The sequence below is a fragment of the Shinella yambaruensis genome, from assembly GCF_050859155.1.
Classification (GTDB): Bacteria; Pseudomonadota; Alphaproteobacteria; order Rhizobiales; family Rhizobiaceae; genus Shinella; species Shinella yambaruensis.
The window spans coordinates 4,532,983-4,587,735 of record NZ_CP150638.1; the positions used below are offsets into that span (position 1 = coordinate 4,532,983).

At 65.4% G+C, this 54,753-nt stretch carries 55 protein-coding genes and 3 pseudogenes (2 of these 58 cut by a window edge); 19 read left to right on the forward strand and 39 right to left on the reverse strand.

The window, feature by feature from the left end:
• Positions 1–545: the 5' portion of a YitT family protein gene (locus WMC41_RS22055; RefSeq protein WP_288078558.1), read on the reverse strand. 76 nt of this gene lie to the left of the window's left edge; 545 of the gene's 621 nt are visible here — the first part of the coding sequence; its start codon is at positions 543–545; its stop codon lies beyond the left edge, outside the window.
• Positions 546–552: 7 nt separating this feature from the next.
• Positions 553–1,722, reverse strand: coding sequence for an amino acid aminotransferase (locus WMC41_RS22060; RefSeq protein ID WP_432346428.1), 1,170 nt, complete (start codon positions 1,720–1,722; stop codon positions 553–555).
• A 149-nt stretch (positions 1,723–1,871) separates the two neighbouring features.
• Here WMC41_RS22060 and WMC41_RS22065 point away from each other — a divergent pair, with 149 nt between their 5' ends.
• On the forward strand, positions 1,872–2,351 hold the full coding sequence (locus WMC41_RS22065) for an Lrp/AsnC family transcriptional regulator (protein ID WP_064332264.1): 480 nt from the start codon (positions 1,872–1,874) through the stop codon (positions 2,349–2,351).
• Between the two features lie 113 nt (positions 2,352–2,464).
• Positions 2,465–3,286 (forward strand): endonuclease/exonuclease/phosphatase family protein, encoded by an 822-nt coding sequence (locus WMC41_RS22070; protein WP_244767612.1) that lies wholly within the window; start codon positions 2,465–2,467, stop codon positions 3,284–3,286.
• Here the strand turns inward: WMC41_RS22070 and WMC41_RS22075 are convergent.
• Positions 3,258–4,718 (reverse strand): phospholipase D-like domain-containing protein, encoded by a 1,461-nt coding sequence (locus WMC41_RS22075; RefSeq protein ID WP_432346431.1) that lies wholly within the window; start codon positions 4,716–4,718, stop codon positions 3,258–3,260. The two genes, WMC41_RS22070 and WMC41_RS22075, sit on opposite strands and share 29 nt — an antisense overlap.
• Positions 4,719–4,888: 170 nt before the next feature.
• A complete protein-coding gene (locus tag WMC41_RS22080; RefSeq protein WP_432346433.1) occupies positions 4,889–5,947 on the reverse strand; it encodes a peptidase M14 in 1,059 nt (352 codons plus the stop codon).
• Positions 5,948–6,085: 138 nt separating this feature from the next.
• On the opposite strand from WMC41_RS22080, the gene WMC41_RS22085 reads away from it, so the two are divergent.
• The gene (locus tag WMC41_RS22085) at positions 6,086–6,646 is read left to right on the forward strand and encodes a methylated-DNA--[protein]-cysteine S-methyltransferase (RefSeq protein ID WP_432346435.1); all 561 of its coding nucleotides are present in this window, start codon (positions 6,086–6,088) and stop codon (positions 6,644–6,646) included.
• A 4-nt stretch (positions 6,647–6,650) separates the two neighbouring features.
• On the opposite strand, the gene WMC41_RS22090 is transcribed toward WMC41_RS22085, so the two are convergent.
• Positions 6,651–7,511, reverse strand: coding sequence for a sigma-70 family RNA polymerase sigma factor (locus WMC41_RS22090; RefSeq protein ID WP_272807348.1), 861 nt, complete (start codon positions 7,509–7,511; stop codon positions 6,651–6,653).
• Positions 7,501–7,962, reverse strand: a complete 462-nt coding sequence (locus WMC41_RS22095) for a carboxymuconolactone decarboxylase family protein (protein ID WP_288078545.1) — start codon at positions 7,960–7,962, stop codon at positions 7,501–7,503. The genes WMC41_RS22090 and WMC41_RS22095 overlap by 11 nt, the downstream gene beginning before the upstream one ends.
• Before the next feature lie 516 nt (positions 7,963–8,478).
• Here WMC41_RS22095 and WMC41_RS22100 point away from each other — a divergent pair.
• Positions 8,479–9,306, forward strand: a complete 828-nt coding sequence (locus tag WMC41_RS22100; protein WP_432346438.1) for a type IV toxin-antitoxin system AbiEi family antitoxin domain-containing protein — start codon at positions 8,479–8,481, stop codon at positions 9,304–9,306.
• The gene (locus tag WMC41_RS22105) at positions 9,303–10,163 is read left to right on the forward strand and encodes a nucleotidyl transferase AbiEii/AbiGii toxin family protein (RefSeq protein ID WP_244767180.1); all 861 of its coding nucleotides are present in this window, start codon (positions 9,303–9,305) and stop codon (positions 10,161–10,163) included. Before WMC41_RS22100 ends, WMC41_RS22105 begins: the two co-directional genes overlap by 4 nt.
• On the opposite strand, the pseudogene WMC41_RS22110 reads toward WMC41_RS22105, so the two are convergent.
• From WMC41_RS22110 to WMC41_RS22125, 4 genes and pseudogenes are all read right to left on the reverse strand, one after another.
• A pseudogene (locus WMC41_RS22110) lies at positions 10,160–10,453 on the reverse strand (DUF2285 domain-containing protein); the annotation flags it as partial. The gene WMC41_RS22105 and the pseudogene WMC41_RS22110 sit on opposite strands and share 4 nt — an antisense overlap.
• 74 nt (positions 10,454–10,527) lie before the next feature.
• Positions 10,528–11,424, reverse strand: coding sequence for a DMT family transporter (locus WMC41_RS22115; protein ID WP_244767181.1), 897 nt, complete (start codon positions 11,422–11,424; stop codon positions 10,528–10,530).
• Between the two features lie 313 nt (positions 11,425–11,737).
• Positions 11,738–12,004, reverse strand: coding sequence for a conjugal transfer protein TraD (locus WMC41_RS22120; protein WP_244767182.1), 267 nt, complete (start codon positions 12,002–12,004; stop codon positions 11,738–11,740).
• A gap of 1 nt (position 12,005) precedes the next feature.
• Positions 12,006–12,332 carry a conjugal transfer protein TraD gene (locus WMC41_RS22125; RefSeq protein ID WP_432346441.1) on the reverse strand — a complete coding sequence of 109 codons (327 nt, stop codon included), beginning with the start codon at positions 12,330–12,332 and terminating at the stop codon, positions 12,006–12,008.
• A 168-nt stretch (positions 12,333–12,500) separates the two neighbouring features.
• Between WMC41_RS22125 and traA the strand changes: the two are divergent.
• The 3 genes and pseudogenes from traA to WMC41_RS22140 all read left to right on the forward strand — a co-directional run.
• A pseudogene (gene traA / locus WMC41_RS22130) lies at positions 12,501–15,460 on the forward strand (Ti-type conjugative transfer relaxase TraA); the annotation flags it as partial.
• 291 nt (positions 15,461–15,751) lie between these two features.
• A complete protein-coding gene (locus WMC41_RS22135) occupies positions 15,752–16,774 on the forward strand; it encodes a ParA family protein (RefSeq protein ID WP_244767184.1) in 1,023 nt (340 codons plus the stop codon).
• 343 nt (positions 16,775–17,117) lie between these two features.
• On the forward strand, positions 17,118–17,267 hold the full coding sequence (locus tag WMC41_RS22140) for an AlpA family phage regulatory protein (RefSeq protein ID WP_398430374.1): 150 nt from the start codon (positions 17,118–17,120) through the stop codon (positions 17,265–17,267).
• A 47-nt stretch (positions 17,268–17,314) separates the two neighbouring features.
• On the opposite strand, the gene WMC41_RS22145 is transcribed toward WMC41_RS22140, so the two are convergent.
• The 18 genes from WMC41_RS22145 to WMC41_RS22230 form a co-directional block, all read right to left on the reverse strand.
• The gene (locus WMC41_RS22145) at positions 17,315–17,611 is read right to left on the reverse strand and encodes a hypothetical protein (protein ID WP_432346444.1); all 297 of its coding nucleotides are present in this window, start codon (positions 17,609–17,611) and stop codon (positions 17,315–17,317) included.
• Entirely contained in the window at positions 17,611–19,236 is a 1,626-nt protein-coding gene (tnpC, locus tag WMC41_RS22150; protein WP_432343892.1) for an IS66 family transposase, read from the reverse strand. Before tnpC ends, WMC41_RS22145 begins: the two co-directional genes overlap by 1 nt.
• Positions 19,237–19,299: 63 nt before the next feature.
• Positions 19,300–19,593 (reverse strand): IS66 family insertion sequence element accessory protein TnpB, encoded by a 294-nt coding sequence (tnpB, locus tag WMC41_RS22155; protein WP_432343894.1) that lies wholly within the window; start codon positions 19,591–19,593, stop codon positions 19,300–19,302.
• Positions 19,594–19,643: 50 nt separating this feature from the next.
• Positions 19,644–20,018, reverse strand: a complete 375-nt coding sequence (gene tnpA / locus WMC41_RS22160; protein WP_277920734.1) for an IS66-like element accessory protein TnpA — start codon at positions 20,016–20,018, stop codon at positions 19,644–19,646.
• 58 nt (positions 20,019–20,076) lie between these two features.
• Complete coding sequence (locus WMC41_RS22165; RefSeq protein ID WP_432346446.1) at positions 20,077–21,291, reverse strand: tyrosine-type recombinase/integrase; 1,215 nt, start codon at positions 21,289–21,291, stop codon at positions 20,077–20,079.
• A gap of 318 nt (positions 21,292–21,609) precedes the next feature.
• Positions 21,610–23,172 carry a glutamine-hydrolyzing GMP synthase gene (gene guaA, locus WMC41_RS22170; RefSeq protein WP_432346448.1) on the reverse strand — a complete coding sequence of 521 codons (1,563 nt, stop codon included), beginning with the start codon at positions 23,170–23,172 and terminating at the stop codon, positions 21,610–21,612.
• Between the two features lie 53 nt (positions 23,173–23,225).
• Entirely contained in the window at positions 23,226–23,870 is a 645-nt protein-coding gene (locus tag WMC41_RS22175) for a 5'-methylthioadenosine/S-adenosylhomocysteine nucleosidase (protein WP_432346450.1), read from the reverse strand.
• Positions 23,867–24,316 carry a PaaI family thioesterase gene (locus WMC41_RS22180; protein WP_244767188.1) on the reverse strand — a complete coding sequence of 150 codons (450 nt, stop codon included), beginning with the start codon at positions 24,314–24,316 and terminating at the stop codon, positions 23,867–23,869. The genes WMC41_RS22175 and WMC41_RS22180 overlap by 4 nt, the downstream gene beginning before the upstream one ends.
• An 86-nt stretch (positions 24,317–24,402) precedes the next feature.
• A complete protein-coding gene (locus WMC41_RS22185; RefSeq protein WP_432346452.1) occupies positions 24,403–24,858 on the reverse strand; it encodes a TspO/MBR family protein in 456 nt (151 codons plus the stop codon).
• 43 nt (positions 24,859–24,901) lie between these two features.
• On the reverse strand, positions 24,902–26,005 hold the full coding sequence (locus tag WMC41_RS22190; protein WP_432346454.1) for a DUF1513 domain-containing protein: 1,104 nt from the start codon (positions 26,003–26,005) through the stop codon (positions 24,902–24,904).
• Positions 26,005–27,138, reverse strand: coding sequence for an imelysin family protein (locus tag WMC41_RS22195; protein ID WP_432346456.1), 1,134 nt, complete (start codon positions 27,136–27,138; stop codon positions 26,005–26,007). Before WMC41_RS22195 ends, WMC41_RS22190 begins: the two co-directional genes overlap by 1 nt.
• A gap of 206 nt (positions 27,139–27,344) precedes the next feature.
• Positions 27,345–28,880 (reverse strand): di-heme oxidoredictase family protein, encoded by a 1,536-nt coding sequence (locus WMC41_RS22200; protein ID WP_432346458.1) that lies wholly within the window; start codon positions 28,878–28,880, stop codon positions 27,345–27,347.
• Between the two features lie 43 nt (positions 28,881–28,923).
• Positions 28,924–30,201 carry an imelysin family protein gene (locus WMC41_RS22205; RefSeq protein WP_432346460.1) on the reverse strand — a complete coding sequence of 426 codons (1,278 nt, stop codon included), beginning with the start codon at positions 30,199–30,201 and terminating at the stop codon, positions 28,924–28,926.
• Positions 30,202–30,412: 211 nt separating this feature from the next.
• Positions 30,413–31,702 carry an RsmB/NOP family class I SAM-dependent RNA methyltransferase gene (locus tag WMC41_RS22210; RefSeq protein WP_432346462.1) on the reverse strand — a complete coding sequence of 430 codons (1,290 nt, stop codon included), beginning with the start codon at positions 31,700–31,702 and terminating at the stop codon, positions 30,413–30,415.
• Between the two features lie 75 nt (positions 31,703–31,777).
• A complete protein-coding gene (locus tag WMC41_RS22215; protein WP_432346464.1) occupies positions 31,778–32,140 on the reverse strand; it encodes a septal ring lytic transglycosylase RlpA family protein in 363 nt (120 codons plus the stop codon).
• Between the two features lie 361 nt (positions 32,141–32,501).
• Positions 32,502–33,377, reverse strand: coding sequence for an SDR family oxidoreductase (locus WMC41_RS22220; RefSeq protein ID WP_432346466.1), 876 nt, complete (start codon positions 33,375–33,377; stop codon positions 32,502–32,504).
• The gene (gene queG, locus WMC41_RS22225; RefSeq protein ID WP_432346467.1) at positions 33,374–34,519 is read right to left on the reverse strand and encodes a tRNA epoxyqueuosine(34) reductase QueG; all 1,146 of its coding nucleotides are present in this window, start codon (positions 34,517–34,519) and stop codon (positions 33,374–33,376) included. Before queG ends, WMC41_RS22220 begins: the two co-directional genes overlap by 4 nt.
• 10 nt (positions 34,520–34,529) lie before the next feature.
• Positions 34,530–35,222, reverse strand: a complete 693-nt coding sequence (locus WMC41_RS22230) for a glutathione S-transferase family protein (protein ID WP_272807360.1) — start codon at positions 35,220–35,222, stop codon at positions 34,530–34,532.
• Positions 35,223–35,453: 231 nt separating this feature from the next.
• Between WMC41_RS22230 and WMC41_RS22235 the strand changes: the two genes are divergently transcribed.
• Both WMC41_RS22235 and WMC41_RS22240 read left to right on the forward strand, forming a co-directional pair.
• Positions 35,454–36,260 (forward strand): undecaprenyl-diphosphate phosphatase, encoded by an 807-nt coding sequence (locus WMC41_RS22235; protein ID WP_244767197.1) that lies wholly within the window; start codon positions 35,454–35,456, stop codon positions 36,258–36,260.
• 136 nt (positions 36,261–36,396) lie between these two features.
• Entirely contained in the window at positions 36,397–36,570 is a 174-nt protein-coding gene (locus WMC41_RS22240) for a hypothetical protein (protein WP_432348421.1), read from the forward strand.
• A 123-nt stretch (positions 36,571–36,693) separates the two neighbouring features.
• Here the strand turns inward: WMC41_RS22240 and WMC41_RS22245 are convergent, their stop codons facing one another.
• The 6 genes from WMC41_RS22245 to dnaN form a co-directional block, all read right to left on the reverse strand.
• Positions 36,694–37,674 (reverse strand): complex I NDUFA9 subunit family protein, encoded by a 981-nt coding sequence (locus WMC41_RS22245; protein ID WP_244767198.1) that lies wholly within the window; start codon positions 37,672–37,674, stop codon positions 36,694–36,696.
• A gap of 120 nt (positions 37,675–37,794) precedes the next feature.
• On the reverse strand, positions 37,795–38,082 hold the full coding sequence (locus WMC41_RS22250) for a DUF1330 domain-containing protein (protein ID WP_244767199.1): 288 nt from the start codon (positions 38,080–38,082) through the stop codon (positions 37,795–37,797).
• Positions 38,083–38,099: 17 nt separating this feature from the next.
• Entirely contained in the window at positions 38,100–38,798 is a 699-nt protein-coding gene (gene pyrF / locus WMC41_RS22255; RefSeq protein WP_432346470.1) for an orotidine-5'-phosphate decarboxylase, read from the reverse strand.
• Positions 38,799–38,800: 2 nt separating this feature from the next.
• Positions 38,801–39,382, reverse strand: coding sequence for a histidine phosphatase family protein (locus WMC41_RS22260; RefSeq protein ID WP_432346472.1), 582 nt, complete (start codon positions 39,380–39,382; stop codon positions 38,801–38,803).
• A 9-nt stretch (positions 39,383–39,391) separates the two neighbouring features.
• Entirely contained in the window at positions 39,392–39,994 is a 603-nt protein-coding gene (gene pmtA, locus WMC41_RS22265) for a phospholipid N-methyltransferase PmtA (protein WP_432346474.1), read from the reverse strand.
• A gap of 219 nt (positions 39,995–40,213) precedes the next feature.
• Complete coding sequence (dnaN, locus tag WMC41_RS22270; protein WP_432346476.1) at positions 40,214–41,332, reverse strand: DNA polymerase III subunit beta; 1,119 nt, start codon at positions 41,330–41,332, stop codon at positions 40,214–40,216.
• Between the two features lie 234 nt (positions 41,333–41,566).
• Between dnaN and rsmI the strand changes: the two genes are divergently transcribed.
• The 9 genes from rsmI (at position 41,567) to WMC41_RS22315 (ending at position 51,086) form a co-directional block, all read left to right on the forward strand.
• Positions 41,567–42,493, forward strand: a complete 927-nt coding sequence (rsmI, locus tag WMC41_RS22275; protein WP_432346478.1) for a 16S rRNA (cytidine(1402)-2'-O)-methyltransferase — start codon at positions 41,567–41,569, stop codon at positions 42,491–42,493.
• Positions 42,483–42,851 (forward strand): YraN family protein, encoded by a 369-nt coding sequence (locus WMC41_RS22280; RefSeq protein WP_272807365.1) that lies wholly within the window; start codon positions 42,483–42,485, stop codon positions 42,849–42,851. Before rsmI ends, WMC41_RS22280 begins: the two co-directional genes overlap by 11 nt.
• A gap of 102 nt (positions 42,852–42,953) precedes the next feature.
• Positions 42,954–44,252: an extracellular solute-binding protein gene (locus WMC41_RS22285; RefSeq protein WP_272807366.1), complete on the forward strand. Its 1,299-nt coding sequence runs from the start codon at positions 42,954–42,956 to the stop codon at positions 44,250–44,252.
• 161 nt (positions 44,253–44,413) lie between these two features.
• Entirely contained in the window at positions 44,414–45,295 is an 882-nt protein-coding gene (locus WMC41_RS22290; protein WP_244767207.1) for an ABC transporter permease subunit, read from the forward strand.
• A 13-nt stretch (positions 45,296–45,308) separates the two neighbouring features.
• Complete coding sequence (gene ugpE, locus WMC41_RS22295) at positions 45,309–46,151, forward strand: sn-glycerol-3-phosphate ABC transporter permease UgpE (protein ID WP_272807368.1); 843 nt, start codon at positions 45,309–45,311, stop codon at positions 46,149–46,151.
• Between the two features lie 12 nt (positions 46,152–46,163).
• The gene (locus WMC41_RS22300; RefSeq protein WP_432346481.1) at positions 46,164–47,282 is read left to right on the forward strand and encodes a sn-glycerol-3-phosphate import ATP-binding protein UgpC; all 1,119 of its coding nucleotides are present in this window, start codon (positions 46,164–46,166) and stop codon (positions 47,280–47,282) included.
• A complete protein-coding gene (locus WMC41_RS22305) occupies positions 47,279–48,271 on the forward strand; it encodes an endonuclease/exonuclease/phosphatase family protein (protein ID WP_432346483.1) in 993 nt (330 codons plus the stop codon). The genes WMC41_RS22300 and WMC41_RS22305 overlap by 4 nt, the downstream gene beginning before the upstream one ends.
• A gap of 72 nt (positions 48,272–48,343) precedes the next feature.
• A complete protein-coding gene (gene gshB / locus WMC41_RS22310) occupies positions 48,344–49,288 on the forward strand; it encodes a glutathione synthase (RefSeq protein ID WP_432346485.1) in 945 nt (314 codons plus the stop codon).
• A 265-nt stretch (positions 49,289–49,553) separates the two neighbouring features.
• Positions 49,554–51,086 carry a YifB family Mg chelatase-like AAA ATPase gene (locus WMC41_RS22315; protein ID WP_432346487.1) on the forward strand — a complete coding sequence of 511 codons (1,533 nt, stop codon included), beginning with the start codon at positions 49,554–49,556 and terminating at the stop codon, positions 51,084–51,086.
• Between the two features lie 114 nt (positions 51,087–51,200).
• Here WMC41_RS22315 and WMC41_RS22320 read toward each other — a convergent pair.
• From WMC41_RS22320 to dut, 5 genes and pseudogenes are all read right to left on the reverse strand, one after another.
• Positions 51,201–51,621 (reverse strand): annotated as a pseudogene (locus WMC41_RS22320) (VOC family protein).
• A gap of 56 nt (positions 51,622–51,677) precedes the next feature.
• Positions 51,678–52,646 (reverse strand): cysteine synthase A, encoded by a 969-nt coding sequence (gene cysK / locus WMC41_RS22325; RefSeq protein WP_244767213.1) that lies wholly within the window; start codon positions 52,644–52,646, stop codon positions 51,678–51,680.
• Positions 52,647–52,876: 230 nt separating this feature from the next.
• Positions 52,877–53,494 (reverse strand): LysE family translocator, encoded by a 618-nt coding sequence (locus WMC41_RS22330; protein ID WP_432346490.1) that lies wholly within the window; start codon positions 53,492–53,494, stop codon positions 52,877–52,879.
• Between the two features lie 336 nt (positions 53,495–53,830).
• The gene (locus tag WMC41_RS22335; RefSeq protein WP_432346492.1) at positions 53,831–54,718 is read right to left on the reverse strand and encodes a GNAT family N-acetyltransferase; all 888 of its coding nucleotides are present in this window, start codon (positions 54,716–54,718) and stop codon (positions 53,831–53,833) included.
• 5 nt (positions 54,719–54,723) lie between these two features.
• On the reverse strand, positions 54,724–54,753 hold the end of the coding sequence (dut, locus tag WMC41_RS22340; RefSeq protein WP_064332749.1) for a dUTP diphosphatase. 444 nt of this gene lie beyond the right edge of the window; the window shows 30 of its 474 coding nt (coding positions 445–474); its start codon lies off the right edge, out of view; it ends in the stop codon at positions 54,724–54,726.

Here is a 54,753-nt window from a genome sequence, read left to right on the forward strand (position 1 = left end):
GAGAGCGCGAGGCGGTCGAGCGGGATGACGAAGACGGCGGCGGCAAGGATGGCAAGGTCCACGGCGAGCTGGAAATAGCCGGCCCGGATGCCGAAACGGTCCTGCAGGTAGATCGCCAGCACGTTGATGCCGCCAAGCCCCGTGCGGTGGCGGAAGAGGATGAGCAGGCCCGTGCCGGACAGCGCCCCGCCCATGACGGCCGCATAGAGCGGGTCGAGATGGGAGAAGGAGACAAGGTCGGAGGTTAGCCGGGTAAAAATCGAGACGAGCGTGACGGCCGCGAAGGTGCGCAGGGTGAAGGCCCAGCCGAGCTTTCTGACCGCAAGGACGTAGAAGGGCAGGTTGATCGCGAAGAACAGCCACCAGAAGCCGATGCCGCTGGCATATTGCAGCAGCAGGGCAAGGCCCGCCGTGCTGCCGGCGAGCAGCACGGCCTTGGTGTAGATCACCACGCCGAGCGCCATGAACATCGTGCCGACGACGATGGCGATGGCATCCTCGTAGGCGGAATGGCGCTCGGGCCGGGCGGCTGTTTCGACAGACATCGTGTCCTCAGAGGCTCCGGAACTTCTCGATGACGGCATCGACCTCGGCCGATTTGAGGCCGGCAATGTTGATGCGGCCGGAGGTCGGCATGTAGATCGCGTGCTCGGCGCGCAGCTTCAGCACGTCCGCCTCCTCCAGCGGCAGCAGGGAGAACATGCCCTCCTGCTCACGGATGGCCGTCAGCACCTGCCAGCGGCCGGAAAGGCCGGCGGCGAGGCGCTCGCGGATCGCGGTGATGCGCAGCCGCATGGTCTCGATCTCCGCCATCCAGTCCGCCTTCAGGGCCTCGTCGCCGAGGATCGTCGCGACGATGGCCGCGCCATGGTCCGGCGGCATGGAATAGCTGGTGCGGGCGAGAGCGGCGAGGTTGCTGCGCACGGACAGCGCCGTCTCGGCGCTGCCGCAGGCCGCATAGATCGCCCCGGTGCGCTCGCGGTAAAGGCCGAAGGACTTCGAGCAGGAGACGGCGACCAGCGCTTCCGGCACGGCGGCCAGCAGCGTGCGCAGCCCGGCGGCATCCTCGTCGAGGCCGCGGCCGTAGCCCTGATAGGCGATGTCGACGAGCGGCAGCAGGCCGCGCGCGGCGACGAGATCGGAGACGGCGCGCCACTGCTCTGCCGAAAGGCCGGCGCCCGTCGGGTTGTGGCAGCTGGCGTGCAGCAGCACGGCATCGCCCGGCGCGGCGCCGGAGAGCGCGTCCATCATCCGGTCGAAGAGCACGGTCTGCGAGGGGACGTCGAAGAAGGGATAGGTGACGACCTCCAGGCCCGCCGCCTTGAAGATGCTGGCATGGTTCGGCCAGCTCGGCAGGCCGAGCCAGATGCCCTTCGTGCCCATGCGCGCCATCAGGTCGGCGGCAAGGCGCAGTGCGCCGGAGCCGCCCGGCGTCTGCAGCGCGGCGGTGGCGCGGCCGCGGCCGGCCTCTCCCGTCGTCAGCGCCCAGAGGCGCTCCAGGAAGACCGGGTCGCCCTCCGGGCCGACATAGGCCTTGGTCGGCTGCGTCTCGACGAGGCGCCGTTCGGCCGCCTTCACCGCGCGGAAGATCGGTGTCGCGCCCGTCTCGTCGCGATAGACGCCGACGCCGAGGTCCACCTTGCCGGCGCGCTCGTCCGCCCGGAAGAGGCCGATCAGGGCAAGCAACGGGTCGTCGGGCTGGCGGGCGAGGGCGTCGAACATGGCCGGGTTCCTTGTGCGGTGGGTCTCTCAAGCGGTTTAGGCCAAAGCCGTCGCAAAATCGACCATGATATTGCGGACAAGGCGCAAGAAGCTTTTGCCTTCTTGCTTGCCGCTGCTAGATTGATGCAGGTTTTTGCGTGGGGCGGGACATGGACAGGAAGCCGGGCGACGAGGTGGCGCTGGACCAGACGGATCGGCGCATCATCCGCCTGCTCGTCGAGGATGCCGGGCTCTCCAACAACCGGCTTGCCGAGAAGGTCGGCCTCTCGCCGGCGCCGCTGTCGCGCCGGCTGGCGCGGCTGGAGGCGGGCGGCGTCATCCGCCACACCGTGATCGTCGATCCGCGCGCCGCCGGCATCGGCTTCCAGGCCTTCCTGGAGGTGACGCTGGAGCGCACGGCCCCGCGCGTCGGCGAGCGCTTCATCGATCTCGTGCGGCGCATGCCGGAGGTGGTGGAATGCCACACGGTCGCCGGCGATTTCGATTTCCTCCTGAAGATCGCCGTGAAGGACGTCGCCGATTATCGCCGGCTGCTGTGGAGCGAGTTCGAGCGGATCGGCGAGATCAAGACGCTGCGCTCGACCATCCTGCTCGACAGCCCGAAAATGCAGGTGAGCGTTCTTCCCTAGCCGTTTTCGCGGAACCTTCTTGGTCGTGAAAGGTTGCCGACGCGGGCAAAGCGCCCATATGATGGAGGGGCCACAAGGAAGGACACGTGGACAGGAAGCCGAACGACAAGCTGATGCCGGCCGCATTGCTGACGGCCATCCGCAACCGCCGCGGCCATCGGCCGCCGGAGAACAATCGCCCCGGCGATACCGTGATCGCGTCCTACAACGTGCACAAATGCGTGGGCGTCGACCGGCGCTTCGATCCGGAGCGCACGGCGAACGTGATCGCCGAGATCGACGCCGACATCATCGCCATCCAGGAGGCGGACAAGCGCTTCGGAGAGCGCTCCGGCCTGCTCAACCTCGATATCCTCGAACGGGACTGCGGCCTCGTCCCGGTGCCGATCACCGCGCTCTCCTCCACCGGCCATGGCTGGCACGGCAACATGATCATGATCCGCAAGGGCGCCGTCGGCGGCGTGCGGCAATTGAAGCTGCCGGGCGTCGAGCCGCGCGGCGCGCTGGTCGTGACGCTCGACCTGCCGGTCGGCAAGCTGCGGCTGGTCGCGGCCCATTTCGGCCTTCTGAAGCGCTCGCGCGAGCAGCAGGCCATGGCGATCCTCGCCTCCGTCGCGGAAGAAGAGGAGATGCCGACCCTGCTCGTCGGCGATCTCAACGAATGGCGCGTCGGCCGCCGGTCCTCGCTCTCGCGCCTGCAGCCGACCTTCGATCCCGCCTCCGGCGCGGTGCCGAGCTTTCCCTCCCGCTTTCCGGTCCTCGCGCTCGACCGCGCGCTCGGCCATCCGCACGATCTCGTCACCTCCGTCGAGGTGCACGACACGCCGCTTGCCCGCGTCGCGTCCGATCACCTGCCGATCAAGGCGCATATCGACCTCAAGGTCGTCTGGGAGCGCTCGTTCGGGCCTACAGATAGGGTGAGCCGAGCCATGTGATGCGCTCGACGAGGCGCTGGGCGAAGGGACGTGCCCTGAGGTCCTCGAGCGTGACCTCCTCGGCCTCGGACAGCGCGGCGGCGATGCGCTGGTCGATCAGATCGGCGAAGTCGGCGTCGATCACCTCGATATCCACCTCGAAATTCAGCCGCAGCGAGCGCGGATCGATGTTCGACGAGCCGACATAGGACCAGGCGCCGTCGATGACCGTGAGCTTGGAATGGTTGAAGGCGCCGGAGGCCCGCCAGATGCGGCAGCCGTGTTTCAGCATCTGGTCGAACTGCGCCGTCATGGCGAGGTCGACGAGCTTCAGGTTGTTGGAGGAGGGAACGACGATGTCGATCTCCACGCCGCGCCGCGCCGCCGTGACGATCGCGCTGATCAGCTCGCGGTCCGGCAGGAAATAAGGCGACATGATGCGGATGTGCCGCTTGGCGACGGAGACCGCCCCCATCAGCATGCGGTGGTTGGTCTCAAGGCTCTTGTCCGGGCCTGACGGCACGACGCGGGCAAGCATGCCGCTTTCCGGCGCATCCGGCGGCGGGGCGATCTGCCAGGCCTCGCCCGCCAGCTCGTCGCCGCCGGAAAAGCGCCAGTCCTCGTAGGCAATGCGGAAGAGATCGCTGACCACGGGGCCGGTCAGGCGGAAATGCGTGTCGAGCGCTGCCGCCTCGCCGGAAAACTCGGCGCAGAAACCGGCGCGGATGTTCAGCCCGCCGGTGAAGGCGACGCTGCCATCGACGACGAGGATCTTCCGGTGGGTGCGCAGGTTCGCATAGGGCAGGCGCAGGCCCATGACGATGTTGCCGTTGAAGACGTCCGCCGGCACGTTCGCCCGCTGCAGGTCGGAGACGATCGAGGGGATCGAGTAGCGCGCGCCGACCGCGTCGATCAGCACGCGCACCTGCACGCCGCGCGCCACGGCGTCCGACAGCGCCGCAACGAAGCGCTCGCCGGCGGCATCGCGGTCGAAGATGTAGGTTTCGAGCAGGACGGAGCGTTCCGCGGCCGCGATGGCGGCCAGCATGGCCGCATAGGCCTCGTCGCCGGTCGACAGCACGCTGATGCGGTTGCCGGAGGTCAGCTTGCAGCGGCCGACCGTATCGCCGAGGCGCTGCATGGCGGCGAGCGCCCCGCCATAGGCCACCTGCATATACGCATTCGAGACGTCGTATTCCGCCATGTGGTGCCAGCCGGCGGCGAGCAGCCCCTCGCGGCTGAGGTTCAGCGTCTTGCGGCGGATGCGGTTGACCCCGCCGATGGCATAGATGAGCGGCCCGACGACCGGCGACAGCATGATGACGCCGACCCAGCCGATCGCCGCGCGCACCTCTTCCTTGGTCATCGTGGCATGGATGGCGGCCGGCACGCCGAGGAGGATCGACAGGGCGACGAGGATATGCGGCCAGTAGGCGGAGAGCGTCTCAAACATGATGCGTGCGGATCATCCCAAGGCGGCCTCGTCTTTGTGCGTGCCGCTTTTGTAAAGCCGCCCGAGGCGGCCCGTGCGTCACGCCGGTCTCGCACCTATATATTGCTTCGGGCAAGGCGATTGCGAGGGGCGAGGCCCGCCCCGCGCAGGTTTCTTTCGGCGTGGGCGGCTCAGTCCTCCAGCGTGCCGGGCTTGCGGTTCCTGCCCGTCGCCTCGTGGCAGGCGATCTTCATCAGGTCGTCGCCGCGCCGGGCATAGCGGGCGGAGCTGCGGGTGGCGATCAGCCCGTCATGGCCGGCCGTCACGGCAAGCGTGCCGTCCGGCGCGCCGGGCCGGGTGATCAGCGTCGCGAGCAGATCGCCGGCCTTCACCGTCTCGCCGATGTCGCGGTGGAAGAGCACGGTGCCGGGCTCCGGCGCCCGCACCATCTCGATATTGTCGAGCGGCACGGCGGTGCCGGAATAGGCCTCTGCCGCATGGGCAGGATCGGCGACGACGCCGCGGCCGGCGAGGAACCGCCACAGGCCCGCCGCATCCCTCTTCGCCATGTCCGGATAGACGTCGCGCTTGCCGCGTAGTTCGACGGTCACCGAGAGGCGGCCGGGGACGGTGGAAAGCATCTCGCCGCCCTTTCGCTTGAAGGCATGGCCGACCGCTTCCTCAAAGGCGGTGCTTTCGCCGTCGGAAAGGAACACGGCCTCCATGTCGAGGGCCGCCGCGAGATCGGCCGCCTCCGGCCAGAAGGCCGTGTCGATATAGGCATATTGCAGGGATTCGTCGTCGCAGTGCAGGTCCAGCACGAGATCGGCGCCGAGCGCGGTGTGCAGCAATGTGCGCTTCAGCCGGTCGACGGCGCTGCGGCGGTCGATATCCTCCAGCAGCGTGTCCCGCTCGCCGAGCGCCACGAGCGGAAAGTCGCGGTTGAAGTTGGTCCGCGTGCCGAGATCGAACCGGCCCTCCATCTCGCCGAAATGCGCTTGCGCAAGGCCGATCGGATTGGCCTGCGGGATGACGGTGATGTCGCCGCGGATCGCGCCGTCGTCGTCCGCCTTGCGCAGCCGCTCCAGGAGGAAATGCAGGAGAGCGGTGCCCGGCAGTTCGTTGGCATGCAGCGCGGCCTGGATATGGACGGAAGGCGCCGCGGCGTCGGTCCCCTTGAAGCGGAACACGGGGATGCGCCATTCGATGCCTGCCGTATCGCCGCCGATGATGATCTGCGAATGTTCCACGTCGTCTCCTCGCTGCTTCGCTTTTTTGGGGACGGTTATGCGAATTGGCGCCGCCCGGCGCAAGACCCGGCAGGAAACGGGTTGAAAGCGGCCGGGCGAAGCCCGATCTTGTGACAAAACGGGAACAGGAGCGATCCCATGACCGGCAAGGCCCACTATCTGATCTTCGACACCGCCGGCGGCCCCTGCGGCATCGCCTGGACGGCGGCGGGCGTCGTGCGCTTCCAGCTTGCGGGCGAGGATGCCGGCACCACGCGCCGCCTGCTGCTGCGCCACCTGCCCGACGCGGAAGCCGCCGAGCCGCCGCCGGCCGTCGCCGCGGCGGTTGCCGCCGCGCGGCGCTACTTTGCCGGCGAGGAGGCGGATTTCACCGGCGTGCCGCTCGACCTTGCCGGCCAGAGCGATTTCTTCCGGGCGGTCTACGACGCCGCCCGCCGGGTGCACTGGGGCGAGACGACGACCTATGGCACGCTCGCCCGCGAACTCGGCGCCGGCCCGGAGGCCGCGCGCGAGGTGGGCCAGGCCATGGCGAAGAACCCGGTGGCGCTCATCATTCCCTGCCACCGTGTGCTCGCCGCCGGCGGCAAGGTCGGCGGCTTCTCCGCCCCGGGCGGCGCCTCGTCGAAACTGAAGATGCTGGCGCTCGAAGGCGTCTCCTTCGCCCCGACGGAGCCGGCGCAGCAGTCCTTCGGGTTCTGAGCCGTCAGGCGCCGGTCAGCCCGGCCAGCTTTTCCGGGTTGCGCGTGATGTAGATCGCCGTGATGCGTCCGCCGGAAATGTCCAGCGCCGAGGTCTGCAGGTGGCCGTCGACCCGGCTGAGAAATCCCGGCAGCCCGTCGATCACGAGATGGCCGAGGAATTCCATGCGCCCGCCGAGCTTGCGCGAAAGCCCGAGATAGAGGCGCACCAGGCGATCCATCCCGTGGATCGCATTGGGAAAGGCCATCACCTTCCCGCCGCCGTCCGAGCGGAGCGTCACGTCTTCCGCCAGCATGGAGCCGAGCGCCGTCGCATCCCCCAGGCGGCAGGCCTCGAAGAAGGCCTCCACGATCGCCCGGCTGTCTTCCCGCGCGATCGCGTAGCGCGGCTGGTCGATCCGCACATGCGCGCGTGCCCGCGCGGCAAGCTGCCGGATCGCCGCGGGGCTGCGCTGCAGCGTCGCCGCCACCTCGTCCACCGGCTGGTTGAAGACGTCGTGCAGGAGGAAGGCCGCGCGCTCCAGCGGCGAGAGGCGTTCCAGCGCCACCATCAGCGTCAGCGTGATGTTGTCCGCGCGCATCTCCTCGTCGGCCGGCTCGATCAGCGGCTCGGGCAGCCAGGTGCCGGGATAGGTCTCGCGGCGGAAGCGGGCGGATTTCATGGCGTCGAGGCAGAGGCGCGAGACGATGCGGGTCAGCCAGGCGGCCGGCGCGGCCACGCGGTCGCGGTCGCTGCGGTGCCAGCGCAACCAGGCCTCCTGCACAATGTCCTCGGCCTCCGCATGCGTGCCGAGCATCCGGTAGGCGAGGCGCAGCAGCCGCGGCCGCTGCGCCTCGAAGGCCCTGGTGGAAGGATCAGGCGGCATCGCGCTGATCGACCGGATGCACGGCGCGAAAGCCGACCTGCACGCGGTTCCAGATGTTGATCGCGCCGATGGCGACCGTCAGCCATGCCTGCTCGTCGGGCGTGAAGGCGGCCTCGACCGCCGCCCAGTCCGCGTCGGGGGCGTGCGTCTCGGCCACCAGCGTCAGGGCCTCGGTCCAGGCAAGCGCGGCCCGTTCGCGCGGCGAATAGAGCGGCGAATCGCGCCATCCGGCAAGAAGGTGGAGGCGCATCGGGTCCTCGCCGTCCTTCAGCGCCTCTCCGACATGCATGTGGATGCAGTAGGCGCAGCCATTGATCTGCGAGGCGCGCACCTTCACCAGATGCACGAGCAGCGCGTCGAGGGGGCTCGCCTTCAGCGCCGCCTCCAGGGAAAACATCGCCTTGAAGGCCGGCTCGGCGCGTTTGAAATAGTCGGTCATGCGGGGTGACATTCCAGTCTCCTTTTCGTTCACACACCGCTATGACGAGGCGGCGCCGCCGCCTGTGACACCGCCGCCCGGTTTTTTTGGGAGGCGAAGACAGGTCCATGCTGGCTGCGGCCGGACGGGAAGTCAAACGGCAACAGCCCCGACGCGGGGCGCCAGGGCTGTGCTCTCTCGTTCTGCGGGCCGAAGGTTCAGCGCCGCAGGCGGCGATCCCTCACTCCCACTCGATGGTCAATGGGCTTTATTTCTTATTGTGACTACTGGGGTTTTCCGTCCGCGCCCCAGAGCTATACCAACCGCGATACCACCAAGGGAAAGGGCACTAGAATCCTGAATTCTATATAGTAATTCTCCCAGCCATGAGCGTGTTCGCATCATAAACGAGCGTCGGGAGAGTGTAGGCCAAAAGGGTCTGAGTCGCCGCATAGTCATATGGCAAAGTCCGCCTTGAAGTGGATTTTCAAAAATGATTGAGTCATAGAATCATATTGAAAATTCCGCACTAAGAGCGGACAATGAGATATGATCCGAGTCGAACGATCCGCCCTATCCTCCTACGCTTCCGGCCTGCTGGCCAGGGGCCGGGGAGTCTTTTCCGCGGACGAGGCGCAGAAGGAAATCGGCATCAGCCGGGGCGCATTCCTCGACGCCGCCGAGCGTTTGCAGCAGCGCGGCCAACTTCTCCGGCCCCGGCGCGGCTTCTATGTCATCGTGCCGCCCCAGCACGCCACGACGGGAGCGCCGCCGCCCGAATGGTATATCGACGCCCTCATGCGCCATGAGCAGCGGCCCTACTATGTGGGACTGCTGACGGCGGCGGCGGTTCACGGCGCTTCACATCAAGCCGTGATGGAGTTTCAGGTCGTGACGAACAAGCTCCTGCCCGACATCGAAGCCGGGCGGACGCGGATCGTATTTTCCTACCGCAAGGACATGGCGGCGGTGGCGGCGGGGATCGAGGATCGCAAAACGCCATCGGGCTATATGAAGCTGTCCTCACCGGAGCTGACGGCGCTCGACCTAGTGCGCTATCCGCAGTCCGGCGCTGGGCTGGATAACATCGCGACGGTGCTTTCCGAACTGGCCGAGCGGCTGCAACCTGAAAAGCTCGCCTCCTTGTCAGGCGCTTTCGAGAAGGCGGTCGTGCAGCGCCTCGGGCATCTGCTCCGAAGGCTGGGACATCCGCAGATCGCGGAAGCAATGTTAGTGGCGCGGTCGGCGCGCGGGCCGCTGCCGTGGGTCGAACTCGACCCCAAACAGGGGGGCGATCCCGATTTGTCGCCGCCGCCATCCGAACGCGATGCATGCTGGCGCGTGATCGTTCGCCAGCCGCCCGAGATCGACGAATGATCCCGCAGGACTATATTACCGCCTGGAGCCGCGTCGCGCCGTGGGCAAGCCAGCGACAGGTCGAGCAAGACCTCATCATTAGCCGCGCGCTTGTTGCCATCTTCTCCGATCCGTTCCTGCGGGGTGAACTGCGCTTCCGGGGCGGCACCGCGCTCAACAAGCTGCATTTCCCCACACCGCTACGCTACTCGGAAGACATCGACCTCGTGCGGACGAGCGCCGGCCCGATTGGGCCGGTCCTCGACGGTGTTCGCGCCATGCTGGAGCCGTGGCTCGGGAAAGCGAAGTCCGATCCAAGCCCCGTCGCTCCGAAACTCCGCTTTCGTGTCGATGCTGAAAACGAACCCGCCGACATGCGTATCAATCTCAAGGTTGAAATCAACACGCGCGAGCGGGAAGCCTACGATCCGCCCATCGAGATTCCGTTCGGTGTCGAAAACCCGTGGTTCATCGGCCGGACCGCAATCCCGACTTTCTCACGGGAGGAAATGCTGGCGACAAAGCTGCGCGCCTTGCTTCAGCGTAACAAAGGCCGCGATCTGTTCGACCTCGATCACGCGCTCACCGTGTTCGAGGGACTGGATACCGCCCGGATCGTCAAATGTTTCCTGCTCTACCTTGAAAAGGCAGAGGTGACGATTTCTAGGGCTGAGGCGCAGCAGCGCATGTTTCAGAAACTCGCCAATCCGACCTTCTTCACCGACATGCGGCCGTTGCTTCAAACAGATCGCGCCAAGACACTCACCGACGAGACGCTTAAGGCCACCTTCGTCAGGGTGATGAAGGAACTGATCGACCGGATACCTGGCGACGAATGGGCGAAGGCCGGGGAAATGCGGGAGCGGTTTGGAGTCTAAGGATTCCCAGCGATGCTGTCGTGCTCAATGGCCCTCTGTTTGATGGGATAGTGCAGCAAGAGACGATAGCCGCCGCGCATCATCTTGATGCCGTGGGTGACGAGGCGGCGGGTCTTGTTCTTGCGTGTGTCGACTTCCCAATCCTCCTTCGTGCCGCTGAATCCGAGCAGCACTTCGGTGATGGTGCGGTAGCTTTCGCCGCGCAGGCGGGCGTCGAGCGCGCGCAGGGACAGGATATGCCTTTGCCGGAGCTGTATGGGTAGCGCCGGGAAATCCGGCCCCGGTCCACGTTACCTTGACGTTGTAATGATGCTTTCGGTCAGCCATCGTTCTTCCTTTTCGGTGTGGCCGTTCATCGGACAATTCATGTTGAAGATCGCAACGCGATCACCATCCCGGTGGTGACAAGAGCCACGCCGGCCAAACTGAAAAGGCTCGGGACTTCCGAAAGGAGGATGAACGCGGCGAAAACGGTAATGATCGGAACGGTCGCGGTGAAAAGCGAAACTTGGCTCGCTCCGAGCAGAGCGACGGCGCGCGTGTAAACGAAGATCGAAATGGCCCCGATCAGGATACCTTGAAAGATGCTTTGCAAGAGAAGTTCCCGCCATTGCGCTTCCAGCAGCATCTTGCCCGGCAGCAGCGCGTATGTGGGCAGGAAGATCAATGCCGAGATGACCGCGACCAGAGCGGCGGCGCGGACGGCCGATAGTCCTAGATGCCGGACATAAAGGCCGTAGCCGGACCAGCAAAGCGAGGCGAGCAGCAGGCAGGTATCGCCGATCAACAATGACATGGAGGCATTTGCGAAGCCGTCCCACGCCATAGCGGCGATGCCGGAAACGATAATTGCAAGACCGGCTATCCGTCCTCCACTTGGAACACTTCTGCCGAAGGTCCAAACGAGCAAGGCGGTGGTCAAAGACAAGGTGCCGTGCAGCAAAACAGCGCCGTGCGCGGCAGGAGCGAGTGCAAATCCGGCATAGGCGAGCAGGGCGAATCCTAGTCCACCCAAGACCGCCAATGCGACGGCCTCGTGAAGCCGCAAGCCGCTCAAGCCATGCTTCATCAGGATCGGGGAAAGCATCAGCCCGCCAATTCCAAAGCGCAACGCGGCGATGTCAGGCAGAGTTAGGACTGTCGAGAAACCCAAGCGCGACACGACCACGAAGCCGGAGAAGAGGACTACGACGCAACAGGCATAGGTGATGCCTTGCGCTCGCTCGATAGTCTGTTCGTGCGTTTTGATCTCTGTTGCCAAGTCGAGCCTCGGTCGAATCCTGAACCGATCCCAACCTAGCGGCGAACAGCGACATAATAAAAATTGATATTTTTGAGGAAACCAAATAGATTTTGACGATATGGGATCAGTTGACATAGTCCCAGGAGGGGGCAGGCAGCGCATTCTCGACGATGGCGAACTTGCCGCTGACGGTTAGCCATCCGTGGCAGCCGGAATGGTAGCGCCTTGCTCTTTCCTCATTTCGACTCCGAACCGTATTTTTTGCGCTGCGGTGCCGCGCGATGGCGGGCGGCGCTGCGATATTTGAGGTCTCCGCGCCGCCCGCCATCGGTCACGCCCGATGCTGCTGCGGTTGAGTTGTGTTATGCACGCCTGTTGGACGTTCCATCTCGAATCCCATCTTTCCGAGTTTCGTCCATGTATTGCGCGCGTGTTCACCGTCTTCGCTCTTGAGCTTTTCGGTCATCCAGAGCATCGCGCCGTAGATGATGGCACGATCATCGCCGGTCAGGTTCACGATGCCCGCCTTGACGACGAGCCCGCCGAGTTCGATCAGATGCCGTGTTCTCTTGCGGTGCTCGACCTGCCAGCTTTGCATATCATGCCGCGCCCGTTGCGCCTGATGCCGGCTGTGCGCCGCCCAATTGCGTTGGAACGCCGCCAGCGTCGCGGTCAGGCGCTGGTGCAGATCGCCGCGACCGCCCCTGAAAGAACGCAGCGCCGCGTTTCGCCCATGCCTCTCTCTTTCCGGCGTCCTTGGTTTCCGCCAGCGCGACCATCGCGCCAGCCAGTTCCTCGGCGGTGAGGCTGTCCGCCACCGTGGCGATCATCAGTTCGCCGAGTTGCTGCACCTTGCGAGTTTTCAGTTCCCGCGCCTTATCCTCAAGCGCCTTCAATTCCATATCGAAGTTCCGTGGCTTGCGCATTGCATCCTCCATAAGCTGTTGATGGAGCGATGATAGTTGAGCGCGTGGCCGATTGCTTCTATGTTGTCGGGATGGTGCGGGACCGGCTGGTCCATCCCGAGATTTTTCGAGGGAGGGCGCGCTTATACGTCGTTCCGACGTGCGGCTTTCCGTGCTGATGATCGTCGCATGGCGATCTATCATCTTCACGTCAAGGTCATCGGCCGCAAGGCCGGGTCGAGCGCGGTGGCATCCGCCGCCTACCGTTCGGCCTCGCGTATGCGCGACGAGCGCATCGACCGCGTGCAGGACTTTTCCGCCAAGCGTGGTGTCGTCTATTCCGAGGTGCTGCTGCCGGATGGCGCCCCGGAGCAATGGTCCGGCCGCGAACGGCTCTGGAACGATGTCGAGGCGTTCGAGGTGCGGAAGGACGCCTAGCTTGCCCGCGAGGTGGAGTTTGCAATCCCGCGCGAGATGACGCGGGCGCAGGGCATCGAGCTTGCCCGCGACTTCGCGCAGTCGGAGTTTGTCGATCAGGGCATGATTGCCGATCTGAATGTGCATTGGGACATCGGCGAGGACGGGATGCCCAAACCCCATGCCCATGTCATGCTCACCATGCGCTCGGTGGACGAGAACGGTTTCGGCCCGAAAGTCCGGGACTGGAACCGCACCGAGATGGTGGAGCGTTGGCGCGAACGCTGGGCCGAGCATGTCAACGAGCGGTTGGCCGAACTCGACATCGACGCGCGCATCGACCATCGCAGCCTTGAGGCGGAGGGGATCGAACTTGAACTGCAGAGGCAGATCGGCGCGCCTGCGCAGCGCATCGAGGGCGAAGGGCTGGACATAGCCGACCGCGCGGACATGCACCGGGAGATCGCGCGCAATAACGGCGCGTGGATCATCGCCGATCCTTCCGTTGCGCTGGACGCGATCACGCATCAGCAATCGACCTTCACGCGGCGCGACATGGCGATGTTTGCGCACCGGCACAGCGATGGCATTGACCAGTTCAACGAGCTCATGGGGGCGATCCGCAATGCGCCCGATCTGGTCGAGCTTGGGCAGGACGGACGCGGCGAGGATCGGTTCACCACCCGCGACATGATCGAGGTCGAACAACGGCTCCACCGTGCGGCGGAATTGATGGCCGAGAAGGAGCGGCACGAGGTCAGCGAGAAAAACAGACTCGACGCCCTTGCGCGCGCCGAGCAGCGCGGTCTTGTCCTGTCCGGCGAGCAGGCCGAGGCACTGGCGCATGTCACGGACGGTCGTGATCTTGGCATCGTCGTCGGTTATGCTGGAACGGGAAAGAGCGCCATACTCGGCGTGGCGCGCGAGGCATGGGAGGCGGCGGGCTATAAGGTGCGCGGCGCTGCCCTGTCCGGCATCGCGGCGGAAAATCTCGAAAGCGATTCTGGCATCGCCTCGCGCACCATCGCCAGCATGGAACACGGCTGGGCGCAGGGCCGCGACATGCTCACCAGCCGCGATGTGCTTGTCATCGACGAGGCGGGCATGGTCGGCACGCGACAGATGGAACGTGTGCTGTCTCATGCCGCTGAGGCTGGCGCAAAGGTGGTGCTGGTCGGCGATCCGCAGCAGCTCCAATCCATCGAGGCGGACGCAGCCTTCCGCTCGATTCACGACCGCCAAGGCGGCGGCGAGATCGAAACCGTCCGCCGCCAGCGTGAGGACTGGCAGCGGGACGCCACCTGCGATCTGGCGACCGGTAGGGCGGGCCATGCCATCCACGCCTATGACGCGCACGACATGGTGCATGAGGCCACGACCCGCCAGCAGGCGCGTGACGAGTTAATCGACCGCTGGGACCGCGACCGGCAGGCATCACCGGACAGCAGCCGCATCATTCTCACCCACACCAATGCCGAGGTGCGCGAACTTAACGAGGCCGCCCGCGACAGGATGCGGGAGGCTGGCGATCTTGGCGAGGACGTGCGCGTGACAGTCGAGCGCAGCGAACACCACTTCGCCGCCGGGGATCGCGTCATGTTCTTGCAAAACGAGCGCGGGCTTGGCGTAAAGAACGGCACGCTCGGCATGGTTGAGGAAGTCAGCCCGCAATCCATGACGGTTCGCGCCGATGACGGGCGAAGCATCAGCTTTGACTTGAAAGACTACGACCGCATAGACCACGGCTATGCCGCGACGATCCACAAGGCGCAAGGCATGACCGTGGACCGGACGCATTGCTGGCGACACCCGGAATGGACGCCCACGGCAGCTATGTCGCCATGTCCCGCCGCCGTGATGGCATGGACCTGCATTATTGCCGCGACGACTTTGCCAGTTAGGACAAGCTCATCAACACCCTGTCGCGTGACCGGGCCAAGGACATGGCGACCGACTATGAACGGCGCGACCCGACACAGGATTATGCCGAGCGGCGCGGCATCACCTTCCGCGCCCGCGTCGTCCAGATCATGCGTAAGCTGGTGCCGGAACGGGTGCGCGATGCCGTTAATGGGATGCTCGACGGCTTGCGTTCTCTCGGTGACGGAGTGCCTGGCCCCAACGTCGCACAGCAGCCGGAAAGGGGAACAGCCGGAAAGGCCGAGGCGGAGAGGCATACCGGGGAAGACCCTCAGGAAGTCTTGCGCAGCGCCCGCACGCGGGCGCTGGTTCGCCATGCCCGCGCGGTGGATACGATCTTCGCAGCGCAGGAACAGGGCGGCAAGGCCAGCCCAGAGCAGGTTCAGGAACTGCACGAGGCCCGCGCCGCCTTCGAGGACGTGCGGCCGTATGGCTCACACGATGCCGAAGCCGCCTACAAGAAAAACCCCGAGCTTGCGACGGAGGCGGCATCGGGCGGGGTCAATCGCGCCATCCGCGCCCTGCAACTGGAAACCGAAATCCTCACCGATCCGCAGCGCCGCGCGGATCGCTTCGTGGAACGCTGGCATGAACTCAAACACACCGGCCACCGCCAGTATGAGGCGGGCAACATCTCCGGTTACAAAGCCACCAAATCCGTCATGGGCGACATGGCAAAGAGCCTCGAACGCGACCCGCAACTGGAATCCCTGCTCGCCAATCGCAAGCGCGAACTCGGCATCGGTATCGAATCAGGCCGCAGCCTTGGCCGGGAACTCGCCTTCACCCACGGCATCGACCTCAGCAGGGGGCCGGAGTCTCGGACTGTAGAACTGGCCTGCTTTGGTTATATCTATCGCGGTGCAGCAGGTGCCATAGTGGTGTCGCTAACAGGATTCCTCCAAGAGTCTTTAGCCGCTCGCCGTCCCAGATGCAGCGCCAACGACGCAGCAGTTGCGATCCTGCACGACCACCTTTCCCCAACACCTCGTCAGCTCTTACGGGGGGCATGCCAAGCTAATCGTCCATATAGTACTTTACATTGTCCAATTTGGACACAATGTTGTCCTTATTGAACTCGCAATCGTCCAGGAGGGCAGGGAATGGTGAAAAAATACGCGTTTTGGAACAATAAGGGAGGCACAGGCAAGACGAGTTTGGCGTTCCAGTCCATCAACCTTTATGCAGAGACACATCCTGACGAACGGATTCTCGCGGTTGATGTCTGCCCGCAGGCGAATCTTTCGGAATTGATGCTTGGCGGCCTCAACTACAAGGGAAGCGAAAAGCTTCTCGCTCAGCAGGGTCTAGTGCCCCGGTGCAGCATCGGCGGCTACTTTCAGTTGCGGCTGCCCTCACCGTACACTGTTCCGCCTTTCACGCCTGCGGACTTCATCACCAATCCCCACCAATTCAACGCAGCGATCCCTGAAAATATCGACCTCGTATGTGGTGATCCCCTGCTCGAGTTGCAGTCAAATGCGGTAAACACGCTGGCAAACAACCAAATTCCCGGCTCGAACCCGTGGATCGCGGTGATCGACTGGCTCCGTGATTTCATCGGCCCCATCGAACACGAATACAATGTGATATTCTTCGATTGTAATCCGAGCTTCTCGCTTTATACCCAGATTGCGCTGGCAGCGTCGGAACGCTTGGTCCTGCCGGTAATGGCGGACGATTCTTCTCGGCGCGCCATTCAAAACGCCTTCTCCCTTGTCTATGGCCTGAAGCTTCCATCGGACATCTACTTGGCCTTTGCATTCGCCACCAAATTGCGTGAGGCAGGACGCGAACTCCCAAAAGTGCATCTTATCATTAAGAACCGGCTGACGCAGTATATGGGAGCCGCGTCCGCCTACGCCGCCGTGCTAACGGCGATTGAGCGCGACGTTACGGCCCTTCTCAAAACCAATCCTGAGATATTCACCTTCACCAACGTCAAGGACGGTTTTACTGAAATGCGTGATTTCGGAACGACCGGCGTTGTGGCCTTTGCTAAAGGTCAACCGATGTCGCAGGTTCAAGTTGGTAAGCAGACGGTGAATGGTCACCGCGTTCAGGTGAAGAAGGACTACCTCGACAACGCGAAGACGGCACTAGCCGATACCGTAGCACGTCTTTGAGTTGACTACGAAAGCGCTTCCGAGGTCCTGCCCGGGAGCGCTTGAAAGTTACAGGGTAAGGAGGAGACCCGCCGCTAGCTGATCCTAATGATTTAACCAGTGTCGGCCTCCTGTACCTCGTGTGCGTAGCTAATCGAATCAGGCTTGATATCGACAGTGGAACTCATCTTCATACACGGTATCAACCTCCGTGGCCTGAAACCTCGGCACTAGAATTTTCCTATTTGCCGCCGTTTGCCCGCCATAGCCCTACTGCGGGTAAATAGCTCTTGCACAACGATAAATCGTTGCTCTGTCTGGTCCCTGCAATCGTCAGGAACAGCCAGCAGGAGGCAGTGCAACCATGCGTCAACCAGACCGCATTATCCGCTTGAGGACCGTTCTCGCTCGGACCGGGCTGTCCCGTTCCACCATCGATCGCAAGATCGCCGACCCTGTCGGCTGGCGGGCCACAATATCAACGAGTGACAGAATGGACGCGAGCCTCACGTAGTTCAGAGATCGTCATCCAGTTCGTCGTCGTGGGTAACCGCCCGATTGTTACCGTGGGGAATATGTCCTGACACGCTCGACGATCTCTTCGTCGAGGACGAAGCAATCGAGGAACTCTTGCCATGTTTCCGCAGACCTACGCGCGTCGCTGAGCATCTGCCTGAGTTCGTCAACGCCATCGTCTGTCAAAGCTGACGTACTCTCGTCGTCACCGGTCACGACGCTGATGATATTGCCATAGGTCAGGTTGTCATCATTGCTGATGATCTCCCGGAGGAGGTCGACGTCCTCTTCGAGGATTTCGGCGACATAGTCGATGGTGAAGACGAATCTGACCGTTGCCATCAGGCGGCCTCGGCGCAGATGATCGCCGCTGTCGGCTTCCAGTTCCAGGGGAGCAGTTCGGCGAGGCGATTGATCTTGTGATCCTGAATGCGGTCGAGCACGTCAGCCAGATAGGCCTGCGGATCGAGGCCATTCATCTTGGCAGTTTCGATAATCGTCATGGCCCGCGCCAGGGTCTCTGCTCCAGTGTCGGCACCCGCGAAGAGCCAGTTTCGTCTTCCAACGCCGACAGGACGCAACGCCCGCTCGGCGGCGTTGTTATCGATTGCGACACGGCCATCTTCCAGGAACAGGCAGAATGAGGACCACCTGCTCAAGCCGTAGCGGAAAGCGCCGGCCAGATCGCTCTTGCCGGGGATGCGGGTCAGTTGCGCTTCAGCCCAGACGCGCAATGCTTCGACCTTTGCCTTACTGTGCTTCTGGCGCGCGGCAAGACGGATATCGGCAGACTTGCCTGCAACCTCGCGCTCGATGTCGTAAAGCGCACCGATACGGTCGAGCGCCTCGCGGGCAATCTCGGATTTGTTCGAGGCCCAGATATCGTGGAAGTCGCGCCGCCAATGCGCCCAGCATGAAGCCTCCCGGAAGCGGCGTGTCCCGTCCGGTCCGGCCCCATATAACTTCGCGTAGCCCTTGTAGCCATCGGCCTGAAGGATGCCGCTCGCTTGGCTGAGGTGACGGTGAACGTGCTCTTCCTTCCAGTCGGGAGCAAAATAATAGACCGCACCGGGCGGAGCTGCGCCCGCCCATGGGCGTTGGTCCCGGACATAAGTCCAGAGCCTGCCCTTCTTCACCCCTTTCCCCAGCCCCTTGTCGCGCAGAGAGCGATCCAGAACCCGGATCGGCGTGTCGTCGGCGTGGAGAAGATCACTGCTCATGATCGCCGCCTCGATCAACTCGATCAGTGGCAGGAGCACCCGCATGGCGCGGCCACACCAATCGACCAACGTGCTGTCAGGGATATCAACGCCCATGCGGGCAAAGATTTCGTTCAGGCGATAGAGCGGCAGGTGGTCGTCGAACTTCGAGACCAGGATGTAGGCGAGCAGTCCAGCGCCCGCCATGCTGCCCGGGATGGGGCGGCTGGGCGCGGGCAACTGCACCATCTTCTCGCAGCAGCGGCAGGACTTCTTCAGCCGGGCAATCTCGATGACCTTCATCTGCGCGGCGATCATGTCAAGGATTTCGCTGACGTCTTCACCGACAAGCCGCAATTCGCCACCGCAAGCGGGGCAGTGCGCGCCGGGATCGAGTTCCCTGCGCTCGCGAACGGCCTTGTCCGACACGCGCGGACGGCGGCGCATGGTCTTTTCCGGCATGATTGCCTCAGACGCGGCAGGCGCCGCTTCCTCGATCTCGGTGAGAGGCTCGCTGCTGCTTTCCGAGGCGGCAATCATCAGGTCCTCCAGCGCCAGTTCCAACTGCTGGATTTCCCGTTCGATCTTTTCCGACGATTTGCCGAAGCCATGCTTCTTCAGCCTGGCGATGCGCAGCCGCAGGGACTGGATCAACTGATCATGCGCCTGCAAGGTCGCCGACATCTTCGCGTTTTGCGCCTCAAGCGCGGCGATCATCGCCTTCAGGAAGGCCGGATCATCGGGAAGATTTTGGCTCGCATTCGACATGAACCTGACTACCACAGGTCAGGTTCAATATCCATAAAAACATGTAAATTCAGTGAGATAAAATCAACAAACACGGGCCGGAGGGGCGCCCCAGTCCGGCCGCCGCCAGTCAATGCCCTCCCACAACATCGCCATTTGCGCCGATGTCAGCCGCGCCGTCCCATCAGCGGCGGATGGCCACGGAAACCGCCCCTTCTGCAAGACCTTGTAATAGAGGCAGAAGCCTTGGCCATCAAAATAAAGAAGTTTCAAACGGTCACCACGACGCCCCCGGAACGCAAAGACAGCACCTCCCGTCGGCTTCTGGCGCAGCACATCCTGCGTCAAGGCAGCAAGGCCCTCAATGCCCTTTCGCATGTCCGTGACACCGCAGGCGAGATAAACACGAACACCTGTCCCAGGCCCGATCATGCCGCTTCAACCGCCCGGATGAGGTGGGTCAGGACCGTCCCATCCACGCCGCTGTCGAAGCGAAGGCTGCGCCCATGGTTCAACCGCAATTCGATCATTGCGGATGCACGCTCCGCCTCCTCGCGCGCGAGCGCCGCACCAGGCATGACGGATATGTCGACGGGAAGAAACACTGTATCGGCAGTCGGCGGCAACAGGCCTTTCTTCTTCAGCTCATGCCGCCAGGCGTAAATTTGCTGCCGCATCACGTCGTGCCGACAGGCAACCTCACTCACCGTCGCCCCGTCGAGACCAACTGACATCACAACTTCCAGCTTCGTCTCGTCACTCCAGCGCCGCCGCCGCTCCTTGCCGAGAATTTCCACACGCATTCCTTACCTCGCCCAAGACACGTCATTAACGACGTCGCTAATGACGTGTCTTAGCCAATCAGGCCGCTATCGGGCAGGCGGTGACAATCGGGCGGTTACCGTCGTGGACCTCGGCGGCACGTTGCTTCGCGTCGGCGATCAACTCCTTTGCGGATTCGCCCTTCACCCAAGCGTCGAGCATGTCAGCCCAGCACTGAAGCATGATCCTCCGCTCGGCGAGGTAGCGGTTCACATTATAGACGGCCGCGATCCGGTTCCGGGGCGCGTGGGCCAAGCTCATCTCGATCCAACGATCATCGAACTTGGCGCGATTCAAGCCGGTCGAGAACGTGCGGCGCAGGTCGTGAACGCCAAAGCTCTGAAAGTCAGGATAAGTCTCCCGGATGCGCTCTACGACCGTGTCGATCACGCGGTTGAGCGTCGCGTTGCTGATAGGCGTATCGCCGTCATATCGGCCGGGGTGAAGGTATCGACTGTTGCCGAACATGGTGCGGAACGCCGTCAGAATGTCGAGCGCCTGATCGCTCAGCGGGACGACATGCGCCTTGCCGGCCTTCATACGCTCGGCCGGGATCGTCCAGCGCGCGGCGGTGAAGTCGATTTCTTTCCATATGGCGTCGATGAACTCCGACTTGCGGACGCCGGTCAGCAGGACGAACTCCACCGCCAAGCGCAGCGTAGGCGCCGCCGACACATGATCCAAAGCCGCCAGGACCGCACGAACCTCGGACGGCGACAGTGCACGGTCGCGTGGCTCGAACGTGGCGATGGCGCTGATGCGGATCGACTCAGCCGGGTTGCTCACATCCAGTCCGCTTCCTTGGGCGTGACGGAACACCAGCAACACGACCTCACGGATATGCACGGCGACGGCCGGCCCGCGCTTCTCCTTAACCTCATCACATAGGCGTTTGAGGCGTTGCGGCGTCACCTCCGCCAGCTTGAGCTTCGACAACTCGCCTGCAATCGCGCGGCCATAGACGGATCGGCGCATCGCCAAGGTGCTGTCAGCCAGTTTCTCGGCCCCCGACTTGGGATCGGCCTTATGTTTGAAGTAGGCTTCCGCCCATCCGCCGAACGTCAACGCTGCGGCCGACGCGGTGCGCTTCTCCACCTTGGCTTTCGACGGCGACTCGCCCCGCTCGACTTGATGCCTGGCCCGCGCCAGCAACGTCCTCGCCTCCGCAAGCGACACTTCCATTCCGTAGTCCTGCGCATCAGGCGCGCGTGTCAGCTTGCGCGCTGCCTCGGCGCTATATCGGCCGATGGTCAAGACCTCCTGCCGCCCGTTCACCCGGTACTGATACCGGAACGAGATGACTCCGGTCGGGTAACGGCGGCGTGCATTCCGTCGCGGTCCGTCACCTTGTACAGCTTGGCCCTCGGCTTCAGATTTTTCAGTTCTTTATCCAGTAAGATCGCCCATAAATCCGCATCCGGTCTGGGGGCAAACGCATACCAACATCGCTACCAACAAAGTGGCTGGGTTGGGGTGACATGCAGCGATACGGGGTAAGAAAAATAATCCTTACTATTCAACGGGGTCGCGCGATTTTTGGCACGGAGCGAGATGGTCTGAAACGACCTTAATTCACTCCCACTCGATCGTCCCCGGTGGCTTCGAGGTCACGTCGTAGACGACGCGGTTGATGCCGCGGACCTCGTTGATGATGCGGGTGGCGGCGCGGCCGAGGAAGTTCATGTCGTAGTGGTAGAAGTCGGCGGTCATGCCGTCGACGGAGGTGACGGCGCGCAGCGCGCAGACGAATTCGTAGGTGCGCCCGTCGCCCATGACGCCGACCGTCTGGACCGGAAGCAGCACGGCGAAGGCCTGCCAGATCTTGTCGTACAGGCCGGCCTTGCGGATCTCGTCGAGATAGATGGCGTCGGCCTCGCGCAGGATCTCCAGCTTGTCGCGGGTGATGCCGCCCGGGCAGCGGATGGCAAGGCCCGGTCCTGGGAAGGGATGGCGACCGATGAAACTGTCCGGCAGGCCGAGTTCGCGGCCGAGCACGCGCACCTCGTCCTTGAAGAGCTCGCGCAGCGGCTCGACGAGCTTCATGTTCATGCGCTCGGGCAGGCCGCCGACATTGTGGTGCGACTTGATGGTGACCGAGGGGCCGCCGGTGAAGGAGACGCTTTCGATGACATCGGGGTAGAGCGTGCCCTGGGCGAGGAAATCCGCGCCGCCGAGCTTCGATGCCTCTTCCTCGAACACCTCGATGAACAGGCGGCCGATGATCTTGCGCTTGGTTTCCGGGTCGGAAACGCCTTCCAGCTCGCCGACGAAACGGTCCACGGCGTCGACATGGATGAGATGCAGGTTGTAGTGTTCGCGGAACATGGCGACGACGTCGGCCGCCTCGTTCTTGCGCATCAGGCCGTGGTCGACGAGGATGCAGGTGAGCTGCGCGCCCACGGCCTCATGGATGAGGAGGGCCGCGACGGAGCTGTCGACGCCGCCCGACAGCGCGCAGATGACGCGCTTGTCGCCGACCTGCTCGCGGATCGCCTCGACGGCGCGCGCGCGGTAGGCCGACATCGACCAGTCGCCCTTGATGCCGGCGATCTTGTGCACGAAGTTGGAGAGCAGCTTGGCGCCGTCGGGCGTGTGCACCACTTCCGGATGGAACATCGTCGTGTAGTAGCGCTTCGCCTCGTTGACGCAGATGGCGAAGGGGGCGTTTTCGGAAACGCCGATGATCTCGAAACCCTCGGGTGCGACGGTGACGCGGTCGCCGTGGCTCATCCAGACCGGGTATTTCCGGCCGACCTCCCAGAAGCCCTCGAAAAGCGGGCTCGACTTCAGGATCTCGACGTCGGCGCGGCCGAATTCACGGGCGTGGCCGCCCTCGACGGTGCCGCCGAGCTGGGTGGCGAGCGTCTGCTGGCCGTAGCAGATGCCGAGGATCGGCAGGCCCGAATCGAAGACGACCTGCGGTGCGCGCGGGCTGCCCTGGTCGAGCACCGATGCGGGACCGCCGGAGAAGATGATCGCCTTCGGCTGCATGCGGTGGAAGGCCTCTTCCGCCGACTGGAAGGGGATGATCTCGCAATAGACGCCTGCCTCGCGCACGCGCCGCCCGATGAGCTGGGTCACCTGGCTGCCGAAATCGATGATGAGAACGCTGTCGGGATGAGCTGTCTGGGTCATGGCGAGCCTTTAATGAAAATCCTGCCGCCGCGCAACGGGGAAATGCCGGATCTTCAGCCCTTCAGCACGACGGTCCCGTCGGCGATGGCCGCTTCCAGCCGGTCGACGGCCTCGGCGAGCTTTTCGTCGATGACATGGAGGTACTCCGTCCAGTCGCCGATATGGCTGAGTTCTGCCTTGCCGTCGGAAATGCCGCGCAGGCCGACGAGCTTGACGCCGAAGGCCTGGCAGGCGCGCAATTCCGCGAAGGTCTCCATCTCCACCATGTCCGCGTCGATGCCCGCATAGGCGGCGCCCGAGACGATGTCGGCGCCGGTCGAAAGGCGCGCCTCGGATATGCCGGGAATGCGAAGGGGAAGCGGCACCTCCACCGGCAGGTCGAGGAAGGGCGTCGCGCCGCGGGTGAAGCCCAGCGGCGAGGCGTCCATGTCGCGATAGGAGACGGAGGTCGCCTGGTAGACGCCGGTCTGCTCCAATGTCGCCGAGCCGGCCGAGCCGAGCGAGACGACGAGGTCGGGGAGACTGCCCTCGGCTTCCAAGTGGCAGAGCGCGAGCGTCAGCTGCACGGCCGCCTCCACCGGGCCGACCCCGGTCATGAAGGGCGTGATGCGGGCTTTCAGATGGGGGCCGTATTCGGCGTCGACGGCCATGACATAGAGGATGCGGTGCGGGCCGACGGCCTTGAGGGAAACGCTCATCCGGCGATGTCCTCGCGTCCGCGCACCACCATCATCGTGCCCGTCATCGTGGCGATGAGCTTTGCCGGGCCATCCGAGATGGCATAACCGCGCCCGTCGGCGACGATGATGTTGGAGCCCGGCTTGGTGACCTCGCCGCGAAAGAGGAAGCGCTCGCCGCGCCCCGGCGACATGAGGTTGACCTTGAACTCGATGGTGAGGATCGCGGCATCCGCGTCGATCACCGAATAGGCGGCATAGCCGCAGGCCGTGTCGAGCACGGCGGAGATGACGCCGGCATGGAGGAAGCCGTGCTGCTGCGTCAGCTTCTCGTCGAAGGGCAGCTCGATCTCCACCGTGCCGTGCTCGATGCGCGTCAGTTCGGCGCCGATGAGCCGCATCGCCGCCTGCCGGGCAAAGCTTCGGGTGATGCGGTCGGCGAAATCGGCCGGTGGAAAATCGGTCATGGTGCAACCAGGTCTGCCGGCGCGCCGCCGGGATGGGCAAGGATGGCCGAACGTTTGCACGGCGCATGCTGCACTGCAAGCGCCTTTCAGTTCAGGAGGAGGATTGCCGCGTTCAGCGCCGTCGCGAAGGCCACCCAGGCGAGATAGGGCACGAAGAGGAGCGCCGCCGTGCGATCCTGCCGCCAGGAGGCGATGATGAAGGCGGCGACGGAGATGAGCAGGCCGAGGATGATGATCATCGCGGATGCCGGGTCGCGCAGGCCGAAGAAGGCGGGCGACCAGGCGAAGTTGAAGACGAGTTGGGCGAACCAGAGGCGCATCGCCATCGAACGGCGCAGCGTCAGCCAGGTCCGGGCGCCGACCACGCCGATGATGGTGTAGAGAAGGCTCCAGGCCGGCGCGAAGACCCAGTCGGGCGGGGTGAAGATCGGTTTGGCGAGCGAGCGGTACCATTCGTCGGGAATGTTGTTGGCTCCGATGAGGAGGCCGCCGCCGAGAACGAGGATGATGAAGGCGAGATAGACGAGGGGCTTGTTTTTCATGCCCGGGAGGTAGCGCGGCGCGCGCCGCCGTCCAGGGGCGGGATCAGCGGCGCGGCATCAGGCCGGCGATGTGCTGGTCCCAGGCGACGGCGTCCCGGCTGCCGGCAAAGCGGCCGTCATAGGAGGAGACCGCAAAGCCCCGCGGCGCCGCAGCGATGCCGGCGGCCTCGGCGATGGCCTCCTCCCGCAGCACCCGGCCGCTTGCCGCCTCGAGCACGACGAAACGCCCGCCGTTCGGCGAGGTGAGGCCGACAAGGCCCTCGCGCCGGTTGACCGCAATGGCGCCGACATAGTTGGCAAGGCCGATCGTGGTCTCCTCCGGCAGGGAGAGGAACACCAGGTCCTCGCCCCTGGAGAAATGGCCGACGAGCGGCGGCAGGTCGTTGCGCGGCCCCTCGTACTGGCAGGCGAACCAGATGCGTCCCCTGTCGTCGAGGTCGATATGGCGGGTGGAAAGCTGGCGCAGCGTCTCCGGCAGCGCATGGCGCTCGACGAGCGCGCCGGTTGCCGCGTCGATCAGGGCGAGCGAGGGCTCCATGTGGTCGAGATTGAGCTTGGTGCGGCCGAAATCCGGATGGGTCTCGATGCCGCCATTCGCGGCGATCAGCAGGCGGCCGTCGTCGCTGACGGAGAGATCGTGCGTGCCGATGCCGTAGGTCGAATATTCGCCGATGCGGCGGTAGCCGTCGCCGGCGTCATAGAGGCCGATGACGCCGCGCCCGGCGTCGAAATCGTTCTCGCTGGCATAGAGGATTTTTCCATCCGGCGAAAAGCAGCCGTGGCCGAAGAAATGCCGGTCCTCGGCGCTGGCGATCGTCACGGGCGATGCCCCGCCGCCGCGGTCGATGATCAGCGCGAAGGTACCCGGACGCCGCGCGAAGGCGACGAGGTGGCCGGTCGCGGGCGAAAAGGCCATGCCGTGGCTGCGGGCCGGCAGCGGCGTCTTCTCTATGAGTGTGCCGTCCTCGGCCAGCACCGCGATGCCGAAGCTCCCGTCGCGCTCCATGTAGCCGGACGCGAAGACGGCGTCGGTCTGCGACAGCGCGAAGGACGGACGGGTCCCGAGCGCCGCGACCCAGGCGGCGCCCGCCATGCGCAGGAAGACGCGGCGGTCGACAAGCGCGCTCCGGGTGCCCGCGGCCCGCATCAGTCGCCGTCCGCGAAGGAGAAGCCGGCGCCGAGCCCGATCGCCCCGCCATATTCGGTGTTGAGGCGCAGGATGAGGTCGCGCGTGTTGACGAGGAGGAAGGCGATCTTCTGTTGTTCTTCCGGCGTCGAGACGGCCTTTTCGATATCGGGATCGATGGTCGGCGCGACGCGGCGCAGGGCTTTCAGCACGAAATCGACATTGCCGGCGATGGAGACGAAGTTCGGATCGATGAGATCGGCCATGCCCGATGTGTCGAACAGCGTCTGCAGGCCCTCGATATTGGCGTTGATCGAGGTCCAGGTGTTGCCGGAACGCCAGAAGACCGCCGATTTCGGGCGTGTCGTGCCGCCGTTGCGGTAGAAGGTCTCGATGCGCTGGTCGCGCACCGCCTCCGCGCCGTGAACGAGGATGCCGAGGAGTGCGGTGATCGCCTCCTTGCCGGTGCGGAAGACCGGGTTCTGCGGGCCGGGATGTTTCCAGTCCCGCTGCACGCCGTCGGGCGCGTCCCAGGCCGCGACGAGCTGACCGGCCGTCGTCTCGATATGGCGGGCGACGGCGGCGGCATAACGGCAGCGGAAGCTGTCCGGCGTCGCCATCAGCGTTTCCGCGCCGGTGCCGTAGAGCGCGAATTCGAGCGCGCCAAATCCCTGGATCGCGACGCTCTTGCCGGCCATGGCCGCGGCGTCCGTATCCGCTTCGTCGGCCTTCTGCAGCAGCGCCTGAACCTGCTTCAGGCCGGTGCTCTTGCGGTCGGGGTAGAAGAGGATGCGCTCGAAGCGGTTGTCGTCGATGACCGGGCCGATGCGCACGATCTCGATGCGCCCCCAGTCGGCAACCGCCTGCCGGAAGGCATCGTCGACCGTCTTGCGGCCGCCTTCGGAGGGCGCCTTGCAGAAGGCGGCGGTCGTTTCGGCGAGCATGCCGGCGGAGGCCTGGAAGCGGCGGTAGCCGGGGCGGATCACCTCGTCGACCGCGTGCGTCATGATGCCGACCACGCTCTCGTCCGTCAGCGCGGGCGGCACGGGCGCCTCGCCCTCCTGCGCCAGCGCCGGCAGGGCGGCGGAGAGCATCAGGCCGGCGGCGAGAAGCAGGGTCGGCAGTCGCCGCCGCCCCTCTGCCCTGCCGGGCATCTCCTCCTCAGGGGGGGAGATCGGCAAGAAGCAAGAACCTTGCTCAAACCGCACCGCTAGAGAGAGGCGAGACAGCGCTCCATCCAATCTCCCCCCTTGAGGGGGAGATGCCCGGCAGGGCAGAGGGGGGTGAGCCTCCCCAAAAGTGGGCGCGATGCTTTCGAAAAGCGCGGCGAAACGACGGAAAGAGGGGCGCCGGATGGGCATCAGAGGCTCTCCAAAAAAGTCAGAAGGGCGTCGCGGTCGTGTTTTTCCAGCGCGGCGAAGCGGTCGCGTGCCGCCTCAGCCTCCCCGCCGTGCCAGAGGATGGCCTCGGTGAGGTTGCGGGCGCGCCCGTCATGCAGGAAGAACGTATGGCCGTTGACGGTTTTTGTAAGGCCGATGCCCCAGAGCGGCGGCGTGCGCCATTCCCGCCCGGTCGCCACGCCGACCGCCTGCCCGTCGGCAAGGCCCTCGCCCATGTCGTGCAGCAGGAAATCGGAATAGGGCCAGATGAGCTGGAAGGCATGGGCCTTGTTGCCGGCATCGCGCCGGGTGACGAATTTCGGTTGATGGCAGCTTGTACAGCCCGTCTCGTAGAAGATGCGCTTGCCGTTCAGCGTTTCGGCGAAACTCGCCCTGCGCCGCGCCGGCACGGCAAGGTTCTCCGCATAGAAGGTGACGAGGTCCATCACCGGCGGCGGGGCTTCGGCATCGCCGAGCCGCTTCTGCACGCCGTCGGGCCGGTCGAGGCAGGCTTTTTGCGCGGGCGTGCAGTCGCCCTGATGCAGCGGCACGTCCGGCGTCGAAAGGCCGATGTCGAAGGCGAAGGCGTCGGCGCTCTGCTGGCGCACGGTGGCCGACTGCGCCTTCCAGCCGAACCGGCCGAGCGCCTCCTTGCCCGTCTTCGGATCGATGGCGATGGCCGCCTTGCCGCTGATGCCGTCGCCATCCTTGTCGTCGGGGTCGGCAAGGGCGAGAATATCCGCCTCGTGGATCGCCTGGACGAGGCCGAGGCCGAGCATCGGCTGGGTGACGCGCGGCGAGAGCGTCGTCGTGGCATCGAGGTCGCCATAGGCGAGATCGGCGACGGAATATGTCGGCCGGCGCAGCGTGACGACCTCGCCGCCGGCAAGCGTCACCGGCTCCTCGGTATAGTCGATCACCATGCGGCCCTCGGCCTTGAGGCCGGGTATGGCGAGATCCTGAAGCTGGCGGCCGTAGATCGGATCCGGCAGGCTCATCTCGCGAAAACTTTTCAGCGCCGCCTCGTCCTCCGGCGTCCTTGCCGCGCGGGCGAGGCGCAGGAACATCGACGTCGCCTCGGCGGCGCCCTCCGGCGGATGGCCACGGCCGTCCTTGATGTGGCATGTCTGGCAGGAGCGCGCATTGTAGAGCGGTCCCAGCCCGTCGGAGGCCTGGGTGGAGGAGGGCGAGGAGACCCAGAGTTTCTGGAAGAGCGCATTGCCGAGCTTGAACGTTTCTTCCTCCGCGAAGGTGAGGTTCTCGGAGAAGTGGGAGAAGCTGTTGACGTTGACGGATGCAAGCGAGGTCGCCGCCCCGCCGGACATCGCCTCATAGGCTTCGGCCTTGGAAAAATCCGTCGTTAGCGCCGTCACCGCGGCGACGCGCTTGCGATCCTTTTCCGAGAGGTCATCGCGCCCGCGGCCGGTGGAATGGGCAGGTCCCAGAACGAAAACGCCCACCACGACGGACACCGCGGCAAGAGCCGCGAGCAGAGGGCGGGCGGGGCGTTCTGTCATGTATGGATCGGGCCGCCACCCGGGGGAGGCGGCCCGCCTTCTATCATTGGAAGACAGCGTTAGGATTATCCAGGCTGTCGGAGCCTTCAAGCTCGATCGTGCCGAGGTCGAGCGAGGCGATGACGCGTTCGATCGTCCTGGTCTGGTCGATCAGGCTGTCGACGGCGGCCTGGACGACCTTGTTGCCCTCTTCGTTGCCCTCACCGATCATCTGGTCGTAGGCTTCGCCGCCTTCCGCGCGGTCCACCAGCGCCTTGAAGGCGGCATGGCTGGCGTCGAGCTTGGCCTTCATCTCCGTGTCGAGCGCGGCGTCCTTTTCTGCAACCAGCTCGGAGAGCGACGGGCCGGCGAGCTTCGAGCCGTCCGCACGGGTATATTCGCCCGTATAGACGGTCTGGATGCCGACGACATCGTAGTAATGCGAGTTGTGCGTGTTGTCGGAGAAGCAATCGTGCTCTTCTTCCGGATCGTGCAGCAGGAGGCCGAGCTTCATGCGCTCGCCGGCAAGTTCGCCATAGGAGAGCGAGCCCATGCCGGTCAGCATGGCGGTGATGCCGGCCTTCGGATCCGACGTCACGTTCTTGGCGGCGTCGCCATCGGGCGCCCAGGCCGTCACCATCTCTTCCAGATCGGTGACGAGCAGCGAGGATGCGGCCTTCAGGTAGGCGGCGCGGCGGTCGCAATTGCCGTTGGTGCAATTGGCCGTGTCATAGTCGCTCGCCTGGCGGTTGCCCGCGCCCTTGCCGGTGCCGTTGAGGTCCTGGCCCCACAGCAGGAATTCGATGGCGTGGTAGCCGGTCGCCACGTTCGCTTCCACTTCGCCCGCCTCGTGCAGTTCCTGCAGGACTGCCGGCGTGATGGTGGTGGCGTCGATCGTCTTGCCGCCGATCTCCAGCTTCGGATTGGCGATGACATTGCCGACGAAGAGGGCGTTCTCGTCGCTCTCCGTGCCGTAGCTGGCATCGACATAGTCGATCAGGCCCTCGTCGAGCGGCCAGGCGTTGACCTTGCCTTCCCAGTCGTCGACCAGCGGATTGCCGAAGCGATAGGCTTCCGTCTGCTGGTAGGGCACGCGGGACTTCAGCCACGCCTCGCGCGCGGCCTTCAGCGTGTCGTCGCCCGGCTTGGCGATGAGTGCGTCGACCGCTGCGTCGAGCGCTTTTGCTGCGTCGAGCGAGTCGGAGAATTTGGCATGCGCGATTTCGGCATAGTGCTTGACGATCGCGGCCGGATCGGCGGCCGCATGGGCGGAACCGATGGCGAGCCCCGATGTCGCGGCAGCAAGCGCAAAGGCGGCCGCGCGGAGGAAGGAAGTGGTCATGACGTCTCCTGGTGTCCTGTTCGATGTGTCCCCCGACACCGGACGTCACGGCTTGCCTCCCTTGGCGGCCGCCGCCCGGATGGTCCGGCATCTCGCCGGGCCCGGGATTATTCAGGCGTTACTGTCATGGACCAAATAAAAACTTGTGTCAAAGTGTATAGTTTAGAACGATTTCAAGCTGTTCCGGTACACTTGACAGAGCGCAACCGCCTCAGGCCTTGCGGCCCATGGCGCAGAAGAAGAAGCCGTCCGTATCGGTCGAGGCCGGCGTCAGGGTGACGGTCTTGCCGTCGCGCGACCAGGGCTGCGGCTTGTCCGCGCCGAACAGCTTTTTCCAGGTGTCGGTCGCGGGCAGGATTTCGAACTGCGGATTGGCCGCGCAGAAGCCGTGCACCTGTTCCTCGTTCTCCTGCGGCAGGATCGAGCAGGTGACATAGAGCAGGAAGCCGCCCGGCCGCACGAAGGCGCTGGCATTGGCAAGCGCTTCCTGCTGCTGGGTGAGGCGTTCCTCGAGGTTCTTTTCGGTGAGGCGCCATTTGGTGTCCGGCCGGCGGCGCCAGGTGCCGGTGCCCGTGCAGGGGGCATCGACCAGTACGCGGTCGAAGCGGCTGTTCAGCGGGGCAAGGCTGGCAATGGTCTCATGGACCTGGACATTGCGCGTGCCGGCACGCTTCAGCCGCTCGATGATCGGGGCGAGGCGCTTGCGGTCGGTGTCGTAGGCGTGCACCTGGCCCTTGTTGTGCATGGCGGCCGCCATGGCGAGCGTCTTGCCGCCGCCGCCGGCGCAGAAGTCGAGCACCTGCTCGCCCTCCTGCGGCACGACGAGATCGGCGACGATCTGCGAGCCTTCGTCCTGCACCTCGAACCAGCCCTTCTGGAAGGCGAGGTCGGCGGTGACGTTCGGCAGGCGCGAGGGGCCTTCGCCGGCAGGAATGCGGATGCCCTCGCGGGCGATGGCCGAGGCGGCGGCGGCGTTGCGCTCCAGCGCCTTCAGCACCTTGTCGCGGCCGGCCTTCAGCGTGTTGGCGCGCAGGTCCAGCGTCGGCCGGCCGGCAAGCGCCTTGGCTTCCGCCAGCCAGGCCTCGCCGAAATTGGCCTCGAAGGCGGGCTGGATCCATTCGGGAATGTCGCCCTGCACATGCGGCGCGGCGTCGTCGAGAGTGCGGGCGCGGAAGGCGGCAAGCTTCTCGCCGGAAATGGGCTCCGGGGCAAACCGGTCGCCGTCGAACTCGGCGGCAAGCGCCTCGGGGGCGAGGCCCCACTGGCGCAGGAGCACGGCATGGCCGAGGGCGGCGGGACTGTCATCGTCCATCAGGAAGGCGTGCGACAGTTTCATGCGCAGCGCGTCATAGACGATATTGCCGATCGCGGCGCGGTCGCCGGAACCGGCAAACCGATGGGAGAGGCCCCAGTCCTTGAGTGCATCGGCGACGGGGCGCCGCCGCGTCTCGATATCCGTCAGAACCTCAATGGCTCCCGAGAGCCGCCCACCCAATCGCATCCGTCATCTCCGTTTTGCGTCGTGGTAGCGGCGGAATGCACGAAGGGCAAGCCGGGAGCCGCACAATAGCGCTCGTCAGCCGATGACTTCGTAACAGATCTTGGCGTGGCCGGAGCGGATCATGCCGATGTTGGAGGCGGCGGCCTTGGAGAGGTCGAGCACCCGGCCGCGGATGAACGGGCCACGATCGTTGATGCGCACCACGACGCTCTTGCCGTTGTTCGCGTTGGTGACCTTCACCTTGGTGCCGAAGCGCAGGCTCCGGTGGGCGGCCGTCAGGAGGTTCGGGTTCATGCGCTCGCCGGAGGCGGTGCGCGAGTGCAGCGCATACCAGGAGGCACGACCGCAACCGGCGGCCTCAGCATCGGAGAATGTAACGAAGGTGGAGGAGGCTGTGACGAGCGAGGCGAGTGCGAGGCTGGAGAGCTTGAGCATCATGTATCGGATGACCTTCCGGGAAAGTTGCGAATTTCCGCTGTGATGATCGCCCTATGAGGAAGCAAAAATGGCAAAAACGTGCCTCAACCCGCCGCAATTGCTGTGGGGAGGCCGTACGATATACAGTCCATCGCCGGCGATGGATTTTTGATCTTCGTTCGGATGGCGGAAAAGAATCTTCCGAATCAGTCACTAAACTGGATCGACTTGCAAGTTGGAATGGTCATCCGGCAATCGCACAAATTCTCGGAAAAAACTTTCAATATTAGCAGTTACTGCGCATGAATTCGGCGGCAAAAATGAGGCAGATAAATTAAAGGTTGTATTAAATCGCAAAAGCCAGCCCTGCCGGCCTCGCCCCTCAACCGCGCCAGCGGCCGGCCGCGTGGAGCTCGGCGAGCGACTGGCGATAGTCCGGGAAGCGAAGTTCGAAGCCGGCAGCACGCAGCTTGGCGTTCGAGACGCGCTTGTTCTCTGCATAGAAAGACCGGGCCATGGGAGAAAGTTCCGCCGTCTCGAAAGGAATATCCGGCGGCACCGGCAAGCCCATCAGCCGGGCGGCTTCCGCCACCACGTCCTGCGGCGGACCGGGCTCGTTGTCGGTGATGTTCCAGAGGCCGCCGAGGGACTTCTGTGCAAGGAAGAGGGCCGAACGGCCGATATCCTCGACGCGGATGCGGTTGAACACCTGGTCCTTCTTGACGAGGCGGCGCGCGGTGCCCTCTTCCATGTTGCGCAGCGCATTGCGGCCCGGCCCGTAGATGCCGGCAAGGCGCAGCACGGCAACGGGCAGGCCCGAGGCCCTGCCGAAGTCGAGCCAGCGGTTCTCCGCCTCCACCCGCTCGACGGAGCGGGTGGAAACCGGGTTCAGCGCGGTGTTCTCGTCCACCCAGCCGCCCTTGTGGTCGCCGTAGACGCCGACGGTCGAAAGATAGCCGGCCCAGGCGAGCTCCGGCATCAGGGCGGAGATCGGCGGCATGCCGGCGCGGAACAGCGGATCGCCCTCCTTGCCGGGCGCGATGGACTGCACGACATGGGTGGCGCGCGCCATGTCGGCCGCAAGGGCCTCGGGGATCGGGCCGCCGTCATAGAGGATCGGCGCGATGCCGAGGGCGCAAAGGCCCTCTGCCTTTTCCGCCGAGCGCGTCGTGCCGGAGACGGAAAAGCCGGCCGCCCTGAAGGTCTGGCCGATAGCCTTGCCGGAGAAGCCGGCGCCGAGGATCAGGAGGTGCGTCATCGACAGTCTGCCTTTGCTCTTTCATATTCCGCGCGCACGTCCGCGTCCGCGTCGTCCGCCCTTCCTGCCGCAAATTTGGTAAATTCGGAAGCCGCCATCAGCCGGGAAAGCGCCCATGCGGCCATGCCGCGCACCACGGGAGACGCGTCGTCGGCAAGATGGAGGCAGGGCGCGATCAGGCTGCGGTCGCCGGAATTGCCGGCGGCGATCAGCACGTTGCGGATGAAGCGGTCGCGGCCGATGCGCTTGACCGGCGAGCCGGAGAAATGCGCGCGGAAACCCGCGTCGTCGAGGGTCAGGAGATCGGCGATCGCCGGCGCCTTCAGTTCCTCGCGGGCGATGAGCTTCATCTGCGAGGCCGCGGCGGCGAACTTGTTCCAGGGGCAGGCGGCCAGGCAATCGTCGCAGCCATAGATGCGGTTGCCGATCTTCTCGCGGATGGCGGGATCGATCGGTCCCTTGTGCTCGATGGTGAGGTAGGAGATGCAGCGCCGCGCATCGAGCTTGTAGGGCGCTGGAAAGGCGTCGGTCGGGCAGGCGTCGAGGCAGGCGCGGCAGGAGCCGCAATGGTCGCGCTCCGGTTCGTCGCGGACAAGGTCGGCCGTGGTGAAGAGGCTGCCGAGGAAGAGCCAGGAGCCGTGCGTGCGGCTGACGAGGTTGGTGTGCTTGCCCTGCCAGCCGAGCCCGGCAGCGGCGGCGAGCGGCTTTTCCATGACCGGCGCCGTATCGACGAACACCTTCACATCCGCCCCGCCGCGCGCGGCAAAGCGCGTCGCCACTTCCTTCAGCTTGCCCTTGATGAGGTCATGATAATCGCGGTTCTGCGCATAGACGGAGATCGCCGCCCGGTCCGGCATGGAAAGCACGGCGCGCGGATCGTGCGCCGGGCCGTAGTTCATGCCGAAGAGGACGACGGAGCGCACCGCGCTCCACAGGACGCGCGGATCGGCCCGCCGTGCCTCGGTCTCCGCCATCCAGTCCATGGTGCCGTGATAGCCGGCGGCAAGGAAGTCGGCGAGCCGGGGCGGCGCCTCGGGAATGGAATCGGGGCCGGTGATGCGACAGAGGTCGAACCCCTTGTCCGCCGCTTCCGCCTTGAGGAAGTCGGTCAGGCGGCGCCGGATCCTGTCGTCGCCCGACATCGCCCCGTCCTCAGAAGTCGAGGTCCGCGTAGTGCGAGACCGGGGTGACGCCGCGCACGCGCTCGGCCAGCAGCGGGCGGAAGGAGGGGCGGGACTTCAGCCGCTGGTACCATTCCTTGGCCTGCGGCGCGTCCGCCCAGTTGATCTCGCCCATATAGTCGAGCACCGAAAGACAGGCCGCGGCGGCAAGGTCGGCATAGCTGAGGCGGTCGCCGGCAAGATAGGTGCGCGAGCCGGCGAGCCAGGAAAGATACTTCATGTGCTGGCGGATATTGGCGCGCGAATTGCGCAGGATCTTGCTGTCCGGCGGGCCGCCGCCCTGGTCCGGCGTCATCTGCAGCTTGAAGATGCGCTCGCGCACCAGCGGGCGCGTCACGTCCTGCTCCATCTTCTGCAGGAACCATTCCGTCAGGCGGCGGATTTCCGCGCGCTGGAAGGGGTCTTCGGCGAGCAGCCGGCGGTCGCGCTTCAGGACGCCGTGCGTCTCGTCGAGATATTCGGAGATGATGCTCGCGCCGCAGAGCGCCCGCATGCTGTCGTCGACATAGACGGGCAGCGTTCCGGCCGGGTTGAGGGCGAGGAAATCGCGCCGGTTTTCCCAAGGCTGTTCTTCGGCAAGCTCCGTCTGGAACCCGTATTCCGCCAGGATCAGGCGGACGAAGCGGGACGCGGCGGACATCGGGTGATGGTAGAGTGTGGGCATCAGGCTGCTTTGCTGGTCTTGCGGAAGGGGCTGTGGCCGGGTCGAGCGCGCATGCGGGCTGATTTGACCATGGCTGATTTGACGAACCTATAGAAATTTGGTGGTACAAACACAAGCGAATCGGGCTTTTTGCCGTATGGGCCTCCCACAAAACCTCCGGGCGGGGTTTTGTGGGAGGCTCGAAGCCCGCTTCATTCCGTGGCTTTCGTCCCCTTTCCCCAAGGAACCTACATGGCAGACCAGTCCATCGTCAGCGCCCTCATTCTCGGTTTGATCGAGGGCCTGACCGAATTCATCCCGGTGTCCTCCACCGCCCATATCCTGCTCGCCGGGCACTTCCTCGGCTTCAAGTCGCCAGGCAACACCTTCGCCGTGCTCATCCAGCTCGGCGCGATCCTCGCCATCCTCTCCGTCTACGCGGCCAAGCTGCTCCGCATCGCCTTTGCGCTGCCGTCGAGCCCGGAGGCGCGGCGCTTCGTCGCCAGCGTGCTCATCGCCTTCCTGCCGGCCGCCGTCATCGGCGCGCTCGCGCATGATTTCATCAAGACGGTGCTCTTCGAAACCCCGATGCTGATCTGCATCGTGCTGATCGTCGGCGGCGTCATCCTCTACGTGATCGACCGCCTGCCGCTCCAGCCGCGCTATACGGATGCGATGAAGTACCCGCCGTCGCTCGCCTTCAAGATCGGCCTTTGCCAGTGCCTGGCCATGATCCCCGGCACCTCGCGCTCAGGCGCGACGATCGCCGGCGCCCTGCTGATGGGCACGGACAAGCGCTCGGCGGCGGAGTTTTCCTTCTTCCTCGCCATGCCGACCATGGTCGGCGCCTTCACGCTCGATCTCTACAAGAACCGCGACGCGCTCTCGTCCGACGACCTTCTCGTCATCGGCGTCGGCTTCGTCGCAGCCTTCGTGGCAGGTCTCTTTGTCGTGCGCTCGCTGCTCGACTTCGTCTCGCGCCGCGGCTTCACGCTGTTCGCCATCTGGCGGATCGTCGTGGGAACGCTGGGCCTGATCGGCCTTCTGATCTTCGGGTAAAGATTGTTACGGCCGGCTCTGGCCGGCCCGCCCTTACTTGACCGAGGCGGTCGTGCAGGGATCGACGCCGTAGGCCGGCGAACAGCCGTGCTTGCCGGCCGAGACCGTCGACGGCGCGGCAAAGGATCCGGCCACGATGATCAGAGCCGAAAATCCGAAGAAGATTGCAATTGCCTTGCCCATTACGCCGGAAGCCTCTCAAAGTCCTGAAAATACGCCGCAGAACTGTCATCAGTACGACGCGACGGGGGCGGTGTTTATTCGCTGGCCCGAAGACAATCAATATCGCGACATGCTGAATCGCGCGTAAATGCCGCAGTGATTTTTTTAACCGCTGCATAAGTGCAACAGCCCGCCCAAAGCGCTTCGAAAAACACGGGCCGGCTAGCGCGGGATCGCCCCGTGCCGGCCGGTTATTCGGGATGAAAATCGGTCAGGCGGCGCGGTCGATCCGCGTGAACTGGCCCTGCGGCCGGTAGCGCACGAGATAGCTCGGCAGGATCGCCTCGACGAGGACCGGCTCGATGCCGATCGCCTCCAGCGTGCGGCCCTCGCTGCGGGCGGCGTCGGAGACCACATTGTCGACACGCAGCAGCGTGACCTGGTCGGCCGTCAGCGGCGGCTTGATAAGGGGCACGAGCGAGGCGATGGAGCCGATCAGCGAGGCGATGCCGAAGGGCAGGGAGACGAGCGGGTTCTTGCGGTCGATCACGCGCAGCATGGTTTCGAGACACTGGCGGAAGGTCAGCACTTCCGGACCGCCGAGCTCGTAGATGCGGCCGCGCTCGATCGTGCCGTCCACCGAGCGGGCGACGGCCTCGGCGACGTCGGCGACGTAGACCGGCTGGAACTTCGTGTGGCCGCCGCCGATCAGCGGCAGGGCCGGGGCATAGCGGGCCATGGTGGCGAACTTGTTGAAGAAGCCGTCTTCCGGGCCGAAGATGATGGAGGGTCGCAGGATGACGGCATCGGGAACCGTGCGCAGCACCGCCGCTTCGCCGCGGCCCTTGGTGCGGGCGTAGGAGGACGCGGATTTCTCGTCGGCGCCGATGGCGGAGACGTGGGTGAGCTTCGCACCGACGGCGCGGGCGGCTTCCGCCACCGCGCGGGCGCCGAAATCCTGCACGGCGTCGAAATTGTTGCGGCCGCTCTCGAAGAGGATGCCGACACAGTTGATGACGTGGTCGGCGCCCTCGACGGCGCGATCGACGGACTGGCGGTAGCGCAGGTTCGCTTGCACGAAGGAGATCTGGCCGACGCCGCCGATCGGCTGCAGGAAGCCAGCAAGGTCCGGCCGGCGGACGGCGACGCGGATGCGGTAGCCGCGGCGCGCCAGCGCACGCACCACATGACGCCCGACGAAGCCCGAGCCGCCGAAGACTGTGACGAGCGGCGGAAGGTTGGACAAGGTCATGAGGCTGCTCCTGAAGAACATTGTAGGTCGGTAGCGCCTACATAGCCCAAAGCGTTCGTAAGGTGAAGCGCGGCGAAGCGTCTCTTGCGCCGGGTTTTTCCGGGAGCCGGGATGGCCGGCTCAAAGGCCCTCGACGACCACCATTTCCGCATCCGCCACTTCCTGGCGGATGGCGGCGGCGACCTGGTATTCCGGCGAATTGTAGCAGTCGACGGCGGCCTGCAGCGAGGGGAACTCGATGATCACGTTGCGGGCGCGCACGCGGCCTTCCAGCTGCGCGAAGGCGCCGCCGCGGGCGATGAAGTTCGCGCCATACTTTTCGAAGGCCGGCTTGGCGGCGGCGACGTAATCCTTGTAGCGTTCGGTGTCGCGCACATCGACCTGTGCGATCCAGTAGCCCTTGGGCATGTCTCTCTCCCTTTTTGTTATGCTGCGCGTGCGCCGTCCATTTCGGCGAGGATCGCGCTTGCTGCGGCAAGCGGATCGTCCGCCTTGACGATCGGGCGGGCGACGACGAGGTGGCTGGAGCCGGCCTTCAGCGCGTCGGCCGGGGTCATGACTCGCTTCTGGTCGCCGAGATCGGCGCCGGCCGGGCGGATGCCCGGCGTGACGATCGCCATGTCGGGTCCGACGATCTTGCGCACGGCCCTGGCTTCCTCGGCGGAGCAGACGACGCCGCCCATGCCGGCGATGCGGGCCTGTTCGGCGCGGCGCAGCACCAGCGTGTGCGGATCGTATTCGTAGCCGGCGTCAATGACGTCTTTGGCATCCATGGAGGTGAGCACCGTGACGCCGAGGAGGCAGAGATCGGAACCCTTGGCGGCGGCGACGGCGGCGGCCATGGCCTTCGGATAGGCGTGCAGGGTCAGCATGGACATGCCCATCTTGACGATGTTCTCGACGCCCTTGGCCACCGTGTTGTCGATGTCGAGCAGCTTCATGTCGAGGAAGACCTTCTTGCCGTCCCTGGCGAGGTCGCGGGCGAATTCCAGGCCGCCGGCAAAGACCAGCTGGTAGCCGATCTTGTAGAAGAGGGCGGTGTCGCCGAGCGTCTGGACCACCTTTTCCGCCTCCGCGATGGTCGGTACATCGAGGCCAACGATCAGGCGGTCGCGCGCGGACATGGTCAAAACCCTTTCCAAGATTCCATTGGCGTCCAGTCGCATGCGACGATGCGGTCCGCAAGGCCGAAAGCGAAAAGATTGCCGCCGCCGCCCGGCTGGTCGCCGTCCCGGCGTATGGGCGTGCCCTTGAGGTATCCTTTCAGCAGCGTGCCGACGCCGCCATGGCCGACGAAGGCGATCGGGATTTCCGGGTCGTGACCGTCCAGCGCCCGCTCGACGGCGGCGACGATGCGCGCCTGCGCATCCACCGCGCGCTCCCAGCCGCGAAAATTCCGCTCCGGATGAGCGAAAAATTCGTCGGCCGCGGCCTCGAAGGCATCGGGCGGCAGGTAGCCGGTGGCGGAACGGTCGTTCTCGCCCATGGCGTGGTCGGTCTCGACGGCAAGGCGGCCGGCGGCAAGGATCTCCGCCGTCTCGATCGCCTTGCGCTCGGTGCTTGCCACGAAGCGGCCGATCTGCCGCGCCCAGCCGGCCGAGGCGGCGAGCAGGGCCCGTTCGCGGCCGCGCTCGGACAAGCCCCAGTCGGGCACCGGCACGGCCGGGTCGATGGCGACCTGCGGATGGGTGATATAAAGGGCGAACACGGCCGCCCCTCAATGGGTGCGGCGGTAGGTCCAGAGCTGCGCCGGCGGGATGTTGCGCACGACGAAGTCGAGATGGCTGATCTGGTAACGATCCGGCATGGCGACGACGGGGGAGAGCGGGCCATAGGAGATCTGCACGACCGGCCGGCCGGCGGGAACGCGCGAGAGCAGGTCCTCGATCAGCGCGACGCGCCTGTGCATCGGGAAATTGAGCAGCGGCACGGCGGAGATGACGCTGTCGAAGGTGGCGTTGCGAAGATCGCCGAGCGTCCTGTCGAGGTCGAAGGCATCGCCATTGATGAAGTTGACGCCGTGGAAGCGCGCGACGAGGTGATTGTAGAAATCCGTGGAGAACTCGATCGAGGTCAGCTTCTCCGGCGCAAGGCCGGTCCCGAGGATCGCCTTGGTGATGACGCCGGTGCCCGGCCCGAGTTCGAGCACGGGAAGGCCCGAGGTGGGATTGATGACGCTCGCCATGCGGCGCGCGGTGACCGAAGAGGTGGGGATGATCGAACCGACGGCCCGCGTATTGCTCATCCAGCCCTTGAAGAACCGGATCTCGTCGTCGAATTTCTTGCCGAGCCGTTCCTTGACCTTCACGCGCAACGTCATGCCATCCCCCTTCATGGTAGCACTTCTACATGGCCGGGAAGGGGCTTCGTGTCCGCCTGCTTCGCCCGGCCTTCTGCGAATATGTGACGCGGTTTGCGTCAAAAACAAGTCTGATTGCGCCGCCGCCTGCAAGTTTCCCCCGCCCGCGAAAGCGCTCCCTAAAAAAGAACCCGCCGGAGGACCGGCGGGTTCCAAGGCGGTTTCCCGATATGGCGGCGTCTATACGCGCATCGGCATGAGCACGTAGAGCGCGTCGTCGCCGGCAAGGTCGCGCACCAGCGTCGGCGAGCCCGGATCGGCCAGCATGAAGACGGCCTCCGTGCCGGAGAGCTGGGAGGTGATGTCGAGCAGGTATTTCGCGTTGAAGCCGATTTCCAGCGGGTCGCTGTCATAGCCGACCGGCAGCTCTTCCGTCGCGCTGCCCGAATCCGGGTTGTTGACGGTTAGCGTCAGCTGGCCGTCGCCGAGCGCCAGCTTCACGGCGCGGCCGCGCTCGGAGGAAATGGTGGAGACGCGGTCGACGGCCTGGGCGAAGGACTGGCAGTCGATCTTCAGTTCCTTGTCGTTGTTGGTCGGGATCACGCGCTGGTAATCGGGGAACGTGCCGTCGATCAGCTTGGAGGTCAGCACGACGGAGCCGATGGTGAAGCGGATCTTCGCGTCCGAGACCTCGACGGTGACGGTCAGGTCCGGATTGTCGACCAGCTTCTGCAGCTCGCCGACCGTCTTGCGCGGGATGATGATGCCCGGCATGCCCTCGGAGCCCGAGGGGGCTTCGACGTCGGCGCGGGCCAGGCGATGGCCGTCGGTGGCGACGGCCCGGAGCTTCAGTTCGCCCTTGCTCTCGATCGTGTGGATGAAGATGCCGTTGAGGTAGTAGCGGGTCTCCTCCGTCGAGATCGCGAACTGGGTGCGATCGATCAGCATCTTGAGATCCGTCGCCTTGAGGCGGAACGTGTGCGAGAAGCTGCCGGCGGTGAGATCCGGGAAATCGGACTGCGGCAGGCATTGCAGCGAGAATTTGGAACGGCCCGAGGCGACCGTCATCGAGGCGCCGTCGGCGCTGGTGGCGAGCAGCACTTCCGAACCGTCCGAGAGCTTGCGCACGATGTCGTAGAGCAGGTGCGCCGGAACGGTCGTCGCGCCGGCCTGCTCGACCTGGGCGGGCGTCGCCTCGGTGATCTCGAGGTCGAGGTCGGTCGCCTTCATGTCGAGGCTCGCGCCGTCCGCGCGCAGCAGCACGTTCGAGAGGATCGGGATCGTGTTGCGCCGTTCGACCACGCGATGGACGTGGTTCAGCGACTTCAGAAGATTGGACCGCTCGAGAGTAATGCGCATGAACTGTACCGCTTTCGACCGCTAGCACGCCGGAGGTCCGGCGCGGCATTGCCTTGAAATCCCGGCGGGCGCCGGAAGATGTGGACGGGCAAAATGGCAGAAACATGCGGAACTTTGCAAGTGCTAACGGCGTGGAACACAGGATAGTCAACCGCCGGACCTTGCGAGGGCCTGCCCGCTCGCCCATAAGGATGAAGACATGCGGCCGTCCAGCGGCCGGAAAGGTGACGGGCGATGCGGGACGAGGGTGCGGCAAACGGCGGGGGCGAAGGCGCGAAGACTTTCCGCCTGCACAATGCCGTGATCCCCGCCCGGCCGCTGGAGCCGGCGCTCTATCTCGTCGCGACGCCGATCGGCAATCTCTCCGACATCACGCTGCGGGCGCTCGAAACCTTGGCAGGCGCCGACGTGCTCGCCTGCGAGGACACGCGCGTCACCCGCGTGCTGCTCGACCGCTACGGCATCGTCAACCGGCCCTATGCCTATCACGAGCACAATGCGGACGAGGCGGGCCCGCGCCTCATCGCCGCGCTGGAGGGAGGCAGATCCGTCGCCCTCGTCTCCGATGCCGGCACGCCGCTCGTTTCCGATCCCGGATACCGGCTGGCGCTGCTCGCCATCGCGGCCGGGCACCGCGTCGTGCCCATCCCCGGCGCCTCCGCCCCGCTTGCCGCGCTCGTCGGCTCCGGCCTGCCCAACGAGGCCTTCTTCTTTGCCGGCTTCCTGCCGTCCAGGGACAAGGCGCGGCGCGATCGCCTCGCCGAGCTTGCGGGCGTGCCGGCGACGCTGCTGTTCTTCGAATCCCCGCATCGCATCGCCGCGACGGTCGCGGCGGCGGCCGAGGTGCTGGGGGAGGGGCGGGCGGCCTGTGTCTGCCGCGAACTGACCAAGACCTTCGAGGAGTTCCGCCGCGGAACGCTCGGGGAGCTGTCGGCGCATTATGGCGACGGCCACGCCGTCAAGGGCGAGATCGTCTTCGTCATCGGCCCGCCGGGTGCGGCGGCCGCGCCCGAGGCGGAAGATGTCGACCGGCTGCTTGCCGCGCTCGCCAGGGACATGCCGGCCGGCAAGGCGGCCACCGAGGCCGCGCGGCAGACCGGCCTGCCGCGGCGCGACCTCTACCAGCGCCTCATCGACCTGAAGGGCGGCGATGGGCAATAGGCCGGCGGATACGGGCCGGCTGAAGGCCTTTCGCCGCGGACACGTCTCCGAATACATCGCCGCGCTCTACCTTGCCGCCAAGGGCTTTCGCATCCGCGCGATCCGCTACCGCACGAAGCTCGGCGAGATCGACATCATCGCGCGGCGCGGCGACCTCGTCGTCTGCGTCGAGGTGAAGGCGCGCCGTGACGTCGACAGCGCCGTCTTCGCCGTCACCGGAACCGCGCAAGGGCGCATCCGCGCGGCAAGCGAAATCTGGCTCTCGCGCCAGCCCGACGGCCACCGCCTCTCCCTCCGGTACGACATTGTCGCCGTCCGCCCCTGGCGGCTTCCCCGGCATCTGCCGGATGCGTTTTGACCAAAAGGAAAATGTAACGAAACTGACATGAAACCGTAACGCGCCCGTCACGGTGGCTCATTAGTGCACCCTCACACCAAATCCGGTGAAGAGGAGCAACCCATGTTCAAGCCGCTTTCCCTCGCAGGTTTCGCACTCGCGTTTTCCGCCTCGGCCTCGATGGCCGCCACCAACATCACCTGGTGGCACGGCATGGCCGGCCGCAACGGCGAGGTCATCAACGAAGTCGCCCAGAAGTTCAACGCCGCCCAGTCGGCCTGTGCCCTGACGCCGGTTTCCAAGGGCACCTACGAGGAAGCGCTCGCTTCCGGCATCGCCGCCTTCCGCTCGGGCGAACAGCCGAACATCCTGCAGGTCTTCGACGCGGGCGCGGCGACGATCATCAATGCTCCGGGCGCCGTTATCCCGGCCGAAGACCTGATCACCGGCGCCGGCCACCCGTTCGACCGCGAAGCCTTCATCGAGGGCGTGCGCTACTTCTACGCCGCGCCGGACGGCAAGTTCGTAGGCATGCCGTTCAACTCCTCCGCCCCGATCATGTACGTGAACACCGAGGCCCTGGAGAAGGCCGGCGTCGAAGCGCCGAAGACCTGGGAAGAGTTCGAGGCGATCGCGCCGAAGCTGAAGGAAGCCGGCTACCTGCCGCTCGTCCAGTCGCAGCTCACCTGGCAGTTCACGGAAAACTTCTTCTCGCGCAACAACATCCAGTTCGCGACGAACAACAACGGCTACGATTCGGTCACCGACACGAAGATCAACATGACGGACCCGAACCTCGTCATGATGTTCACCAAGCTGAAGGCCTGGGCCGACGAGGGCTATTTCGGCTATTTCGGTGCCGGCTGGAACGACAACCAGAAGCTCTTCGAAGATGGCAAGGCCGCCCTCTGGATCGGGTCGTCCGGTTCGTTCGGCGGCCTCCAGAAGACGGCGCAGAAGCCGTTCACCGCGGCCTTCCTGCCCTACTGGCAGGGCATTGAAGGGGCCGGCACCAACTCGTTCATCGGCGGTGCCGCGCTGTTCGCCATGTCCGGCAAGCCGGACGAAGAGAACAAGTGCACGGCCGACTTCTTCCAGTTCCTGACCTCGCCGGAAATCCAGAAGTTCTATCACCAGGCCACCGGCTACGTCGCCATCACCAAGGCGGCCTACGAGCTGGCGAAGTCCGAAGGCTATTATGAAAAGACCCCGGTCGCCGAAGTCGGCATCCAGCAGCTCATGCTCAAGTCGGGCGACTGGTCGAAGGGCTACCGCCTCGGTTTCTACCCGCAGATCCGCGAGATCATGGAGCGCGAATACGGCCGCATCTTCGCCGGCGAAACCTCGGTCGAAGACGCCATGAAGACGATCGAGACCGAAGCGAACGACCTGCTCGCCCGCTTCGCCAAGACCGCCGGCTGACAGGGTAGGAATCCCCCTCACCCCGCCTCCGCTTCGCTCGGCGACCCTCTCCCCAAGGGGAGAGGGGGACCGCAGACGCTGCAACATCTCCCCTTCTCCCCGCCGGGGAGAAGGGGGCCGGCAGGCCGGATGAGGGGGTGTCCGCCATCGAAGGATCGCCCATGAAGCGCGTGCAATTCTCCTCGCCCTATCTGCCCTATCTCTTCCTCGCACCGCAGATGGCGATCATCTTCGTGTTCTTCTACTGGCCGTCCGTCCAGGCGATCCAGTCGTCCTTCTATCTCGAGGATCCCTTCGGCTTCGGTTCCACCTTCGTCGGCCTGTCGAACTATTCGGATGCGCTCGGCTCCGTGCAGTACCAGTCGATCGCCCGCTTCACCGTGGTATTCACCGCGCTCGTCACCTTCCTCTCGCTCGGCATCGGCATGCTGCTCGCCGTCAAGGCGGATGCGGTGCTGAAGGGCAGCGCCGCCTACAAGACGCTGCTGATCTGGGTCTACGCCATCGCCCCGCCGGTCGCCGGCCTGATGGGCATGATGTTCTTCGACCAGCATATCGGCCCGCTGGTGAAATTCGCCGCCCTCTTCGGCTGGGACATGAAGGTCGGCCTCAACTACAACGACACCGCCATCGCCATGATCATCGTGTCGGTGTGGAAGCAGATCCCCTACAATTTCATCTTCATCCTCTCGGGCCTGCAGAGCATTCCGGCCTCCGTGCGGGAAGCCGCCGCCATCGACTGCCGTTCCGGCACGCGGCGCTTCTGGACGATGACGCTGCCGCTGCTCGCGCCCACCGCCTTCTTCCTGCTCGTCATCAACATGACCTACGCCCTCTTCGACACGTTCGGCGTCATCGACGTGATGGTGAAGGACAAGGCCGCCAACAACCCGATCACCCTGGTCTACAAGGTCTATATGGACGGCTTCCGCGGCAATGACCTCGGCGGATCCTCGGCCCAGTCGGTCATCCTGATGATCGTCGTCTTCGTGCTCACCATCTTCCAGTTCCGCTTCATCGAGCGGCGCGTGCACTACAATTGAGAGGGCGCCCGCCATGAACCGCATCCGTCTCCTCGATCACCTCGTTCTCCTCCTCGGCGTCTTCGTCATGGTCGCCCCCGTGGTGGTCGCCTTCATGACCTCCACCCACGAGGCGGCCGACATCCACCGCAACGGCCTCTCGCTTGCCTGGGGCGGCCACTTCACCGAGACCTACAACACCGTGCTGACGCGGGAGGGCGGCTTCACCGGCAAGATCACCGGCGCGCGCATGATCTGGAACTCGCTGATCCTCGGCATCGGTTTTGCCGCCGGCAAGATCGTGCTGTCGATGCTCGCCGCCTATGCCATCGTCTATTTCCGCTTCCGGCTCGGCACGCTGTTCTTCTGGATGATCTTCACGACGCTGCTCCTGCCGCTGGAAGTGCGCATCCTTCCCTCCTACGAGGTGATGAACAAGCTCTCGCTGACGAACACCTATACCGGCCTGATCGTGCCGCTGCTGGCCTCGGCCACCGGCACCTTCTTCTTCCGCCAGTTCTTCAAGTCCGTGCCGGAGGAGCTGCTGGAGGCCGCGCGCATCGACGGCGCCGGGCCGTTCAAGTTCTTCATCGACGTGCTGGTGCCGCTCTCGCGCACCATGATGGCCGCCATCTTCATCATCATGTTCGTCTATGGCTGGAACCAGTATCTCTGGCCGACGCTGATGACGACGGACGAGCGCTTCTTCACGCTGGTGCGCGGCATCAAGCAGATCCTGCTCGTCTGGGTGGGCTCCAACATTCCCGATTACAACGAGGCCTTTGCGCTGGCGATCCTCGCCATGCTGCCGCCGGTCATGATCGTGCTGATCTTCCAGCGGTGGTTCATCAAGGGTCTTACGGAAAGCGACAAATAGGAGGCTCGTCCCATGGCAGCGATCAGCATCAAGGACGTATCCAAGATCTACAATGGCGGCGTGACCGCCGTCAGCGCCGTCTCGATCGACATCGCCGACGGCGAGTTCATCGTGCTCGTCGGCCCCTCCGGCTGCGGAAAATCGACGCTGCTGCGCATGGTCGCGGGGCTGGAGACGATCAGCGAAGGCGAGGTGACGATCGGCCCGCGCGTCGTCAACGAGATCGACCCGGCCGACCGCGACATCGCCATGGTCTTCCAGAATTATGCGCTCTATCCGCACATGACGGTTTACGAAAACCTCGCCTATGGCCTGAAGAACCGCCGCACGCCGAAGGCCGAGATCGACGCGCGCGTGGCGGAAGCCGCCCGCATGCTCGAACTCCAGCCCTATCTGGAGCGAAAGCCCCGTGCCCTCTCGGGCGGCCAGCGCCAGCGCGTCGCCATGGGCCGCGCCATCGTGCGCAAACCCTCCGCCTTCCTCTTCGACGAGCCGCTCTCCAACCTCGATGCCAAACTGCGCGTCTCCATGCGCGGCGAGATCAAGCGCCTGCAGCGCCGCGTCGGCACGACCTCGATCTACGTCACCCACGACCAGTTGGAGGCGATGACGCTCGCCGACCGGCTCGTCGTGCTCTCCGGCGGCAGGATCGAGCAGATCGGCCGGCCGCTCGACGTCTACCACCGTCCCGCCACCACCTTCGTCGCCAGCTTCATCGGTTCGCCGGCCATGAATCTCGCGGATGGCGAAGTGCACGGCGGCAAGCTCGCCCTCGGACCCGCCCTCATCGACCTCGGCGCCACGGTGCCGACGCAGGGCGCCGTGACCGTCGGCCTGCGCGCCGAGGACCTGCGCCTCCATCCGGAGGGAAAGGGCAGCCTGCCCTTCCGGGTCGATTATGTCGAGGAACTGGGGGCCCAGCGCCTCGTGCACGGCCTTGTCGGCGACCAGCCGCTCGTCGCCGCCGTCTCCTCGGAAAACCCGCTGCCGGAAACCGTCTCGCTCTCGATCACGCCGTCGCGGCTGCATTTCTTCGATCGCGCCAGCGGCCGGCGGATCGACTGGCCGGGCGAAGACCGCCCGGAAACCCTTGCCGCCGGCCTGCCGGTGCTGGAGGCCGCCGCATCATGATCCGCACCACCGTCGACAGACTGACCGCCCCTACTCCGGCGGAGCGCGCGGCGATAGCCGATCTCGAAAAATCCATCTCCGCGCACGATGCCCGCATGGCGCAGCTTGCCTGCATGAACGCGGTGGAGAAAGGCGGCCGTGCCGAACGCGCCGAACCGCTGCCCTTTCCCTTCACCGTCGCCGCCTGGAACCTCGAACGCTGCCTCTTTCCGCTCGAAAGCGCCGAACATCTCGGCGCCACCGGTGCCGAGATCGTTCTGCTCTCCGAGATGGACGACGGCATGGCCCGCACGCGCCAGCGCCACACCACGGCCGAGGTCGCCGGCGATCTGGGCATGGCCTATCTCTACGGCGTCGAGTTCATCGAGCTCGGCCTCGGCTCGGATACGGAGCTGGAATTCTGCAAGGACCGGTTCAACCGCCGCGGCCTGCACGGCAATGGCCTCATGGCCACCGTGCCGCTGCACGCGCCCTTCCTGCTGCGGCTGGAGGGCGAGCGCCTCTGGTTCATGGGCGAGGTCGACCAGCCGCGCCTCGGCGAGCGCATGGCGATCGGCGCCGTCGTCAACACGGAAGCCGGCCCGCTCGTTCTCGTCTCCACCCATTTCGAAAGCGCCACGACGGCCGCCTATCGCGAACGCCAGATGGTCGGCCTTATCGACGCCCTCGATGCGGCCTTCCCCGGCCACCCCGTCCTCATCGGCGGTGATCTCAACACCGGCAACCATGCCGGCGGCGACTTCGAGGCGGAGGGGCTTTTCGCCCGCGCGGCCGAGCGCGGCTTCACCCGCCATGGCGGTCCGCTGGACAGGATGACGACACGCCCGAGCCTCATCACGCGCTGGCCGGAACGGGCCATGAAGCTCGACTGGTTCTTCTTGCGCGGCCTTGCGGTTTCCGATACGCGCATCGTGCCCTCGCTCGATCCTTCCGGCCGTCCGCTCTCCGACCACGACCTCATCACCTGCCGGATCGATGCCTTCGCCTGACCCCGCGCGAGGCCCGTTGCCATCGCGCCGCCCGCATCCTAAATGTGTCGGGCATTCCTGAGGGGACTTTTCATGGCAAAGATCAAGAACGTCGCGGTCCAGATGGACCATATGTCGACCATCAGCATCGCCGGCGATTCCACCTTCGCCATGAGCCTGGAGGCGCAGAACCGGGGCTACAGGCTGTTCCACTACACGCCCGACCGCCTGAGTCTCCGCGACGGCAAGGTTTATGCCGCCGTCGAGCCGATGGAACTGCGCGACGTCAAGGGCGATCACTATACGCTCGGCGCGCCCGAGCGCGTCGATCTCTCGACGATGGACGTGGTGCTCCTGCGCCAGGACCCGCCCTTCGACATGTCCTACATCACCTCGACGCATCTCCTGGAGCGCATCCACCCCAGGACGCTTGTCGTCAACGACCCCGCCTGGGTGCGCAACTCGCCGGAGAAGATCTTCGTCACCGAATTCGCCGACCTCATGCCGGCAACGCTGATCACGCGCGATCCCGCCGAAATCCGCCGTTTCCGCGAGGAGATGGGCGACATGATCCTGAAGCCGCTCTACGGCAATGGCGGTGCCGGCGTCTTCCATTCCACCAAGGACGACCGCAACCTTTCCTCGCTGCTCGAAATGTTCGGCCAGATGTTCCGCGAACCCTTCATCGCCCAGCAATACCTGCCGGACGTGCGCAAGGGCGACAAGCGCATCCTGCTCGTCGACGGCGAGCCGGTCGGCGCCATCAACCGCGTGCCTGCCGAACACGACGCCCGCTCCAACATGCATGCCGGCGGCCGCCCGGAGCCGACGGAGCTGACGGCCCGCGAAAAGGAGATCTGCACCCGCATCGGCCCGGCGCTGCGCGAGCGCGGCTTCCTCTTCGTCGGCATCGACGTCATCGGCGACTACATGACCGAGATCAACGTGACGTCCCCGACCGGCATCCGGGAAGTCAGGAAATTCGGCGGCGCCGACATCTCCGCCCTGCTGTGGGACGCCATCGAAAGCAAGCGCTGAGCGTCTTGCGGCCCGCCCCGAAGGGTTTTGCGGGACGTTCCGTTCGCGAACGTCCCGCCTTCGTTCCGCAAATGCAACCGGCTGCAACCGGCGCGCGGAAAATTCTCTCGCAAGTTCTATGATTGTTCTTGTTTCATTCCGGATTCCATGCCAGATTTGCAGATGCAACCCAGGGGCGGGTGCAGGGGACGTTTTCGGCGAAAACGTGTCGCGGTAGCCTTGCGCCGAGAATGGCGCAGCGCCGCGGGAACGGGCGGAGGCAATCATGGTGGCGCGGGTCGGGACGATCGCATTCCAGGGCATCGAGGGCGTGCCGGTCGACGTGCAGGTCATGGTGGCGCCCGGCAAGGTGGGCATGCAGATCGTCGGCCTGCCGGACAAGGCGGTCGCCGAAAGCCGCGAGCGGGTGCAGGCGGCCCTGCACGCCTCCGGCCTTTCGCTGCCGCCGAAGCGCGTGACGGTCAATCTCGCCCCCGCGGACCTGCCGAAGGAAGGCAGCCACTACGACCTTGCCATCGCGCTCGGCCTGATGATGGCGCTCGGCGCCGTGCCGGGCGATGCGCTGGAGGACTTTGTCGTCATCGGCGAGCTGAACCTCGACGGCACGATCGCCGCCGTCGCCGGGGCGCTGCCCGCCGCCATGGGGGCGAACGCGCTCGGCAAGGGGCTGATCTGCCCGGCGGAAAACGGCGCGGAAGCCGCCTGGGCCGGCAGCGGCCTCGATATCCTGGCGCCGCGCAGCCTGATTGCGCTCGCCAATCATTTCAAGGGAACGCAGGTCCTGTCCCGGCCGGCGCCGGCAATCCGGGCGGCGGCGGCGGACCTGCCGGACCTTGCCGATATCCGCGGCCAGGAAAGCGCCAAGCGGGCGCTGGAAGTGGCGGCGGCCGGCAACCACAATCTGCTGATGGTCGGCCCGCCGGGCTCGGGAAAGTCCATGCTGGCCGCGCGCCTTGCCGCCATCCTGCCGCCGCTCTCGCCGCGGGAGCTGCTGGAGGTCTCGATGATCCATTCCATCGCCGGCCAGCTTTCCGGCGGCCGGCTGTCGGATCGCCGGCCCTTCCGCGCGCCGCATCATTCCGCCACCATGGCTGCGCTCGTCGGCGGCGGGTCGCGGGCAAGGCCGGGCGAGGTCTCGCTGGCCCATAACGGCGTGCTCTTCCTCGACGAGCTGCCGGAATTCTCGCCCCAGGCGCTCGATGCGCTGCGCCAGCCGCTCGAGACCGGGGAATGCATCATCGCCCGGGCGAACCACCGGGTGAGCTATCCCGCCGCCATGCAGCTCGTCGCGGCGATGAACCCCTGCCGCTGCGGCATGGCGGGCGAACCCGGCCGGACCTGCGCCCGCGGCCTGCGCTGCATGAGCGACTACCAGGCCCGCATTTCCGGCCCGCTGATGGATCGCATCGACATCCGCATCGACGTGCCGGCCGTCTCCGCGACGGATCTCATCCGCCCGATGGCCGCCGAGGCCAGCGAGACCGTCGCCCGCCGCGTCGCCCGTGCCCGTGCCCTGCAGGTCGACCGTTTCGCCCGGCTCGGCATGGCCTCCGTCACCAGCAATGCGCGCGCCTCGACCGCGCTCGTCGAAAAGGTGGCGGAGCCCGATCCCGGCGGTCTCCAGCTCCTGCGCGATGCGGCGGAGAAGATGCATTTCTCCGCGCGCGGCTACCATCGCATCCTCAAGGTCGCCCGCACGCTCGCCGATCTCGACGAGGCGCCGGTTGTCGGCCGCATCCATCTGGCGGAGGCGATCTCCTATCGCATCGCCGGCGAGCGGCTCTCCGCGGCGGCGTGAGTTTTCGGGAAGAAGGCAGCGGTCCCGCCGAAGGAGAGTGGGAGCGTGGGTCTGGTATGCCGATGCCCTATGCGGGCATGGCTGAGCCTTGCCGATCGGGCACGGACGAACGGTTCACCTGCCGGCGGGCGGTCCCGCGGGATCCTTGCAGACGGCTTCGATGCGGTGCTCGTCCGGATCGATGATGAAGGCGGCATAGCAGGTCGGGCCGTAGGGGAGGCGCAGTCCGGGTGGGCCATTGTCGCGCCTGCCCGCGGCAAGGGCGGCGCGATGGAAGGCATCGACCGCGCGGCGGCTCGGTGCGGCAAAGCGATGTGGAAGCCTGGCCCCGGCGCGGCGGCGGCCGTGCCGTGATCTTTCAGGCAGGGCTTGTCGCCGCCGCCGGGCGGGCCGTAGCCGATGGCCTGGCCTGGCCCGGCTCGCCGCGGCGGATATCCGACCAGACCCGCGCGTAGCCGAGCAGCGCAAGAGCCGCATCATAGAATGCGGCCGCGCGAAGAATGCCGCAAACGCCGGGGGAAAGGTGATGCAGCATGAGGGAGGGAGCCGGGAACGGCCCGCCATGCGCATGGCGCGGCGGGCCGGAGGGCGTCAGCCGCCGAGGCCTTCGAAGAGCGCGGTGGAAAGATAGCGCTCGGCGAAGGAGGGAATGATGACGACGATGGTCTTGCCGGCATTTTCCGGGCGGCTGCCGACCTTGGCGGCGGCGGCGAGCGCCGCGCCGGAGGAGATGCCGACGGGCACGCCCTCCAGCCGCGCCACGAGGCGGGCATTTTCGAAGGCCTCGTCGTTCGTCACGGTCACGATCTCGTCATAGATCGCCGTGTCGAGCACGGCCGGGGCGAAGCCGGCGCCGATGCCCTGGATCTTGTGCGGGCCGGGATTGCCGCCGGACAGGACCGGGCTGTCGGCCGGCTCGACGGCGACGACCTTGAGGCCGGGCTTCTTCGCCTTCAGCACCTGGCCGGCGCCGGTGATCGTGCCGCCGGTGCCGATGCCGGAAACGAGGATGTCGACCGCGCCGTCCGTGTCGTTCCAGATCTCCTCGGCCGTCGTCCGGCGGTGGATTTCGGGGTTGGCCGGGTTTTCGAACTGCTGGGGAATGATCGCGCCGGGAATGGTGGCGGCCAGTTCCTCCGCCTTGGCGATCGCGCCCTTCATGCCCTTCGGCCCCTCGGTCAGCACCAGTTCGGCGCCGAGCAGTGCCAGCATCTTGCGCCGCTCGATCGACATGGTCTCGGGCATGGTGAGGATGAGGCGGTAGCCCTTGGCGGCGGCGGCGAAGGCGAGGGCGATGCCCGTATTGCCCGAGGTCGGCTCGACCAGCGTCGAGCTGCCGGGCGTGATCTTCCCGTCGGCTTCGAGCGCCTCGATCATCGCCACGCCGATGCGGTCCTTCACCGAGGCGATCGGGTTGAAGAATTCGAGTTTTGCAAGAAGGGTGGCCGAAACGCCCTTTTCCCTGGCGAACTTGTCGAGCCGCACGATGGGCGTGTCGCCGATCGTCTCGGTGATGGAGGCGTAGATACGGCCGCGGCCGGGTTTGCGGGTGTCGGTCATCGGGTGCTCCCTCGGTTCTCGTTCCGCAAAAGATAGGAGCGAATGGCGCCGGAGACGAGTCCGGATTTCGCGACAAAAGCGCCGAAAGCGGAATAATCCCGCACTGAGCGCAATTCCGGCAAAAGGGTGCAGCGGTTTTGCGCCCGGACGTGCGCGGGAACAAACAGATTGAGCGTTTTCGCGATTTCAGGAAAAGCGGAAACGCTAGCGGCGCAAAACGGGATGATGCTTCAGGCCGCGCGGGTCGCGATATAGGCGGCGGTGCCGGCGAGAATGCCGGCGGCGACCCGGTTCATCCGCTGCAGCGCCTTCGGCTGCCTGAGGAGAAGCCGGGCGCGCGAAGCGAGCGCGATATAGGGCACGAGCACGACGATGAGCACCAGGAAGGTCGCGGCAAGCAGCATGCCGTAGTCCTCGAGGCCGATCGCCTCGAGATCGACCAGCGTCGGCACCAGCGCGACGTAGAACAGCATGGTCTTCGGATTGCCGAGCGTCACGAACAGGCCGGAGAGGAAGGACAGGGTCATGCTCGTCGAGGCGCGCGCCTCGATATCCTGCGGGATGAGGCCGCTCGTCCAGAGCTTCCAGGCGATGTAGCCGAGATAGAGCGCACCGGCGATCTTGATCAGCATGAAGGTCGTGGTGAAGGTCTGGGCGATGAAGGCAAGGCCGAGGATGACCGCCGTCAGGTAGATCATGTCGCCGAGGATGAGGCCGAGGCCCATGAAGAAGGTGGGCCGGAAACCCGAGCCGAGCGCCCGCGCGACGATCGCCGTGATGCCGGGACCGGGAATGATGGCGGCGATGAACAGGGCACCGCAATAGGCAAGCAGGACGGCGACGGTCATGACGGACTCCGAGGGACCGCGCTCTTCTAGCCCAATTCCGGCAAAAGTGCGAAGCCGTTTCGCGCCTCGAATGGCACAAGACGAAAGCGCATCGCGCCCTGCGGTCCTGCCGGCACGCTATCTCGGCCAGCCCGTCAGGCAGGCGCTCCGCCCCGATTCGCGTGGCGCCTTCGATATGCGGGCGTTGCCGCACGACGGAACGCGAAAACTCTTCCTCATGGGGTTTCCTGCCGGTCTTCTTGACCCCGGATCGCCCTCTCCGGCTCCATCGCCCCTGTTTACCGCCCGGCCGCGCCGGCTTGTTCACACGGCGCCGGATGATGGACCCGCCGCTGGTCAGAACGCGGCCATCGGCGACAGCGCGAAAGGCTGCTCCGGCGCGAGGTCGCCCGCCGCGCGCAGCATGAGCACCATGTCGCCTTCGTCCGGCACGGCCGTGCCCGCCCAGACGAGGTGATCGGGCGCGAAGTGCATGGTGACGCGGGCAGGTGCCAGGTGCAGGCTCGCCAGGATGTCCGCAAGGCTCGGAATGCGCGCGCCGACGACATCGAGGAGATCGAAGCCGTCGTCCTCGCCCATCTGCCAGGCGATGACGGCATTAGCCTCTTCCATCAGGTCGAGCCTGAGGTCCGGCATCAGCGCGGCGTTGAACAGGAACATTTCCTTCTGCCGAAGCGGCGCGAAACGATCGGACACTGGCCGGCGGCCGTCGAGCAGGCGGCCGAGCAGCGTCAGGTCGACCTCGCTGCCGATATCGAGCCGCCGGAGCGGCCCGTCCCGTCCGCCTGCCGGTGCCGGGCCGGAGAAACGATGCTGCGCCAGCGTGCGAAAGCCGTGGCGATGGTAGAGGTCCGGTGTATCGGTCAGAAGCGCGACGGCCTCGAACCCTTCCGCATCGCAGTGCCGGAGCGCCGCTTCCATGACATCGCGATAGAGCCCCTTGCCGCGGTGTTCCGGCCGCACAGCGCCCGATTGCAGGCCCGCGGCGCGCACGAAGGTGCCGTTGATGACAAGCGGCAGGGAAAACGCGCTGATATTGGCGATGCAGCGGCCGGCATCGTCGAACCAGGCGAAAGGCATGGTCGTCGGGTCCGGTCCGCCGAGCCGGTCCATCACCGTCACGTCGATGCCGAAGATGTCTTTGAGGAGGTCGGCAAGCGCCCGCCAGGCGGCGCCGTCGCCGAAATAGTCCGAGCGGAAGGAAAGGCCCTTGCGGTCGGGCATGGCCCCTAGCGCACGCCGGTGGAGCCGAAACCGCC

What these genes read in the sequence shown, in the direction of transcription:
- WMC41_RS22060 (WP_432346428.1), bottom strand. Translation starts at nt 1,722, where the DNA reads ATGTTCGACGCCCTCGCCCGCCAGCCCGACGACCCGTTGCTTGCCCTG.
- WMC41_RS22065 (WP_064332264.1), top strand. Translation starts at nt 1,872, where the DNA reads ATGGACAGGAAGCCGGGCGACGAGGTGGCGCTGGACCAGACGGATCGG.
- WMC41_RS22070 (WP_244767612.1), top strand. Translation starts at nt 2,465, where the DNA reads ATGCCGGCCGCATTGCTGACGGCCATCCGCAACCGCCGCGGCCATCGG.
- WMC41_RS22075 (WP_432346431.1), bottom strand. Translation starts at nt 4,718, where the DNA reads ATGTTTGAGACGCTCTCCGCCTACTGGCCGCATATCCTCGTCGCCCTG.
- WMC41_RS22085 (WP_432346435.1), top strand. Translation starts at nt 6,086, where the DNA reads ATGACCGGCAAGGCCCACTATCTGATCTTCGACACCGCCGGCGGCCCC.
- WMC41_RS22090 (WP_272807348.1), bottom strand. Translation starts at nt 7,511, where the DNA reads ATGCCGCCTGATCCTTCCACCAGGGCCTTCGAGGCGCAGCGGCCGCGG.
- WMC41_RS22095 (WP_288078545.1), bottom strand. Translation starts at nt 7,962, where the DNA reads ATGTCACCCCGCATGACCGACTATTTCAAACGCGCCGAGCCGGCCTTC.
- WMC41_RS22100 (WP_432346438.1), top strand. Translation starts at nt 8,479, where the DNA reads ATGATCCGAGTCGAACGATCCGCCCTATCCTCCTACGCTTCCGGCCTG.
- WMC41_RS22105 (WP_244767180.1), top strand. Translation starts at nt 9,303, where the DNA reads ATGATCCCGCAGGACTATATTACCGCCTGGAGCCGCGTCGCGCCGTGG.
- WMC41_RS22120 (WP_244767182.1), bottom strand. Translation starts at nt 12,004, where the DNA reads ATGCAAAGCTGGCAGGTCGAGCACCGCAAGAGAACACGGCATCTGATC.
- WMC41_RS22125 (WP_432346441.1), bottom strand. Translation starts at nt 12,332, where the DNA reads ATGCGCAAGCCACGGAACTTCGATATGGAATTGAAGGCGCTTGAGGAT.
- WMC41_RS22135 (WP_244767184.1), top strand. Translation starts at nt 15,752, where the DNA reads ATGGTGAAAAAATACGCGTTTTGGAACAATAAGGGAGGCACAGGCAAG.
- WMC41_RS22140 (WP_398430374.1), top strand. Translation starts at nt 17,118, where the DNA reads ATGCGTCAACCAGACCGCATTATCCGCTTGAGGACCGTTCTCGCTCGG.
- WMC41_RS22145 (WP_432346444.1), bottom strand. Translation starts at nt 17,611, where the DNA reads ATGGCAACGGTCAGATTCGTCTTCACCATCGACTATGTCGCCGAAATC.
- tnpC (WP_432343892.1), bottom strand. Translation starts at nt 19,236, where the DNA reads ATGTCGAATGCGAGCCAAAATCTTCCCGATGATCCGGCCTTCCTGAAG.
- tnpB (WP_432343894.1), bottom strand. Translation starts at nt 19,593, where the DNA reads ATGCGAAAGGGCATTGAGGGCCTTGCTGCCTTGACGCAGGATGTGCTG.
- tnpA (WP_277920734.1), bottom strand. Translation starts at nt 20,018, where the DNA reads ATGCGTGTGGAAATTCTCGGCAAGGAGCGGCGGCGGCGCTGGAGTGAC.
- guaA (WP_432346448.1), bottom strand. Translation starts at nt 23,172, where the DNA reads ATGACCCAGACAGCTCATCCCGACAGCGTTCTCATCATCGATTTCGGC.
- WMC41_RS22175 (WP_432346450.1), bottom strand. Translation starts at nt 23,870, where the DNA reads ATGAGCGTTTCCCTCAAGGCCGTCGGCCCGCACCGCATCCTCTATGTC.
- WMC41_RS22180 (WP_244767188.1), bottom strand. Translation starts at nt 24,316, where the DNA reads ATGACCGATTTTCCACCGGCCGATTTCGCCGACCGCATCACCCGAAGC.
- WMC41_RS22185 (WP_432346452.1), bottom strand. Translation starts at nt 24,858, where the DNA reads ATGAAAAACAAGCCCCTCGTCTATCTCGCCTTCATCATCCTCGTTCTC.
- WMC41_RS22190 (WP_432346454.1), bottom strand. Translation starts at nt 26,005, where the DNA reads ATGCGGGCCGCGGGCACCCGGAGCGCGCTTGTCGACCGCCGCGTCTTC.
- WMC41_RS22195 (WP_432346456.1), bottom strand. Translation starts at nt 27,138, where the DNA reads ATGCCCGGCAGGGCAGAGGGGCGGCGGCGACTGCCGACCCTGCTTCTC.
- WMC41_RS22200 (WP_432346458.1), bottom strand. Translation starts at nt 28,880, where the DNA reads ATGACAGAACGCCCCGCCCGCCCTCTGCTCGCGGCTCTTGCCGCGGTG.
- WMC41_RS22205 (WP_432346460.1), bottom strand. Translation starts at nt 30,201, where the DNA reads ATGACCACTTCCTTCCTCCGCGCGGCCGCCTTTGCGCTTGCTGCCGCG.
- WMC41_RS22210 (WP_432346462.1), bottom strand. Translation starts at nt 31,702, where the DNA reads ATGCGATTGGGTGGGCGGCTCTCGGGAGCCATTGAGGTTCTGACGGAT.
- WMC41_RS22215 (WP_432346464.1), bottom strand. Translation starts at nt 32,140, where the DNA reads ATGATGCTCAAGCTCTCCAGCCTCGCACTCGCCTCGCTCGTCACAGCC.
- WMC41_RS22220 (WP_432346466.1), bottom strand. Translation starts at nt 33,377, where the DNA reads ATGACGCACCTCCTGATCCTCGGCGCCGGCTTCTCCGGCAAGGCTATC.
- queG (WP_432346467.1), bottom strand. Translation starts at nt 34,519, where the DNA reads ATGTCGGGCGACGACAGGATCCGGCGCCGCCTGACCGACTTCCTCAAG.
- WMC41_RS22230 (WP_272807360.1), bottom strand. Translation starts at nt 35,222, where the DNA reads ATGCCCACACTCTACCATCACCCGATGTCCGCCGCGTCCCGCTTCGTC.
- WMC41_RS22235 (WP_244767197.1), top strand. Translation starts at nt 35,454, where the DNA reads ATGGCAGACCAGTCCATCGTCAGCGCCCTCATTCTCGGTTTGATCGAG.
- WMC41_RS22240 (WP_432348421.1), top strand. Translation starts at nt 36,397, where the DNA reads ATGATCAGAGCCGAAAATCCGAAGAAGATTGCAATTGCCTTGCCCATT.
- WMC41_RS22245 (WP_244767198.1), bottom strand. Translation starts at nt 37,674, where the DNA reads ATGACCTTGTCCAACCTTCCGCCGCTCGTCACAGTCTTCGGCGGCTCG.
- WMC41_RS22250 (WP_244767199.1), bottom strand. Translation starts at nt 38,082, where the DNA reads ATGCCCAAGGGCTACTGGATCGCACAGGTCGATGTGCGCGACACCGAA.
- pyrF (WP_432346470.1), bottom strand. Translation starts at nt 38,798, where the DNA reads ATGTCCGCGCGCGACCGCCTGATCGTTGGCCTCGATGTACCGACCATC.
- pmtA (WP_432346474.1), bottom strand. Translation starts at nt 39,994, where the DNA reads ATGACGTTGCGCGTGAAGGTCAAGGAACGGCTCGGCAAGAAATTCGAC.
- dnaN (WP_432346476.1), bottom strand. Translation starts at nt 41,332, where the DNA reads ATGCGCATTACTCTCGAGCGGTCCAATCTTCTGAAGTCGCTGAACCAC.
- rsmI (WP_432346478.1), top strand. Translation starts at nt 41,567, where the DNA reads ATGCGGGACGAGGGTGCGGCAAACGGCGGGGGCGAAGGCGCGAAGACT.
- WMC41_RS22280 (WP_272807365.1), top strand. Translation starts at nt 42,483, where the DNA reads ATGGGCAATAGGCCGGCGGATACGGGCCGGCTGAAGGCCTTTCGCCGC.
- WMC41_RS22285 (WP_272807366.1), top strand. Translation starts at nt 42,954, where the DNA reads ATGTTCAAGCCGCTTTCCCTCGCAGGTTTCGCACTCGCGTTTTCCGCC.
- WMC41_RS22290 (WP_244767207.1), top strand. Translation starts at nt 44,414, where the DNA reads ATGAAGCGCGTGCAATTCTCCTCGCCCTATCTGCCCTATCTCTTCCTC.
- ugpE (WP_272807368.1), top strand. Translation starts at nt 45,309, where the DNA reads ATGAACCGCATCCGTCTCCTCGATCACCTCGTTCTCCTCCTCGGCGTC.
- WMC41_RS22300 (WP_432346481.1), top strand. Translation starts at nt 46,164, where the DNA reads ATGGCAGCGATCAGCATCAAGGACGTATCCAAGATCTACAATGGCGGC.
- WMC41_RS22305 (WP_432346483.1), top strand. Translation starts at nt 47,279, where the DNA reads ATGATCCGCACCACCGTCGACAGACTGACCGCCCCTACTCCGGCGGAG.
- gshB (WP_432346485.1), top strand. Translation starts at nt 48,344, where the DNA reads ATGGCAAAGATCAAGAACGTCGCGGTCCAGATGGACCATATGTCGACC.
- WMC41_RS22315 (WP_432346487.1), top strand. Translation starts at nt 49,554, where the DNA reads ATGGTGGCGCGGGTCGGGACGATCGCATTCCAGGGCATCGAGGGCGTG.
- cysK (WP_244767213.1), bottom strand. Translation starts at nt 52,646, where the DNA reads ATGACCGACACCCGCAAACCCGGCCGCGGCCGTATCTACGCCTCCATC.
- WMC41_RS22330 (WP_432346490.1), bottom strand. Translation starts at nt 53,494, where the DNA reads ATGACCGTCGCCGTCCTGCTTGCCTATTGCGGTGCCCTGTTCATCGCC.
- WMC41_RS22335 (WP_432346492.1), bottom strand. Translation starts at nt 54,718, where the DNA reads ATGCCCGACCGCAAGGGCCTTTCCTTCCGCTCGGACTATTTCGGCGAC.